Here is a 56,978-nt window from a genome sequence, read left to right on the forward strand (position 1 = left end):
TGCTCAATGACCACTGGCAGATAGGAGTGGGTTATGAGTTTGCTGATTGGGGTAAAAGTAAACTGGGACGCGCCTTTGGGCAGACCATGAATTCAGGATTAGCGCTCAATCATCTTTATACCCATGGGGTTTTGTTTAACCTAACTTATGTAGCTTAAGGACGGATCATGCATAGATTTAGTACTGCTATCACAGCCCTTTTCTGCAGTTTAATGCTGTTAAACGTACAAGCAGCTAAACCCTTATGGCTCTTCGACCCCCAAACGTCAACCTCCATTACTGTTGCCAAAGGACGTAGCGACCAGATTATCTATACCATATATAATCAATCCTCCAAACCAAAGATTCTCTCCATGAAAAGAATTGCGGGGATTAGTCAAACTGCACCCTGCCGACTTCCCGCTAAAGGAAGTTGCACATTGACAGTTAATGTGAATGGCTCAGCGTTGCAAGGAAATGTCATTGGAGGTCCGTTATTATGTCAACAGGGTATTGGGAGAATATTTTACGCATTCGTCTGACACAGCAGCCTCCCGTGCAGCAATTCGAGGATTTATCTGACGACGGCTTTACTGACTGGTACATGCCGGCTATTTGCGAATTGGGACGATTTATAGGTTTAGGTGATGATGCTGGATGTGGCAATACTAACCCCAACTTATACACAACCTTGTTTGCGAGTCATTAGGCGGGTTACTAATGAGAACTACTGGAGTTCTACCGAGGTTTTGGGTGACGCTAATACTGCCGCCTGGCTCCAGGACTTCAACGATGGCCTCCAGGGCAGCGGCGGCAAGAGTATCACTATTCGGCTTAGGTGTGTTCGGGCTTTTACCCCTTGAACGACACCCGCTGTGGAGAAAGCTATTTTAGAGGCAGGATAATCTGCTGTGCATTAGTAGGTGCCGTGCTGCCCATTCGCTCCTGGTAACGGGAAATGTAAAGTATCTATAATGGAGCCAGCGTGAAATTACAGGCAAGCATCGTGAGATGCTGCCTGAACTGTCAACATCAGACAGTGAGGACTAAGAGGGTTAAGTAATATAGTAAACCACTGCCAGATATATCCAACCCGCCTGTATCGACAGATAAGTAATATCCGATATCTAAGCTCGATTTGGCGAACTAGGGAAAATCATGGTTCAGGACATTTAGAAAAGACTGGTTTTCTATGTTTGCTATTCGCCGTTATTTATAAGACTTATTAAGATAATTTGCCTTGATAGATAAACTCACTAGGTATTTTTTCTTCCTTGGGAACGATTTAACAGCTCATCAAAACGCTCATCTAATAAGTTTTCAATATTATCAAGCTGTGACATGAGTTCATCCATCTTGTATTCTATGCTACGCAGGAGTTTTTCAATCTCCTCTAATCGATTATCGGTGTCCATTATTTTTCTCCCTTGTATAAAGTTATTATAGATAAGGAGCAAGGAAACAATGGCTATAAGTTAAAAAAAAGCAGCTTAAAAGCTGCTTTAAAACATCAATTTTGTCGCAAATGTGGGAATAGAATGACATCGCGAATAGAAGGGGAATTAGTAAATAACATGACTAGGCGATCAATACCTATCCCCTCCCCTGCAGTAGGAGGCATACCATATTCCAATGCTTCGATGTAATCACTATCGAAATGCATGGCTTCCAAATCCCCAGCATCCTTTTCTTCTACCTGTTTTTGAAACCGTTCGGCTTGATCCTGCGCATCATTAAGCTCCGAGAAACCATTGGCAATTTCACGCCCTGCAATAAAAAATTCAAAACGATCAGTCACCTCAGAATTCATATCATTACGTCTTGCCAAAGGGGATACTTCTGTGGGATAAGCAGTAATAAATGTGGGTTGAATGAGCAAATGTTCAACAGTTTCTTCAAACACCAACATTTGCAACTTCCCTATGCCATCCGTAGGCTTATAAATGATGCCTAATTGCTCAAGTAAAGCGCGACAACCCTCAACAGAATCCAGCTGACCATGCGCTAATTCTTTATGATAGTGTAAAATGGCCTCTTTAACTGTCATTCTTTCAAAGGGCTTGGAAAAATCGATTAACTGTCCCTGGTATTCAATCTGCTGCTTTTCTAATACCGTATCACACAAATAGCGTAGCAATTTCTCGGTAAAATCCATTAAATCACTATAATCTGCATAGGCTTGATAGAATTCAACCATAGTAAATTCTGGATTATGCCGTGTAGAGATGCCTTCGTTACGAAAATTCCGGTTAATTTCGTAAACACGCTCAAACCCTCCTACAACCAAACGCTTTAAATAAAGCTCAGGTGCAATGCGAAGAAACATCTGCATGTCCAGTGTATTGTGATGCGTGATAAATGGGCGTGCTATAGCACCCCCAGGAATCGGATGCATCATAGGTGTTTCAACCTCAAGGAACTGATGGCTGTCCATAAACTGACGAAAGGCCGTAATGAGTTTGGAACGTATCAAAAAAGTATGCCGACTTTCTTCATTCGCTATTAAATCCACATAGCGTTTACGGTAACGTAACTCCTGATCAGCCAGTCCATGGAATTTATCCGGCAAAGGCCGTAATGACTTTGTTAATAACTCTATATGCTGTGCATTAACCGTCAATTCGCCAGTGTTGGTTTTAAATAACTCACCGCTAACTCCGACGATGTCTCCTAAATCCCAATGTTTAAACTGTTCATAAAGTTCAGGCAAATCATTCTGGCGGATATAAACTTGAATGCGACCTGAAACATCTTGGATATGAAAAAAACTTGCTTTACCCATAATACGACGCAAGACAATACGTCCAGCTACCACCACTTTAATGAGTTGTTCAGCCAACTGTTCTTTTTCAAGATGGGCGTACTTATTAAGCAAATCGAGTGCTACATCATGGCGGCGAAATTTATTGGGGAAATTAAATCCACTCTCACGCAAATCAGCCAGTTTTTGTTTACGAATTTGATAAACTTCACTTTCGTCTAAATGTTCTTCTGTCATTGTTCCCCTACTCCCGCCTTTAAACTGGCTTCAATAAATTGATCGAGATCCCCGTCTAAAACTGCTTGCGTGTTACTTGTTTCTACGCCTGTTCGTAAATCCTTTATTCGAGATTGATCAAGGACATAGGAGCGAATTTGCGACCCCCATCCAATATCAGATTTCGATGCCTCCAGCACTTGCTGCGCAGCATTCTTTTTCTGCATTTCCATCTCATAGAGCTTAGCACGTAACTGCTTCATTGCCTGATCTTTGTTTTTGTGCTGGCTCCTGTCTGTTTGACATTGAACGACAATACCACTGGGTACGTGCGTAATACGGACAGCAGAATCAGTTCGGTTTACGTGCTGTCCTCCTGCACCTGACGCTCGATAAGTATCGATGCGTAAATCCGCCGGGTTAATTTCAATTTCAATATCATCATCAATTTCAGGAGAGATAAAAACAGCCGCAAAGGAGGTATGACGGCGATTTCCAGAGTCAAACGGTGATTTTCTGACTAGTCGATGCACCCCCGTCTCAGTCCGCAACCACCCGTAAGCATGTTCACCGGTAAAATAGATAGTGGCACTTTTAATCCCGGCAACTTCCCCTGCGGAACACTCTATCAATTCAGTACCGAAGCCGTGGTGCTCCCCCCAGCGTAAATACATGCGAAGCAACATTTCTGCCCAATCCTGCGCTTCTGTTCCACCGGAGCCAGCCTGAATATCTAAATAGGCATTGGCACTGTCCATTTCGCCTGAAAACATGCGGCGAAACTCAAGCTCAGAAACACGCTGTTCTACAACAGCCGTTTCACCAGCAACTTCCTGAATCATCGTCTCATCATCTTCGGTGCGAGCTAACTCAAAAAGTTCAGTCAAATCGACAAGGGATTTACTCAATTGCTCTAACTGATGAACGACAGCTTCAAGTTGTGATCGCTCTCGACCTAACGCTTGTGCATGTTCAGGATTATTCCAAACTTCTGAAGATTCTAATTCGCGCGTGACCTCTTCCAGGCGTTCACGTTTATTATCAAAGTCAAAGGTACCCCCTAAGCGCTGTAATTCGCTTATCCAAATCAGCCAAAGTCAGAGTGATTTGATTTACTTCTAGCATGAGTATCCTTCAGGTTTTAAAACAAGGGCATTATTGTACAACTAAAGCTAATTTCTGACCATAGGAGCATTGAGATGTTTCAAGGCAAAATCATACCATGTGGAGTCAACTTAATCCCGTCAGCTTGCATGAAATTATTATCTGCATAATCAAAATGCAGCCTACAAAATATTTTTTAATAATGTAGTAAGTTGAGGTGTTTTCCGTCAATAAGCCACTTCTTTAACATTGATATTTTTTTCTTTTTCCCAATGCCTTAGAGGGGATAATTCTGGATTTACCATACTGTCTACTGGCAAATAAAAGGTTTGTTCCAATAGAAATTGGCCGCTTAAGGCAGCATGGGAAACTTGATCAGTAAACACTATCCAAGTGCTTTGTGCCGGAAATTCAACACGTTGCTTCTTCACTTTCTGTTGATAACCATCATCCAATTTCATGCTGTTATGCAAATTTAATTGATAATGATCATAAGCTGAACGTACGGTTTTAGTAGCCCTAATCACGTGTAGTAGTTTGGCTATCATGCGGTTATAAGGAGGAATGCTGGAGGAGAAACGTGCCAATACCTGGGCGAAAGGCTCTCCCAAATGCCAAACACGTGGCTCACCATAAGGGTTTACATTCGTAAAAACACGCAAGATTCGCTTCCCATAGACAGGACTTGAAGGGAACGAATCGACATGTAAACGTTTGTCATCTTTTCGTCTTGAACTGACGCGTCCTTTAATCTCAGCAGGACGATAGCTGGTTCGTCCCCAAAGGATTGCTTTCTCATATTCAGGTAATAGCGTAGTTACCAAATTCTTGGCAAATTCAGCGTAACGCGTCATAAATGGTTGTAAAAGAGCTACCGTTGCATGGTGAGGATTGGAATCTATACCCCCTAAACGTCTCTTTTGATAGTCAAAGCTCAAATTCTTATGTTTACCATCCAAAAAATTATCTGACAAAAGCTGATCTTGCTCCAAGGTATTCAGATGAAAAGGATAATGAGGCAAATAAATCACCTTTCCTGCTTCCAGCGAAAGAAGTGACTTATATTTGGCATCAGTGGTCAGAGTATTTAGACTATCGATTTCTAAAGTATGAAGCAATTGGTCCATTTATGGCCTCAGATAGTTAAGTAGTTAACCTTTTTCATTAACTATTGTTTAATTAAAATTAGCGACGTTATTGTATTCCTGTTCGACTAAAAGATCATCTTTTGCAAATTCATTTTTTACTCCCGATCTTACTTCTTTCCTCAAAAATTTATAGCCTATTTTTTCATTTTCCATCGCAGCAAGTGACTCATCATGCTTTGAGCTGCCTGAACGATAAAATTTGAAAGCAGCGCTGGTATATTTATCCATGGAGTCATACAAGGATTGGTAGGAGGTTAGTGTTTCCTGTATTAAACCCACCTCAAAAACTGAAGAATCGAATTTCTTATATTCAATCAAAGCTGCTTTCAATTCTTTTAGAGAATCAGCATAATCATGTCGACGACCGTTACTGAAGTAGGGCAGATGCTCCTCAATGCATTGAATAATCGTATCAATGCTTTCACGGCTTCTCATTCTATCTAGTAAATCTCTAAAACTATTTCTCCTTCCATAATAGTCAGCTCCAGTATAACTACCGAAAAACTTTAAAAATGAAGAGGTTTCTCCAGCACGTTTTGATAAGTAGCGATTAATTTTTGTTAAACTATTGAGCAATCGTTGAGGATTGGGTTTTTCGGAGAGGTTAAGTTCAGGGACATGGGCCTTCCCAATGTTTTTCTCATATTGCTCTTTAAACTCAGCGACACTTCTTCCATACTTTACATAAGGAAAGTCATCATCACGATTAACTTTTATTTTGCAATTCTCTCCTAAAACCCCTCGCTTGTTTAATTCAGCTACGACGCGATACAAACTATGACCACCCGGTTGATAATGGCCACTTAAGTTAGTAATTAGGGTAACTTCGCCATTTTCTATGACAAGGCTTCCTGCAGATGCGACAGGGTTACCCTGCGTAAATGAGGAGTGTCCAATGCGTTTTCCCTCGCGATAAGCACCCTCCGGACTGATGAATAAATTACCCTCCAGATCCATCACAAAAATATATTCTTTCTTTTGAGTGTCTACCGGTTTATTGTCTGACCAACACAGTTGCTTTTGCTCATTGGTTGTAACTAAATAATCCAAAGCCTCCGTTGCGTCTAAATAGTAATTAAAACTGTTAAACCAACGTGCATCATCCGCTGCAAGTTCTTCCCAATGCTCTTTGATCATGGCTGGGTCAAACAGTTTTTCTTTTTGTTGCAGCGCTTCATCAAAAGCCACTTCAACGGTTAAATCTTCTTCTTTGTCCCCATTCACCCAAGCATCATGGACAGGTTTTAGAGCATGTCGAATTGCAGGGTACATGGTACCCCATGCGCGATGTTTTGGATCGAGTGCTTCTCGTTGTAAACGCGGCGGTAGTGGCACACCTTCACCGCGAAGAACAAATCCTTTATCTTTTTCGGAGGTATTATCATCGTCAGCCGCTTCTACATAACCTTTCGCTTTAGAAGGCCAGGATTCCGAAACATTTCTTGAAATCACATGAGGTATAGAATAAAGACTTTGCTCTGGCACAACGCTAGCCGCCCAGCGTTTAAAATGACGATTAATTTTTAATTGTTGCCCTGCTGCCAATTTTAAATTAACTAATTCTTTATGTATTCCATTCTGGTTTTTATAGAGAAGTGCAAGTGTTGCGGAAGTCTTAAAAATTTCAAGAAGGTATTGTTGTTGCCTCTGAAAAGTTTGAAAGATTTCTACAATGGCTGCAGTTTTTGAAAGCGCTGGAGGGGAAAGTTTTTCATTTAATGAGGCAATTTCTTGATTATATCGAAGAATTTTTACTTCTAGATCTTTTAATTCAAAGGGAGAATCATCTTGAATGTTGTTTGGTTTGTGAAGTGGTTTTATTATTGCAGAAAAATTTTTGGTTTTGATAAGATGAATAAAATCGAACAATTTTTCACCATTTTAGTCTTTAAAAAAGACAACTTTATCATAAAATTATTAAGTGAAAATTAAATTATCTACTTATCATAAAAGTGACCCTCTCTATAGGATAATATTTTTTATGTCGTCGTTGGAAACACGCCTATCCCTTGGGTCAAACATCAAAAACTAACGAAAGAGTTCTTAGTGCCGACATGCGGGAATCCTTGGATTGATTCCTTTCATCAATCATTTCCGCTGGATCTTTTAAGTAGTTATGACTTCTCTCTATTTTTTCTATCCCCGTAAGGTCGGGTAATAATTTCCATTAAATGCCCATCCGGGTCTTCAAAATAGACTCCCCTTCCCCCGTCCCAGTGGTTAATCTCCCCAAGCTTTGATTGCTCTGGGTCAGCCCAATAGCTAAGATTTTTATCTTTAATTCGTTTAAAGCTCTCATCAAATTCAGCCTCGCTGACTAAAAATGCATAATGTTGTGGGTGAATGGTTCCAGTCATTTTTTTATAATCGAGGCTGACGTCATTACTCGTTTGTACCATGACAAAAGGTCCCCAATGTTTAGGGGTAGGGAGATTTAAGATTTCGGCTAAAAAATCGGCTGAGGCTTGGTTATCATGTGCAGCTACAATGGTATGGTTAAGAAAAACGGCCATAATTTTTCTCCTTCTGTATTTATTGAGGGATGGTTTAGTTAACCATTACTCATATGAGGATTCGTTTTTATAACGGTGCGATAAGCATGTAAATTCATTAATAATTCCGCTTCCGCATTCGATAGGTGGCAACTGGTAATGATTTCTTCTTTATCACCACCCATTTCTAAAATACGCAATGCATGTTGATAACCCCCATCATTGTCGCGCTTATTTTCCAAGGCTTGCAGTTGGTTATCCATGCTAACAAATAAACGGTTAATTTCTGCAATTTGTTTGGCAAAGCTTAAATCCGCATTCACTAAAACTGTATGGCTACGCTGAAGTTGCTTTAATTCTTGCGATAGTGCCTTGAGTTGTTCATTCACTCTTTTCGTCACTTTCTTGAAACGGAAAGTGGCTCTCATAAAAAATAAACTCAAAATTACAGTGATACTTGCAGCAATAATCATAATGCTTCCTTATTTACAGGTTCAGTATTATTTGTTTTGGTTTTCTTATTGATCGTTAAGTCCTCTTCCTCTTCATCCGCTACAAGTTTGGGGGCTTTCATAATAATGGCTGGGTTTAACAAGCGAGGAACAGTTTTATCCTTGGCAATAATCATATTTACTCGTCTGTTTTTAGAACGTCCCTCTTCGGTGGTATTATCGGCGATGGGATATTGCTCGCCAAAACCTGTTACAGTAATGCGACTTTGCCCCACGCCAAACATTGTTAACATACGAGCCACTGACGCAGCCCGAGCGGCTGATAACTCCCAGTTTGATGGATATTGACTGGTATAAATTGGAACGTTATCGGTATAACCTTCCAAAGCAATAGGATAAGGAAGCTTTTTAATAACGTCTGCTATTTGCATTAATTTCACAAACGCAATCGGTCTTAATTCAGCACTGCCGCTTTCAAATAAAGCCCCTGCTTTAATGTCAAGTTCAATCCATCCATCCTGTGGATTCATTTGATAATCCGAATCTTGAAGCTCGGCTAGAGATTTCACAAGTTCACCAAACGGATCTTTAGGATTTGAGGTCGCCTCAGGACTATTGGGGTCTTTTAACTTAGGCGGCTCATCCAGGGGTTTTTTATCCCCTTTTTTTGCAAAAGCAGAGTGCATGCCTTGCGCCAAAGATTTATATTTTGAAACGTTCACCGAAGAGATCGCATACATTACTACGAAAAACGCAAAAAGTAATGTAATGAAATCTGCATAAGATACCACCCACCGGTGGGCATCTTCATGGCTGTCCGCTTTCTTTTTTCTTCCTTGCATGCTGATGGTGTTGTCCGTAGTTATTTAATTTCAAGTTTAGCATATTAGGGCTTTCACCACTTGCCATTGAGACTAAGCCTTCCACAATCATTTCATCATGTTGCATTTGATTGGCAATGCAGCTTTTTATTTTATTGGCTATGGGCAAAAACATTAAATTTGCAAACCCTACACCATAAATAGTAGCTACGAAAGCAACTGCAATTCCTACACCGAGTTCATTGGGATCAGCTAGATTTCGCATAACCTGTATCAAGCCTAACACGGCGCCTAAAATACCAATAGTCGGACTATACCCGCCCATGCTTTCAAAGACATGTGCCGCACGCATATCCCGATCTTCAGAGCGTATCACTTCTGCTTCCAGTACTTGCCTTATGGTTTGTTTATCTACGCCGACGACTAATAATTCCAACCCTTGGCGCATGAGCTGACTTTTCTCGCGCTCGATATGCTCCTCTAAAGAAAGTAAACCAAATTGTCGGGCTCTGCGCGATAAATCAATTAGCTGATCGCGACTTCTTTCAAAGGGTAATTCAGGGGGCTTCAAAATCCAGGGTAAAACTTTGAAAGCCCTTATAAACGTACGAAATGGCGTTTGTATCATCACTGCGCCAATCGTCCCTCCAAGAACGATAAACAAGGCCGGAAAGTTAAGAAGGGAATGAATTTCCCCACCTTCAAACATTTGTCCGACAATGATTGAAGCAAAAGCAGTAATTAACCCAAGTAATGTCAATCCATCCATAATGATATCACTCCGGTAAGCGTGATTTAATGCGAAGCGTTGCCTGGCTATGAATCTGTGAAACACGAGACTCACTGACACCGAGTACTTCACCAATTTCTTTTAAATTCAGATCCTGCTCGTAATACAACGATAGCACCAAGCGTTCTTTTTCAGGCAAGCTCCCTATAATTTGTGAAAGCTGATTAATCATATCTTCCTGTAATACTTTAATGTGGGGTTCAGTAGATGCATTATCGCTATCTATTTTTAAAATATCATCGGTAACGCCTAAATCATCAAACCCATAAAGTTGGCTACCTGCAGAATCCTTTAACAGTTGATAATATTCATCAAGGCTTATCTTTAGCTCTTTTGCCACTTCATGATCTTTTGCATCCCGACCCAATCGATTTTCTACACTTCTAACCGCTTCAGAGATCATGCGGGCATTACGATACACTGATCGTGGCACCCAATCATTGCGTCGAACCTCATCTAACATATGCCCACGAATGCGAATACCTGCATAAGTCTCAAAGGAAGCACCCTTTGTTGAATCATAATGCCTTACTGCTTCTAATAAACCAAGCATGCCCGCTTGTACTAAATCATCCAGTTGGACAGAATGGGGTAAACGCCCCAATAAATGATGCGCTATCCGCTTCACCATTAATGCATGAGTTTTTACCAACATTTCCTGTGTCTGTTGATTTACTTTGCCGTACGCAGCCAAAGCATCCACGATTTCTCCTTAGTCTTTTTGTCCAAAAGATTTAATGTGTTGAATTAAATCTCCGGTAAGACAAGCTTTAAACTCCCCTAGTGTTCACCTGTAACTAGACGTTCAAGAAAAAAGCTGGTATTCCCTCCTAAAGCATGTTTATGTGGCCAACCCTCCACTCTTTCAGCTAATTGTAAAACTGCTTTCGCCGCTTGCGAGTCAGGGTAAGCTAATAATACAGGTTTTTGTTTTTTAACGGCTTGGTGGACGCGCTCGTCAAATGGAATTGCACCTATATAATCCAGTCGTATATTCAAAAAATGCTCGGCGACACGATCCAGTTTGTTAAATAATTCGCGTCCTTCTTTACTACTGCGCACCATGTTGGCTAAAACATGAAAATGACTCCACTCATAGCGTTTGGTCATAACCTTGATGAAGGCATAGGCATCGGTGAGTGAGGTCGGTTCATCACAAACAATGACAATGAGTTCTTGCGCAGAGCGGGCAAAACTTAAGACTGTATCTGAAATTCCAGCAGCAGTATCGATAATCATGTAATCGACATCATCCGTAATTTCATTAAATGCATCAATAATACCGGCGTGTTCGGTAGCACTGAGTTGAGTCATATAATCAGTTCCTGAGGAAGCGGGTATCACCCGTATACCTTGAGGCCCTTGCAGCATAATATCGCTTAAGTGACAAAGCCCTTGGACAACATGAGAAAGATTATATTTTGTATGCAAGCCTAGCATAATATCGACATTAGCCAGGCCTAAATCAGCATCAAGAAGCAGGACTTTCCTATTTTTTTGTCCCAAAGCTACCGCTAAATTGACAGAAATATTGCTTTTCCCTACCCCCCCTTTTCCAGCAGCTACTGCAATCACTTTCACGGGTTTTGAGCGAGATAGATTGCGAAGTCCTGAGGCTTGATCAGTGATATTACTAGTCTTCGACATACCCCCCCCTTGCCATCTCCAGAGGACTACCTTCACTGTCATGAAGCAATTTTTCTTGTTCGGAAAATTGTTCAATCAATTGATGGCTCGTTGCTATTTTAATATCTTCAGGCACTCGTTGCCCATGCGTTAAATAACTAAGTTCCAAACCTGTTTCTGCTATTGCACTCAACACACCACCCAACGTCATAGCTTCATCCAGTTTGGTAATAATGCATTGCTCGAGGCGTTCTATCTGATAAAGTTTGATTGCATTGAGCAATACGTGATAGTGACTAGTGGCAGGTAATACTAAAACCGTAGAAATTGAATGCAATCGTGAATTTAATAAATCCATTTGTATAGAAACACGGGTATCTGCAGGATTCATCCCCGCTGTATCAATAAGAATTAACTTCTTATCATTAAGTTGCCTAATAACACGACCGAGTGATACCTCATCCTGGGCAACACAAACTGGGACACCCAAAATTTTACCGTAAAGCACTAATTGTTCCTGGGCTGCGACCCGATAAGTATCCATCGTCACCAAACCGAGTTTCTCTGCACCAAAACGCAAAGCAAATCGTGCAGCAATTTTTGCCAATGTTGTTGTCTTACCAACCCCGGTAGGGCCCACAAACGCGTAAATCCCCCCTTCCTCTACCCGCTGAAAGTTACGTATTGGCAAAATGTCAGAAAAATGACTTAAGATTTGTTGCCATGCTTGTTGTTGATTGAGCTTGGGATTAACTCGATTGACCAAGCTTGAAGCAGTAACTGCACTTACGCTCAAGTCGATTAATTTTTGGGTTAACAAGGCATGTAGCGGTTGTTTGCCATAACCGGTATGTCCACGCATCTGGACTTCCAGCATCCCTCGCAATGTCTGAATTTCTTGACGCATATCATCTAACGGGGACAAAGGCTGGGATGGCTTATCGCTGATTTGCCTGGCTGGCTCAGCACTGGCAATTGCTGCATTGGCTGTTAATACGGTTTCGTCAAAGTCGACTGCAGCTACAATCTCCACCCCATTATCAACGCGGCTACTTGATAAAATTACCGCATCCGGGCCAAAAGTCGCTTTGATTTGTTGCATCGCACTTCGTGTATCTGGTGCGACAAAGCGTTTTAATTTCATAGGTCTCCCATCTTATTAGCCAACAGTACCAATAATCCGTATTTGTTTATTATCAGGAATTTCCTGATACGATAAAACATGTAAGTTACTTGAAATGTTACGCACAAAACGTGCCAGAACAGATCGAATACCAGGTTGTACTACTAAAACAGCCAACTCCTGTTTGGCCTGTTGCTGTGCTGCTAACTGAACCAACGATTGCTGAATTTTATCCGCCATTCCTGGTTCAAAACTTACTCCCTGTCCACCACTACTTTGAATTGTATTTTGCAATAATTGTTCCAACTCCGGTTTTAAGGTAATGATAGGTAACTCTTGATTCAAGCCGCTAATTTTTTGTGTAATTAATCGAGACAAGGCAACACGTACCTGGCTAATTAAATAATCCGTATCTTTTGATTTGACAGACGCTTCTGCTAGCGTTTCAACAATGGTTCTAATATCCGTTAGTGGAATGTGTTCTACTAATAAACCTTGAAGTACTTTGCTGACCGCTCCCAGTGAAAGTGCCTCTGGCACAAGTTCTTTCACTAATTTTGGTGAGGAGCTTGCTAGTTTATCCAATAGTTGTTGGGTTTCTTCATAACCTAAAAGTTGATAACTGTTTTCTTCAAGTATTTGACTTAAATGGGTTGCCACGACTGTAGAAGCATCCACTACTGTATAACCAAACGTATGTGCATGCTCTTTTTGATTTTCATTAATCCAGACAGCATCTAAACCAAATGCAGGGTCTTTGGTTGCCTGCCCATCAAGCTCACCAAAAACCTGTCCTGGATTAATTGCCAACCATTTGTCATTAAAAATTGCCGCCTCTCCCATAACAACACCTGCAAGACTAATTCGATAGTGGTTAGGTTTTAAATCCAAATTATCGCGAATATGGACGGTAGGAATAAGAAACCCTAATTCCTGGGATATTTTTTTGCGTACCCCTTTAATACGTGACAACAATACGCCGCCTTGAGTACTGTCTACCAAAGGAATAAGCCTGTAGCCCACTTCTAATCCAATGACATCCACTGGATTGACGTCATCCCAGGAAAGTTCACCCCCTACTGGCTCGTTTGCTGCACTCGCTGTAGATTCGGCAGTTTTTTCAGCTTTCATTTTCTGTTTCTGTTGCTTATTCAGCATATAAGCCATACCGCCTAACCCTGCCGCGAGAATTAAAAAAGCGATGTGTGGCATCCCAGGAATAATACCAATAATACCAATAATCGTGGCTGCAATAATAAGAGAACGTGGATTGCCAAATACTTGATTGACGACGGCATTGCTCATGTCTTGTGAACTCGAAACGCGGGTTACCATAATTGCCGCAGCCGTGGACAAAACCAGGGAAGGTACCTGGGCTACTAGTCCATCACCAATGGTTAAGAGGATATAATTGTGTAGCGCGTCTGCAAAACTCATTCCATGCTGAACTACCCCTATCACCAGGCCACCAATAATATTAATCAATAAGATTAAAATACCGGCAATAGCATCCCCACGTACGAACTTGCTGGCACCATCCATGGAACCGTAGAAATCAGCCTCTTGTGCTACCTCGGCGCGCCGATTAATGGCTTGCTCTTGCGTAATTAATCCTGCATTCAAATCAGCATCAATGGCCATCTGCTTGCCGGGTAATGAATCAAGGGTAAACCGGGCGCTCACCTCCGACACACGTCCAGCACCTTTCGTAACAACAACAAAGTTGATAACGACAAGGATAATAAAAACAACCAAACCTACCGTATAATTTCCCCCAATAACCACTTCACCGAAGGACTGAATTACCTGGCCTGCAGCATCGGTACCCGTGTGTCCATGAAGTAATACTACGCGAGTAGAAGCAACGTTTAAGGCTAACCGTAACAAGGTTGCAATTAAAATCACGGTAGGGAAAACAGCAAAATCCAACGGCCTGTCACTATAGATAACCGCCAGTAATACAATCAAAGACAAAGCAATGTTAAACGTAAAAAGAATGTCCAGGCAAAACGCTGGTAAAGGCAAAATCATCATACTCAGCATGATGATGAGCATTAAAGGTGTGCCCAAACCTTGCTGAATCCATTGACGCATGACTTGTAATACCGCATTCATGATGCGCACTCCTATGTCTTCGTTTTAACAGGATTTACGAAAAATCCCAGTCCCTTTAATTAGCCTGTATTAACTTATGGTTTTAGATTTTTTAGTCCTGTTAAACTCATCGGGTATCGGTAAATTTTGTAAAAATTCAGGATTCTTATCATAATATTTTTTGTCTTTTAGTTGGAAAATGTATGCCAGTACCTGTGCCACAGCGACATAAAGCCCTCTTGGAATTTCGGCATTGAGTTCTGTCGAAAAATAAATTGCCCTTGTTAGAGCAGGAACAGCGAGAGAGGGAACATTATTAGCTTGAGCAACCCGGTTAATTTGCAAAGCAATTAAATCCTTTCCTTTAGCAACCACAACGGGAGCTTTTTTGCCTTGCTGCTTATAGTTTAAAGCCACTGCATAATGAGTTGGGTTTGTTAAAACCACATCTGCTTTTGGCACCTCGCTCATCATTCTTTTCCGCGCCATTTCTTGTTGCATTTTACGAATATGGCTTTTAACTTCTGGCTTCCCTTCAGTTTCTTTGTATTCGTCTTTTAATTCTTGTTTGGTCATTTTTAATTGTTTATTGTGTTCGTGCCATTGGAATGGCACATCTACTGCCGCAATTAAAATTAGACTGGCACTAATTAACAAAAAACATTGAGCTACCGTTGTTAAACCGCTGGAAATGGCGTTACTTAATGAAAAATCAGCAAGACTCAACAAAAATGTGATTTTCCATCGTAAAACGACAATAGCTACAGTGACAACCAATAAAAATTTCACCAGTGCTTTGGCCATTTCAACCGCACCTTTTAAAGAAAACATACGCTTAAACCCTTTGAGTGGGTTCAAACGAGATAATTTTGGTTGTAAAACCTCCGCACTAAAAACCCAGCCTCCCATTAACAAGGGCGCACACGCTGACAATACTAAAATCAAAAGCAGCAAAGGTAAGATAGCCCAGAATCCCTCTCGAATTATTAAATAGAGTTGTCCTAACAAAACAAGAGGTGTTTTTAAAATCTGATTATTGAAGTCAAAAGCTTGACGCATCATTTGCATGAGCTGCTCTGCAATGTAACTGCCAAAGAGAAAAATGCCACTTCCGGAAGAGAGCAGTATCAAGGTTGCATTAAAATCTTTTGAGCGAGCAACCTGCCCTTTTTCTCTGGCCTCTTTAAGTCGCTTGGGCGAGGGTTGTTCGGTTTTTTCCTGTGATTGTTCTTCATCAGCCATTAGTGTAAAAGTCCTATAATAAGACGCATTCCCTGTTCAATACTATCTGCTATTTGCGAAGAAACACCAGGCAAGCTAATGTGGATAATCACCATTCCCATTAACAGAGTTAATGGGAATCCCATCGAAAAAATATTAAGTTGCGGTGCTATACGCGTCATAACACCAAAAGCTAGATTAACGATAAGCAAGGCCAAGATAGCTGGAAGAGCGACTAACACTGCTTCTTTAAACATCCACCCCGAAAATGTCAAAATGCTCCCTAATACTGACAAACTAATGTCTACCTGGCCTATAGGCATCTCCCTGAAACTACTAAGCAAGGCATTCAATACAGCCAGATGGCCGTTTAAACTTAGAAAAAGCAAACTGATCATCATTAAATAAAATTGACTTACCAGTGGGACACTTGCTTTACTGGCCGGATCCACCATTACAGCAAATCCAAGTCCTGCTTGCATGGCAATAATTTGTCCACCCAGGATAAACACTTGAAAAACCAATTGCAAAATAAAACCCATTAAGATTCCAATCAATATTTCATAACCTATAAATCCAATATAGCGTCCATCGAAATGAAGAAGGGATAGATTATCTGCAATGGCAGGTGCACACAAAAAAGCCAGTACCATAGAAAAAATAATCCGAATACGCGCAGGAACCATGACTGAGGAAATTAATGGCATGGTTAAAAATAAACTGCTAATACGTGGCAACGGCCAGACTACTTTACTGAACAGGTTAATCATTTCAGGGTAATTAATATTCATCGATTACCCTATTAAATAAGGAATGTTGCTAATTAATGAATCGGTATAATTGATAATGGTTTTCAATAACCACGGACCCGCTATCACCATGACCAAAAACGTAACAAATAATTTGGGTATGAAACTTAAACTCATTTCGTTAATTTGGGTTGCGGCTTGAAACATGGCTACCAGCAAACCGACAATTAACCCTGGAATAATCAGCACAATCAACATAAGAATCATGACATAGACGCCCTCGCTGAATACTGATAAAACTGTTTCCGGTGTCATTGCCCTCTCCCTAGGTAGCGAAACTTGACGCCAATGAGCCTAATACCAGCGTCCACCCATCAACCATCACAAATAACATAATCTTAAAGGGTAAGGAAATGATTAAAGGCGATAACATCATCATTCCCATCGCCATAAGCACACTGGCAACCACCAAATCAATAATCAAGAAAGGCAAAAATAAAATAAAACCAATTTGAAACGCTGTTTTTAATTCACTGGTTACAAAAGCAGGGATGAGAACACTAATGGGTACCTCGTTAAGATTGCTAGGGGTGTTGTTACTAAATTTTTCAAACAGCAATAGATCATTTTTCCGCGTTTGATTGAGCATAAAATTACGCAAAGGTTCTTGAGCATTTTGTAGGGCTTGCGAGAATTCAATTTGATCTGCCAGGTAAGGTTGTAATGCTTGTTGATTAATTTGAGTAAAGATAGGTGACATCACGAAAAATGTTAAAAAAAGAGCTATACCAATTAAAATTTGATTGGTTGGGGTTTGTGCCATACCGATAGCTTGTCGCAGAATCGATAAGACAATAATAATCCGGGTGAATGCAGTCACGGCCATAAGCAAGCCAGGCAAAACACTCAGTAAGGTCATAAAAATGAGAATTTGCAAATTGACACTGTAAGTTTGACCGCCATTCGGAGCACCAGAGACTGTTACTGCGGGTAAAGAGACTGTTGCAGCATCAGCAAACCAGGGAATACCAATTAAAATTAATGCAATTAATATAATTTTTTTCATTTCTTATGATTTTCCGAGAGCTGTTTTAAGAAACTCACTAAATGACGTTTTAGTATCTGATAAAAAGCCCACGGGTAATTCTTCCCCAAAATCATGAAGCGTATTGATACTTCCTGATGTAACCCCTAACAGTAAAAAACGGTTTCCAGTATTAATTAACATTATTTTTTCTCTAGTCCCTAAACTCATACTTGCAATCACTTTAAATCCATTTGAATTACCTAATCCAGCATTATTAAGACGACGTAACAACCATGACAAAAAAACAATGACACCCACTACGAGTAATAATCCGGACATTACCCGTAGAAGTTCGCTGTTACTAATTGAAGATGCCTTGCTGGCATTGTTTGCCCATGCTGTAACCGGAAAGAAAACCCACAACCATCTTCTCATCGTAAACGTTTAATCCTTTCTGTTTTACTGACTATATCTGTTAATCGTATGCCAAACTTATCATTGACTACCACTACTTCTCCATGGGCTACCAATGTCCCATTCACCAAAACATCCAAAGGTTCACTCGCTAGACGATCCAATGCAATAATTCCACCCTGATTCAATTGCAACAGATTGCGAATTGTCATTTTCGTGCGTCCAATCTCCACCGTTATTGCTACAGGAATATCCAAAATTAATTCCATTTTTTCTACATCAGCATCCTGCGCGGTATTGGCAGGTGCTACCGCTTCATTATTTGTTGGTGCTGGCTCCGCTTGATTAGTCATTAAACCCCCTAGTAGCTTATTTTTTTAATAATCTTAACCGCTCTTTTATCATTGGCACTACCCATTGTCGCAGTAAACCCTGGAGTACCTTCAATATCTAAAGTGACTTCTTCATTTCTTTCCATAGGGATAAAATCACCCACTTGCCATTCCATAACTTTTCCCAGTGTGCTATTGGTTTGTGCCATCACTGAACTTACAGTAAGTTCAACATCCATCAATTCTTCTTTTAAAGACATCACCCAATTTGGATCAATTTCATCATCCGGACGTGCAGCACCTAACTCCAGCTGCTGTTTAATAGGTTCCACCATAGAATAGGGAATAACAAAAGAAAAAGAGCCTGATTCTTTACCAAAATCCAGATTAAACCGGCTAACTAACAGTAATTCATTGGGTTCACCAATATGCACAAGTTGGGGGTTTGTTTCATCCCCTACTTTTATTGCTTCCAGCTTAATGATAGGTGCCCATGCCTGTTCTATATTACGCACCAATTTTTCAATAATAATTTCCATGACTCGAAGTTCAGTGGCGGTAAAATCAGTACGGGTTTTCTGTGATAAAAATTGGGTGCTTCCACCAAAATAGTAATCAACCAAATCGTAAACGAAAACATTATCGAATAAAATTAGAGCTTTTCCTCTTAGCGGTTTAAAACGACGAATAGTCATGAGTGTGGGGTTAGGGAGACTGCTCATAAATTCGCGGTGCTTAACTATTCCTAAGGCTTCTTGCTTAATCTGCAAATCTTTGGCCATGAGCTGATAGATATCATTAGCGAAAAAACGGGCTGCTCTGTCGTGAATTTTATCAAGTACCGGAAGCTCCCCTCGTACTACCCTTTCCTGACTTGAAAAATTGAGTACTTCAACATGTTCTTCACCTGAGTCCATCGATACACGCTCAGCCGAGCCCGCAATATCCTTATCATCTTGAGAGGTGGAGTCCTTCTCAACAGTATTCAATAATGCATCAATTTCTTCCTGGGATAAAACTTCTTTTTCCGCCATAACGTTCCTGTAAGCGTTTTAGATTACTGCTTGAACTATACTATTATTCAACGCATGCATAAGCAAATGATATGCCAAAATATTTAAATTTTTCAAATAGATGTACTTACTGTCAAACAAGCCGTGCTTGAAGTCAATAGTTTATTATTAAAGTAAGAATATTTCGTTTGTGAAAGAAACATGCCACACTTAAGATTAAAGAAGGAAGTAATCGATGCTCGGTCGAACAAAAAAACTCTCAAATTTCAGTAACTCAGTCAGGACAAACGCGCTTTGTTTACGACCTGACAATGAAGCACAGGTGGCTGAGGTATTCACTCATTCCTCCGGTTTGTTAGCCCGTGGCCAAGGTTCAAGTTACGGTGATTGCTGCGTAAACCATGAGGGGATTATTGTTGATACAACGCGTCTAAATCATCTTATTTCCTTTGATGAATCATCAGGTATTTTAATTGCCCAGGGAGGGGTAAGATTTGCGGATTTATTTTCCATAAGCCAGCATTATATTCCTCCAGTTATTCCTGGTACGCTGAGAGCAACTCTTGCTGGTGGTATTGCCAATGATGTACACGGCAAAAATAATCATTCTGCCGGCAGTTTTGGACAGCACCTGGCTTGGGTAGAATTACAGTTAGGGAATGACACTTTTATTTGTAGCCCACACAAAAACAGCGATCTCTTCTATGCAACGATAGGTGGTTTAGGTTTAACAGGGATTATCAAGCGTGTTGCAATAAAGATGCGCAAGACTAACCCTTTTGTGGTATGCGAAACCGAAAAATATAATGAATTGGCTCCATTACTAAAACGCATGCAGTCTTATGGCGTTCAATATGATTACCAGGTTGCCTGGCTTGATTTGCTGAATCAAGAGCGTTGCGCCCTGCTATCCCTTGCAAAGCATACAAAAGAGACGAAAGCAAAATCCCGTCATCATTTAATCATTCCTAAAATACCCTTTCGTTTGATTAATCACTGGAATATGAAATTATTCAATCGGTTTTATTTCAGCTATTCTCCAACCAAAAAACGAATTTTACCACTTTATTATTTTAATAATCCCCTCGATGCGATTCGCAACTGGAATCATTTGTATGGTAAAAATGGGTTATTACAGTTTCAGGCTGTTTTTGACACTGAATCAGCCCACAATACTATCGACCACTTGCTTACTATCATTAATACTACCAAGGCAACACCGACTCTGGCTGTTCTTAAATATTTTACACAAGAAGGCCCTGGACTGTTATCATTTACTCAACCAGGGTTTACTCTGGCTATTGATTTTATCAATAATTCTCAGGCACATGCAGCCATGCGAACAATGAATGAATACGTTACAGAGATTGGTGGGAAAAGCTATTTGGCAAAAGATTTGTTCTTGACCTCCGAACAATTTCGCCGCCAGTACCCTCATTATGAGGAATTTATTGACGTCCTTACTCATTACAAAAGTCCTATGTGCTCTGACTTAAGCAGGCGTTTAGGTATTACTTCATGATAACAAGAACCTGGGTTATTTTAGGGGCCACATCCATTATTGCTGAAGAATTTGCACAGTTAGTAGCGCGAGAAAAGCAAAATTTGCTCCTGGTTGGTCGTAATTTGAAACAACTCGAGATTGTAGCTGCCAATATTCGTATACGACATAAGGTTCAGTGTGATTTGTTGTTTACTGATTTTGCTAAAGATATAAGCAATTTGTTAGAATTATTACAACGCAAATCCCATTTTGAATTTGATTTATTGATTGCTCACAGTGCGATGCTACAAAATCATGAACTTAATCTAACAACGATTGAAGATATGGTTCATACAAATATGTTAAGCACGTTTCAATTAATCCATGCTTATTTGCAACGCTCACAATCCAGCTATCGCGTGCTGTTTTTAAGTTCTGTGGCAGCTTGTAGGGGCAGGGGCAAGAATAGTGCCTATGGAGGCACGAAAGCAGCTGTTGAAATCTACCTTGAGGGCTTGCAACAATCTACCAAAAATTTGCGTGTAACCGTTGCGAGGTTAGGCTTTATTGACACTGTACAAACCTATGGAAGCCCTGGAGTTTTTTATGCCTCTTCCCCAAAAGCATGTGCCAAAGCCTGTTGGCGCGCTTTGAAAGCGGGAAGACGCCAAATTTACCATCCTTTTTTTTGGCGCTTTATCATGACTATTATTAGGCATTTGCCCTTTTTTATTTATAAAAGGATGAAGATTTAATCACGCTGCTTCATCGGAAAAGCCTGATGGGTGGCAATACAGTATGAATTATGCCAAAAAATTGCAGCACATAGATGATTAAAATAATTAAAACCACCAAATTTAGCAGCGTCTTGATAGCATAAGGCATTGGTATCAAGACATTGATCAGCCACATGGCTACCCCAAAGACAATAATAATAGCCAATAGATTTAATAAATCATTCATGATATTCCCTGTCAGTAGCTTCCTTATTAGTGTAGTACATCTTCGTCATCCTGAAAGCGACATGACTCGCTTGAAGGATTTCTGTCTGAATACAGCACAATTTATGATATTTATTTCAACAAAAAAGCAATAATTTGTATTTTTTGTACTATATTGTTCTACTGTAGTATTGAAAAAAGGAAATCAATAATTTTTCGGAGGGAACAATAATGAAAAAACATATTTTAATAACGCTGGTTCTTAGTGCTTTCACGTTTGGTTTAACCAGTTGCGGTCTTGGCGGTGTAACCCGCACAGGAACAGCTGTTGTAGGCACCGGGGTAGACTATGTAGGCACTGGCGTAGGCTATGTAGGTGCAACCGGTACGAGAGTTGTAAAAACTGTCGGCACTGGTGTTGGTAATTGGGTAGGCCGTGTTGCTACCGATCGTGATGTAGTTGTCTATCGCAAAAGAGGCGTAGTTTATCACGATGGTCATGCCTATCGCATTCACAACGGTCGATACGTGCTTGTTCGATAATACATAGTGCCCCAACCCTTCATCATTCGATGAAGGGTTTTTTATGTAAAAATTATTGCTCTCATGCATTTCTTCTATCAAACGGGAGGAGGAAAAAGCGGTTGTCTTCCGCAATTAATGGGATAATATTATTTTAGAGTATTAATATCTACTGCACGAGCATCCCCGTTACCGTCGTTCCAGCAAATACACTAATACGATTTCAATTTCGAAACCTGGATTTAGTGACCCCAAATGCGTACCATGACTGGATTCACTGCGATCGACAAATAGAAAACCACCTAGCAGATAAGAGCCAAAAAAATACCTATCTTTTAATAACTTAGCCGAGTCAATCATTTTGTTATAATAAAATGCCACAAGATAGGATATCCCCTCAGCTTAACCACCCAGCGCGCTATTATGTTATTTTAACTGCGCCTACCAAATCGCTGCTTCTGAGTATTTTTTGAACTGACAGCTGCTTTCTTCCTTTGAGGAAAGATTTTTTTAGTTTGAGCAGGTGATGTGCCCTGGGGGACATGATGATTGGGCTCAAAATCTTCAATTTCGACTCTATCTAATTTACGTTTAATCAATCGTTCAATGGCATTTAATTGTCCCGCCTCATCTGCACTTACTAAAGAAATTGCCTGCCCTGAGGCACCCGCTCGACCCGTTCTGCCAATACGATGCACATAATCTTCTGCAACCTGGGGAAGATCAAAATTGATTACACAGGGAAGTTGGTCAATATCAATCCCCCGGGCTGCAATGTCTGTTGCAACTAAAATATGTAGATCGCCAGATTTAAATTCAGCCAAAGCTTTGGTGCGCTGCGACTGTGATTTATTACCATGGATGGCTGCGGCATGAATATTGTCTTGGGCTAATTGCTTTACTAACTTGTTTGCACCGTGTTTGGTTCGAGAAAACACCAGTGTTTGTCCCAATTTATTTTTATGGATTAAATGGCTTAGTAAAGCAGATTTGCGGCTTTTATCCACTGGATGAACCGTCTGTTTTACGGCAACCGCAGTAGTATTGCGTGGGGTGACGTCAATTTCTAAGGGTTGCTTTAATATGCCCTTAACAAGGGTTCTAATTTCTTCAGAGAAAGTCGCAGAGAACATGAGGGTTTGCCGATTTGCAGGCAATAACGTCATAATCCGCTTTATGTCATGAATAAATCCCATATCTAACATACGATCTGCTTCGTCTAAAACTAGCATCTCTACATCATCAAGCAGGATGGCTCGCTGTTGGTGCAAATCCAATAAGCGTCCCGGAGTTGCTACTAATATTTCTACGCCTCCACGCAATTTCATCATCTGCGGGTTAATTTTTACCCCCCCAAAAACTACAGCAGAACGCAGGGTCAAATGACATCCATATTGCACAATGCAGTCGTGAACTTGAGCCGCTAATTCGCGTGTTGGAGTAACTATCAAAACTCGTGTTCGGTTATTTCTAGCACGTGGTTTATCTTTTAATTTGTGTAGGATGGGCAGCACAAAACTAGCAGTTTTACCCGTTCCTGTCTGGGCTGAGGCCAGCACATCCTTACCGTGTAAAATAGCAGGGATAGCTTGGATTTGAATGGGCGTGGGTTCAAGATAGCCTAACTCGTTAACGGCACGAGCCAAGGGCTCTATTAAACCCAGTGATGTAAAATTCATGTTTGATTCCTATAAATAATTGCTCTGAATGATGGTTCAGTATTTGTTGTTCTACTCGTGATAGATGAAGACTTTGGAGGTATAAAAACAAAATACCGTGGGTAATTCAATGAAGTGTAAATGCAAGTATACCATGAATTTTAATGTTCGATGAGATTCCATGTGATTTAAGAGAGATTAAATGCTCAGGAATTTGCAATAGCCCCAAATTTTTACGAATTCAGGTATTTTTACTATTATTCACATAGGAGAATATAATCCAAGGAGGGGAAAAATGAATTAAGCAGTATTTTTTTAGGGTTTGTTATAGCCTTTTTTGTAAATCTAAATCTTTTATTTGCTGCTCATCCGACCGAGCGACATCGGCCCGCCATGAAAGAAAATCTACCAGTTTTTGGAGCAAATATGCCACCGGGATTACAACAGCATGGTATGCCTAAGGGATTGGGAAAAACACCTTATGGCTGGACAAAAGGTGAAAAAATAGGTTGGAATCAGAAGAATATTTCTAATAAGCACGGTTTAGGTACGGTAAAAAATCAAAAGAAAAAGTAATTGCTTGAGTGTTCATTTAAATTGAAAACACATTAAATCTTCTTCAATGCATGCTAGTGGCAGTGCAGGTTTAATCTCTACAGTCTGGTTATCCTGTTCGTTTATTACGATCGTACCTATTTTTGTATCTTCCCTGTTTCGTTCCAGCTTGACATAAAACAGTCCCTCTTGCTGAACTAGAACCGGCTTTTTTGCACCGTCAGCAATAATTAATTGCATGTCAATTTTAACATTATTCTTTCTAATAAAATTAAACAGCTCTCCCTGAATACTGTCATAGCAAATTTCAATGCCAATTTTGATACCAAAATCTTTCACCGAGGATTCTTTTTCATTGGCTTTAAAGTATCGACGACGAAAATCCAATGGATTTAAAAAACCTTCATCAACAAAGTCAAAATCAAAAGTTGTGTGTGGATTTTTTTTAATATATTTTTGAATCCGCCCCTGATAGAAAAAATAGGCTGTATTACGATAGTAATTTTCCTGATTTACTTTCGCTTTTTTGTACCAGCAAATCGTACCCGGCACTAAAAGCATATTCGTATCAAGAGATAGTTCTGTTAATTTCCTCTTAAAAGTCTTTTTTTGTTGTTGACTGTAATACCGTTTATAGCAAAGCTCAGAAAAATCTTTAAATAAATATTCTGGCGCTACAAAAATTGCTGAAGGTTGGGGCATCGATGTTGGCTTGCATTTCTCTTGCACTACCTGACTTAAATTTTTTTTAAAAAATTTCGTTCTTGTCATAGCGAAACGTGGTTTTGCCTGTTTTTTATCCAGCCAGGCAGTTTCAGTTTTGCCGGCATTTTCATTCAAACTTTTTTTAGCTAGCTGAATCCGCTCCTCCAAGATTTGTAGCCGCTTTTCGAATGGATAAAAGTAAAATGCTTCCTCAGGTTGAAAAGTAAACACCTTTATATTTCCTCGATTGCCGGCTTGATTTACTGTCTCTGAAAAGACATACGATCTAAACATTAAAAATCCTTCAACTTGAACTATTTTTATACTTGTCTAGTTTTATCAGAAATCCGGATATATTCCAACTTTTTGCAGGGTAAAATCATACTTTGTTAAAAAAGGTATGATCTAGCCCTGCTACTTTTTGAAGATATTTGCTTTGTATGGCTTAATACTCTCAAACCAACATGGTAACCCTGCTTTGAAGCTTAAACAGGAATTGATCTTTTTTTATCAACATTGCTTGCTCACTGCTCTAAAAACTGATAAAAATACTGAAATTTTTTTTAGCAAAGCACTATGAAATACATTTTTGAAAATACCTTTGAAGCCTTATTTGAATTTCCACCCAAAGAACTTACTTCAGAATTCACGGAGTTTGCTTTTAGTGCAAGCAAGTTGCCCATTGTGCAACTGATAAATCTACTTAAAAAATTGCCATCTTACATCCAACATATTGACTTATCCGCACAGCAACTCGAAAAAATTCCTCTTCAAGATTTAAAAATAATTTTTGAAGCGCTACCCCATACCATTAAGACTATTGATTTGTCAGGTAATAAATTTAACGAGCAAGAAAAAGAGCATCTATTGTTCCTGCTCCCCCCCTGGATTCAGGCTTTAAGCCTCCAAGAAGATAATAAACTTGAGCTGGATACCTATTGGGCTTCACCAGAAGCATCCTATTCTTGCTTCATTCGATTTAGCAGCCTTGAAACCAGCTACTACCAAAAAGAAGAGATCATTCGAGCTCGTCTTGCCGCACAAGTTCGCGAAATTATGGAAAATACGCAATCTGAGGAACCTGATTTCACAAGCATTCGGTTGTTTAACTTGTTAAACGAAGAGAGTCAGTATTATTTAATAGCAGGTCTGCGTAATCATTATAAAGAACCCTGGCATGCTTTTATCCTAGCATTAATACATGATGGTTATTTGGGGGAGATTAAGAATAAATCTTCTTATAGAAATTTTGACAAAGAATGCGCCAAATTTAGCAGTACTTACTACCCGCTTGTAGAAGAAACTTCCGCTAAAAATTTTTCTATTGCGCGCCTTAAGAATTTGCAAGCCACAACGCCCTATATTGCAGTGGCACTAAAACTGCGTTCAATTCCAGAAATCAATGAGACAGGCAACGCCTCTACACTATCATCCCGATTGCTTGAATTAAAAACCAAGGCAAGCGGGGTGATCCAAGCTTATTCTGACTACAATAAAAAATGCTACTTTTCTATCTTCCATCGTCACGGGGCGACAGGAAGGAAACGTGCTGAACACTTAAAACAAACATTAGAATCGGCAACTACTATCGAACATTTCAATACAACTTTATTAGCTTTCTTAAATGATCCTAGACAAGGGAATACAAATCCCCATTCCTTGCGCACCCTTTTATTAACCTATTTTTTACAGGAATTGGATGTACCTGGTAGACAATTTCTAACACCAACAAGAGCTCCCGTATCTACAGCCAATTTTGATCAACAGTTGCAATTATTAATTGATTATTTGCCTCACGAGCAGCTGCCAGACTATGAAATAGAAAGAAGTTGCTGCTGGTAAACTGCTTGAAGATATATTCGAGTAACGTTGATTTTCGAGCTCCGTTGCCCCATACATGTGGGTAACGGAGCTCAGAAAGCAATCTCAACAGCCTTAATCCCACTCCATGTAGTTTTCTATCTTATCAGGGTTAACCCACCCATGATCATTATCAGGATTAACCCATTTACGATTTGGGTGCGGATGAGGTTTCGATTGAAAAATTCGTGGCTTTGCTTTTTTCGCCATTTGTTTTGGATTTTCTTCAAATCCTTTCATTGGATTTTCACCAGAAGTTCTTAATGCCTCTTCGAGACTTATAAAAGTAAAACCATTTTGCTTATAAAGATTAATAATATCTGACAACACATAAGCATTAAGCAAATTTGCGTGGATTAGCAAAATTTGCGCTTGATCAGGTTTATGGGCTAAACGATTGTGTTCTTCAGCTTTTAATGTTTGTTGCCAAATAAAATTAATGTAGCAATCTTTTAGTGTTTTTAAGAAACCACGCCTTTCTTTTTCTGGGACTGCATAAAGAATCTGGTTAAATAAAAAATCTTTACTATCCACAGTGATGGGCGCAATTTGATAATTCTTTGCAGATAAAAAGTGCAATACCCTATCCTTTTTATCACCTTGACTCATCGCTAGGTAGGGGTAACGGAAGTATTTAGGCTCCGTTAAAATAGGGGCTAAAATTTTATCGGCAGCATCTATCTCATGGATATAGGCTTCTGTTTTAACCTGGTTTAAATTTAAATGTGAATAGGTGTGATTACCAAGTCCTAAACCTGCATCATGAAATTTTTGCAGCATTTTCCAATTTTCAGGCGTTACTTCTTTGGCAATAACAAAACCGGTGGCTGGTATCTCATTGGCTTTTAGCGTCTCAATAATCATATTCAAATGAAAATTTTTACTCTCGCCAACGAAAGGCAAATCATCAATGGTAATAGCAATTTCTTTTTTTTGTGCAAAAACTGAAAATGCGGTTAAGAAAAAAAGTACAAATAAAAACTGTTTTTTAATCAATGAAATTCTCATCAGATGTCAAATGTTGAACTTACTTATTTTAACAAAAACTAAAGTAAGGATTAAATTTGCACAAATAATATCATATTTAACAAAATTTACCCACATACTACTTAATCTTTATTTTTTACTCCCGCACGTAATAAGTCTCTGATTTCAATTAAAATAGCTTCTTCTTTAGTCAGAGTCTCAGGTGCTTCTTCACGTTTGCTTTGTAACATATTAATAAATTTAAGGACAATAAAAATAGAAAAGGCAATAATGGTAAAATCTATAACAGTTTGTAAAAATTCTCCCCATTTCAACCCCACTGCCCCGATTTTGAACGATTTATCGCTAATATCGATTCCACCCATTAATAAACCAAGCAAAGGCATAATAATGCCATCTACCAACGAGGAAACAATTTTACCAAAAGCGGCGCCAATAACGACAGCCACGGCAAGATCCATTACATTACCGCGCATGGCAAATTGTTTAAACTCCTTTAGAAAACTCATGGTTTCTCCCTAACCATTTGTATTGATCTGCTTCCTCTTCAGTCAGTTATTCAAATTCCCCAAAGCAGCAACAGCTTCAGCATCTGTTTGTACTGAAATCATGCGGGACTCATCATGGCTATCACTCTCCAGATGAAAGACGCTGTGTAGAGCCCTTACTCCCTCATCAAGTAACATTGTATCTATTAGTACGGAAATCTTGATTTCTGAAGTAGCAATCAGTTGTATATTAATTCCTTTTGTAGCCAACGTCTTAAACATAATTGACGCGACTTCTGGATGACTTTTAAGTCCGGCGCCCACTAAGGACAGTTTTGCCAAATTGGTTATTCCAATTACCTCATCGGCTCTTAAATTTTTAGCCACTTTTTGCAATTGCTGTAATGTTTTTTGATATTCATCACGATGTACTGTAAACGTAAAATCGGTTTTATTATGCGCGGATAAATGCTGCACTATCATGTCAACATTAACACCAATATTACTTATTTCAGCCAAAATACCGGAAGCAATACCAGGCGCATCGGGAACACCGGAAAGGGTCACCTTCGCTTCATTACGACTAAAAGCAATACCTGTTACAAGCGGTGCTTCCATACTGTTTTTTTGTTGATAGGTAATTAGCGTGCCGGGACCATCTTGTGAAGAAGATAATACGCGTAAAGGAATATTGTATTTGCCAGCAAATTCCACAGCACGAATTTGCAAAACTTTTGCGCCTAAACTTGATAATTCGAGCATTTCTTCAAAGGTGATTTGTTTAAGCCGCTTGGCATCTGGAACAATTCTTGGGTCAGTGGTATACACACCATCCACATCGGTATAAATTTGGCACTCATCGGCATTTAACGCTGCGGCAATTGCCACTGCGGTGGTATCTGAACCTCCTCGGCCAAGCGTTGTAATGTTGCCATCCTTGTCTATCCCCTGGAATCCAGCAATAACCACTACGACATCTTGCTCAATATCTTTCAAAATAGGCTGTGTATCAATCGCTTGGATACGTGCTTTTTTAAACTGGTTGCAAGTTTGAATTCTAGCTTGTCCGCCCGTATAAGAACGCGCCTTAATTCCTCGATCAATCAAAGCCATGGCCATTAATGCCATAGATACCTGTTCACCGGTCGACACCAAGGCTGCATATTCCCGTTCATCGGGAAATTCGCTGATATTATTTGCAAATCCTATCAGTTTATCAGTTTCACCACTCATAGCTGATACTATAACGACCACACTATGTCCGGCTTGCTTTGCTTTTGCTACGATATCAGCCGCATGGTTGATGTGTTCGAGCGTAGCCAGCGACGTTCCCCCGAATTTTTGCACTAATAATGCCATTTTCAGCGCCCCGTCTTGTTCTTGTTAACCCGCGTGCTCAACGATCATTGTTCTTATTTGTGAAATCCTTTTTTCTAGATCCTCCGGAACACGTCCTCCACCTTGAGCCATATCTTCTCTACCACCACCTTTACCGCACAAATGCTTAACAAAATCAGCTGCATTAGGTACCCGACCTAAAAGCGCCTTGCTTACCCCAGCAACAACATTCATCTTGCCTTCATCAATAGCAAATAACACAATTACTGCATTATCCAAGCTAGATTTCAGCTGATCCAACGTTGTTCTAAGTGCCTGACTATCCTTATTATCTATCTGCTTAACAAGCAAATTTATATCATTCACTAACTGCACTTCTGATAACAAATCATTACTTGATTTTACAGTTAATTTTGCCTGTAAGCGCCCTAATTCTTTTTCTTGTTGTTTTGCATCATGCAAAAATTGTGACAATTTTTCAGACACATTCATTACAGAGGTTTTAAGTTTAGTAGCCACAGTTTCCAGATTGTCTAATTGTTGATTTATCCAATCCAATGCATAAGCTCCTGTCACTAACTCAATACGCCTGATACCACTAGCAATCCCATATTCAGCGATAATTTTAAAAAGGCCGATATCCCCTGTACGCGCAGCATGGGTCCCACCGCACAATTCTTTTGAAAAATCGCCCATGGATAAAACCCGCACAGATTCGCTGTACTTTTCTCCGAATAAGGCTACAGCCCCACTTTTCTTTGCCGACTCAATGTCCATTAACTCAGTTTTCACCTGATCATTAGCACGGATTCTATCATTGACCAACGTTTCTATTTGACGTAATTGCCCGGCCGTCAAAGCTTCAAAATGGGAGAAATCAAAGCGTGCCCTTTCAGCATCCACTAAAGAACCTTTTTGTTGAACATGGCTACCAACAACCACCTTTAATGCTGCATGCAATAAATGGGTGGCGGTATGGTTTAACCGAATTGCCTGTCGGCGAGAAGCATCAACCTGGGCATCAACCTTTGCATTAACCTGTAATTTACCTGTTAACATTTCCCCATAATGAACAATAGCTTGTCCAACACGCTGGGTATCGTCAACTCGAAATACAGCGTTTTCACTTACCAACTGCCCCCGATCACCGACTTGGCCACCGCTTTCAGCGTAGAAAGGGGTATTATCCAGAATAATTGCCCCTTTTTCTCCAACAGATAAATGATCTGTTTTCACACCCTCACGCATCATTGCGGTTACATTAGCCTGCAACTGGACATTCTCATAACCATGAAAGACAGAAGATTCCGTCAGTTGAGCAGGCGTTGAATAGTCGGTTGTAAACTGGCTTGCTGACTGTGATAGCTGACGCTGTTGCTGCATGCATTGCTCAAACCCATCCATGTCAACCACAAGATTTTGCTCGCGTGCAATGTCAGCGGTTAAATCCAGGGGAAAACCATAGGTATCATAGAGTTTAAAGGCGACATCCCCAGGAATTTCATCGGTTGTTAGATTTTGGATCTGTTCCTGTAATAAACGTAATCCTTGTTCGAGTGTTCGTGCAAATTGGGTCTCTTCCTGCGTTAAAATTCGCTCTATCTGGGTCCGAGTATTGATAAGCTCAGGATAAGCATCCCCCATGACATCAATTAGAGGTTTAACAAGCTTGTAAAAAAACGGTGAAGATAAACCAAGCTTATTCCCATGGCGCACGGCACGGCGAATAATGCGCCGCAACACATAGCCTCTGCCCTCATTACCAGGAATAACACCATCGGCAATTAAAAAAGAACAGGCACGGATGTGATCGGCAATGACTTTCAAAGAGGCATGGTTTCTATCAACTGTGGGAGCAAGTTTTACAATGGCTTCGATTAGATGCTGGAAACTATCAATGTCATAGTTATTGTGCACACCTTGAACAACTGCAGCAATGCGCTCTAATCCCATGCCAGTATCCACAGAAGGTTTTGGCAAAGGATGCAATTGACCGTTTTTATCGCGGTTAAATTGCATAAAAACTAAATTCCAAATTTCTATATAACGATCCCCATCTGCCTCTATACTCCCTGGAGGGCCACCGGCAATATCTGGCCCATGATCGTAAAAAATTTCCGTGCAAGGTCCACAAGGCCCTGTATCGCCCATCGACCAAAAATTATCTTTTTCACCACAGCGTGAAAAGCGCGCTGCAGAAACACCTATTTCCTTCAACCAAATATCGGCTGCTTCATCATCCTCAGTATAAACAGTGACCCATAGACGATCAGCGGGTAGTTTTAATACCTGGGTTAAAAATTCCCAGGCATAACGAATTGCTTCGCGTTTAAAATAATCACCAAAGCTGAAATTACCAAGCATTTCAAAAAAGGTATGGTGTCTTGCGGTGTAACCTACATTTTCCAAATCATTGTGTTTGCCCCCGGCGCGAACACAACGCTGTGAACTTACTGCACGCGTATAGGAACGTGTTTCCACGCCAAGAAAAACGTCTTTAAATTGCACCATTCCAGCATTGGTAAACAACAAGGTGGGATCATTTCCAGGAATTAAAGAGCTGGAATCAACAACCTCATGTTTTTTTTCAGCAAAATAATTAATAAATGCTTGTCTAATTTCTGAACTTTTCATGATTTATTATTTATCACTTCTCATCGAGTAACATCAATTTCTTTCACAACTTTTGCAATCACATCGGTCGGGAAGCCGCGATAGAGCAGAAAACGTTGCGCCTTTTGTAATTCTATATAGGACAGTTTACGCTGTTTTTTATATTTCTTATCCCATACAGTCTGTGCATAATGCAACCAATTATCTTGTTCCTGGCCAAGAATATTATCAATCAATTCACGAGCAATTTGTTTTGCCTGTAATTCCTGAAGGATTTTTAAAGGGCCACAACCTTGACGAATACGTAAGGCACAAAGGGCTTCTACAAAGCGTACATCACTTTGAAACCCAAGACTTTGACATCTAGCAATTGCCTCATCAATGTCTGTCTGGCTAAACCCCCTTTGCACTAATTTTGTAGCCAACTCACATGCCCCATGCTCGCGCCTGGCTAGCAGGCGCACTGCACAGTCAAAGGCTTTAGGCATCTGTATCCTCTAATACCTCATCCATTTCAGCCTTGGCTGGTAATTTTTTTTCAAGTAGCTCCGCACGAATCTGCTGTTCCAGTGTTTGAGCTATTTGTGGATTTTCTTTGAGGTATAAGCGAACATTGTCTTTACCCTGGCCAATTTTCTCTTGATTATAGCTGTACCAGGCACCTGCTTTTTCAATCAGACCTAATTGTGTACCCAGATTAATAATTTCACTTTCCCGAGAAATACCTTCATTATAAAGAATATCAAAATCTGTTGTTTTAAAGGGTGGTGCAACTTTATTTTTAACCACTTTGACGCGTGTTTCACTACCTAGAATCTCTTCACCCTTCTTAATTGAACCTACACGGCGAATATCCAAACGAACAGAAGCATAGAATTTCAGTGCGTTACCGCCCGTGGTGGTTTCAGGATTACCAAACATTACACCAATCTTCATACGAATTTGGTTAATAAATATTACTAATGTATTAGAGCGTTTAATATTTGCCGTTAATTTACGCAGCGCCTGCGACATTAATCGTGCCTGCAAGCCCACATGAGTATCACCCATCTCCCCTTCTATCTCAGCTTTAGGTGTCAGTGCTGCAACAGAGTCAACAATAATCACATCCACTGCAGCAGAACGAACCAACATATCGGTAATTTCAAGAGCCTGTTCACCGGTGTCAGGCTGTGAAACCAGTAACTCGTCTACATTGACTCCAAGTTTGGCCGCATAGCTTGGATCCAGCGCATGCTCAGCATCCACGAAGGCTGCCGTACCGCCTTTTTTCTGACATTCAGCAATAACTTGTAAAGTAAGTGTCGTTTTACCTGAAGATTCAGGGCCATAAATCTCAACAACTCTTCCTCGAGGTAAACCACCAATACCTAATGCAATATCAAGTCCTAAAGAACCTGTTGAAATCGCTTCAATATCACGCACTGCTTGGTTGTCGCCCATGCGCATTACAGAGCCTTTACCAAACTGGCGTTCAATCTGAGCGAGGGCCGCACTTAACGCTTTTTGTTTATTGTCTTCCATTTTTCACCCGTGTATTTTGCAAAGGGCAAATTATCACACAGATAGGAGTCTGCAGTAAACTCATCCGGGCCTGTCAAAAATTCAACGTCTTCGACCCAAAGCTTAGCTCTCATCATCAATTTTATGATTTATGTAGGAAAGGAAGAAGATTTCAGCAACGCTAAAACACCTTCAAGGGCGCGTGCACAAGCGAATTGGCGTACTTTTTCGCGAGATACATTGGCAAAATGACTTCGTGCAGACACAACAGGTAAGTCCCGCATTGCCCAGGCAAAACAAACCGTTCCGACAGGTTTTTCTTCACTTCCCCCTTCAGGACCAGCAATTCCTGTGACCGCTAAGGAGATATCTGCCATGCTATATTCCAATGCCCCTGATGCCATTGCCTCTGCGACAGGCTCACTTACTGCACCATGGGATTGAATTAACTCTGGTTTAATGCCTAACATCTCTTCTTTTGCCAAATTACTATAAGTAACAAATCCTCGCTCAAACCACTGAGAACTACCAGGCAAATCTGTTAGTAGGCCAGCAATTAGCCCACCCGTACAGGATTCAGCAGTAGCAATTTGTAGATGCAAGGCTCGCAAATTGCCTGTCACATCACGTACCAAGCGCGTCAAATCATTCATAATTTGTTGACTTAAGTTAAAAAAAACCCCGCAATATGGCGGGGTTAAAAGAAAGCTTGAATTACTGAGCTGGTGTTTGTTCAGTCTTATTAGCGTCAGTAGTATCTGTAGCTTTGTTGTGATCTTGTTGCTCCATAGTAGTTGTAGCATTATTTTCAGCTTTCTTTTCCGCGTTGTCACCACAAGCAGATAGTATTACTGCCAAAAATGCGGTTACAGCTAAAAGAGCCAGACGTTTCATAATCATTCTCCGTAGTTGATCATAGGTTATTAACTTCCCTTCATTAGTCTAGCAAAAATTTACCTTAAGTGAAGGACTTATGAAATATTGATGCAAATAAATTTTTCACATGATCAATTTCAGCCCGCCGAAACTATTTTTTTGGCAAAAAGGTTCTTAAGCGAGAACACCCCTAAATTCACCTTTGAATACCTGACCATAATCTATATAATCTTTATTCAAGCGTAAATTAAGGGTTAAGTAAGACCCAAACCAGAATAAGGATATTATGTTTCAAGCAGCTTTAATCATTGCCCTAATGTCTTTTAGCCTTATTACCCAAGCAGCCTTACCCTCTGATCCAATCCAGCGCTGTTTAGATATTAGAAGACTTGTGGACATTACTACCAAACAGAAAATGGCCGCTAAGGAACCAGGGGTATTACGCTTTAAATTTCATAAAATTTCAGCATCTGACCTGCCTTTGGATAACTCAGTAGGCAATATGGAGGAAGTTATCCAAGCATTAAATAATCAGATTGAAAACTGCAGTAAAAATTATAGTGAATTTAAGACAGTGTCTATTGCTGGTCAAACGTACAAGCGTAAGGAATGGTGTCTTAATACCAATATAAAAATGCTCAATCTTGCAAAAGCTGCCCATGGTGATTTTCAAAAATTTTTATCGATGCTCAAAAACGAATTTGATTGGTATAAAAGCGAGGGCTGGCCTGAAAATCATGCAGGGTTTAAAAAAGGTGAATTCCAATTTACAGCCTATTATGCACCAGCAGCTTTAGAAGCCCGCACCAAACGTGGTGGAGAATTTCTGTACCCCATTTATAGTAACCCAGGCGTTGTAAATGTAGCTTTGGAGTCCAAAAAATTTAATTTAAAGACTCCTCTTTGCGGCGTTGACCCACTTAGCAAAATGGTGCGGGGATTTTGCCTGAAAAATGCCAATGGCACCTATTCTATAGTGCCAGACCGAGAGGAAATTTCTCGTGGGGCTTTAAATCAAAAGTACATCATCGGCTATGTGAAAGACCCTAATGATCCCGCTTTTTTAATGCTTCAGGGTTCTGGTTCATTAATTCTTGATGGCCAGGTATTTCGCATCAATTATGATGGTGCTAATGGCAGGCCGCGCACCATGCTTGGTCGCATTGTTCAATGTGCACAAGATCCAACCTGTGGTGGTAACCTTGAAACAATGGAACGTTGTGCAAAAGATCCTAAATGCCATGATGAAGCAAAGCTACACTGTAACCTGTCAAAGAAAATTAGACAGACCGGTGCATCAGAAAAGCTCATTCGCCAATATCTAAATAGCCTTTCTAGCCCCGATAAAGCCAATAACTTACGAAACCGTGACCAAAGTTTCGTGTTTTTCGCTAAAGAAGCTGGGGGGCCTTATGGGTCAGAAAATATTCCTCTAACGCCGCATGTATCCTGTGCCACTGATCACAGGGTAATCCCTATTGGAATGAATTTTATTTACAATTGCAAAAAATCTACTTCATGGTGTGTGGCTCAAGACGCGGGTGGCGCTATTGTGGGAGCACACGTTGACGTCTACAAAGGCGAGGGTGACAAAGCTGGCATAGAGGCTAATGCGCTAAATCATCCAGGCTCATTGTTTGTAGCACTCCCAAAGCGAGAATAAGTTTAGGTGGTTGCAACTGGAGTTAATTGATATAGCTGCTATAATTCGCCATTATTCTAGAAACTTTCCAAAACAAATATGGCTCAAAGAACAGGGAGCGCTAATCTACCCCTGCATTATGGTCGTGTCCCTTCATGGTTAGCAACTCACATGGCAAAATTAGGTGCAGTCATGAGCCAGGCCATTATACATCATTACGGCCGAGATGAATTTCTGCGGCGTTTGGCTCATCCCTTCTGGTTTCAATCCTTTGGTGCGGTTATGGGTATGGATTGGCATTCATCCGGTATTACTACTAGTGTGATTGGTGCGCTTAAACGGGGGTTAGCGCCACTATCAAAGGAGCTTGGCATTCATGTTTGTGGAGGAAGGGGTAAATATTCACGCCAAACCCCACACGAACTTATAACCATCGGAGCCAAAGTAGGTTTTGATGGTCAACTACTCGCACAATCCAGTCGCCTAGTAGCCAAGGTGGATAGTGCAGCTGTCCAAGATGGATTCGACCTTTACTTACATGGCTTTATTGTTACTGATGAAGGCAAATGGACTGTCATTCAACAAGGAATGAATACCACTAACAAACAGGCTCGGCGATATCATTGGTTATCGGAAGGATTGGACAGTTTTGTTGATGCACCTCATGCCGCCATCGAAGGACCTCATCAAGGTAATATTATCAACCTTACCGATCAAAGAGCTCAAATATCACGCTCAAAGCAAATCGACCTTCTGAAAACGTTCTCTCCCGAGCGCATACTTGCAGAAGTATCAAAAGGTGAACATGCAAAACCAGCCATTATAAAAATGGAGCAACTTTCGTTACCTCATCTCGAAATGCCGGCACATCATGATGTAAGGGCTGAAAATATTTCCTTACGACGTTTGCACGGGAACATTGCGGCTGCTATCGAGCGCGGCCCCGAAGATTTCTCAGAACTTCTATTAACACCCGGTGTAGGCGCGAGAACCATTCTTGCACTAGCCTTAGTAGCTGAAGTAATTCACGGAGCTCCTTATCGATTCTCTGATCCGGCTCGTTTTTCATTGGCTCATGGAGGCAAAGACCGCCATCCCTTCCCTGTGCCAGTGAAAGTATATGATGAAACCATTCATGTTTTGAAAGTGGCGGTTCACAAGGCAAAACTTGGACAAAGTGAAAAATTAGAGGCGATTAAACAGCTCGATAAACAAGCAAGAAAACTTGAACATCACATTACCAGTGGTCCAACCCTAGAAGAAATCCTTGTTCATGAAAACAGTGTTTCATCCCAATATGGCGGCAGAAGCGTGTTTGGATTAGAGTGACTCAACGCGTTTTCTTTAAGGATTGATTGACCATTGCAACATAATCTTTAGGTACAATAACAACAACCTACAAATGTATTCTGATAACCTACAGTGACATTTTACATCGTTTTAAAATTCTTTCGTTTGATAATCCTCTGATACCCTTGTTAAGTACGATGAATTTAAAAAATTATTGCTAATGAGGCAAATATTTATCCCGTAAAAAGAAAGACTGTAAACCGATTTTTCTCGAAAGCAATGATCTACCTAACAATGGCAGGATATTAAACTTCTACAAGAATGCTTTAGTGATTAGAGTGGTGGTTGGGTAATACTACCCATACATTTATTATTCTGGTTGTTTTAAACTAATGCAAATTAGATATTTTTAAAACAAATAGATAGTCATCATGCTTTGCACAATTGAAGTAACGCCAGCCAATTCCTTGATCCATGAGGTCAAAAAGCTACCTGATAATGCAACCTCTGTCATTTTCACACCCACTTGGACGCTTTATGGGAAGTATACCTTGGGAGATAAAGCAGAGAAAGAAGTGTCCGAAGCATTTAAACATTTACCTAAAACGGTAAGAAAAGTAAACTGTAAAGGTAATGAACTGGGGCATCGATCTTTAGCCTATCTAAAAGGTATTTTTTCCGTATTGGATAATTCCATTACCTATCTTAATCTAAGTCATAATAAGCTTCATGTTGTTTTTGCTCATCCTGGACTTCGAGGAGATCTTTCCTTACTAGAAAGTCTGCCTTTTTCACTGAATACACTTGATTTAAGCCACAATAACTTTGAGGTTAATTCATTGCAACATGGCATCGCCCATCTTTGTAGGAATGTGATTAACCTGAATCTATCCCACAATAAACTGGAGTACGACGGAGTAATTAAAATACTCGATTGGCTTAAAACTAAATCAGTAAAACAGCTCGATATTACTCACAACTCCTTGATAATCCCCACAGATAGAGAATGGATTAATTTATGGAAAAAATTACCTCCAAGTATTGAGCAACTTTTGTTAGGCCAAGAGCCAATGATGGACATCACTTGTACTGTAACACCAGTTAATAAACCCATCTTTTCAAATCTTAAACATCTTAAGGTAATTAACATTAATCCCTTTAACGCATTTAACCTTACGAAGTGGATTCCGTATTTGCCACAAAATTTAACTAGCCTGAACTTAAAATTTAGTCTAGCTCATCTCGATGCCACCTCACTCTCAAAATCATTCGAAACTCTTCCAAAAAGCTTACGCCGGTTGAGCATAGGAAGTAATAATTTAGGGAATTATTCTTCGGATAAACTAGCGGAAGCCTTTTCCAAGTTTCCTCAGAATATTGTCGAGCTCAATTTAAGGTGTACTGGTATTTTCTATAACAAATCAGGCACAGAACTTCAAAAAATATTCTCACCTCTTCAACAAGTACGAATACTTCATTTAAACGGTTTTGAGACCTTCTCATCTAAAGATATTAAGCAACTCAGAGGTATTTTCCCTAACCTGCAAACACTTTATCTGGATGAGTCTGACCTAGAGCTATTCGGAGTGGATAAAGAACAACTCGATGCACTTCACCAAGCCTTTTCTCATGTTCCTAATGTTATTATCACACCGTCCGCTTCCTCATCTATTAACACGAACGACAAACGAGCCATGGCAAATTTGACCAGAAAGTATGGATTTAAGGCTTCCGTTGCCAGCCTTATTGATTTTACTGCATTTTTTATTGCATCACGTCCCCAAATTAAGACGGTGGATGACAAAAACCGGAAACTTCTTACCTCCGAAATGGATGAGTTAGTTGAAAGTATAAAAAGCAGCTTATAGGTTGCTTTTCAGTCAAGGTAACTTTGATTCTGCGAGTGCTTCCTATAAGTTGTAGGTTTACCTTCTAGATTCTATCGAACAGTTAAATAGTACCTGTTTACTGACTTGGCTAAGTACATTTGTTAGAATTCTTAAAATTTATCGCTTTTGAAATCTCCATGTCTGTAACTCATACTCCTATGATGCAGCAGTATTTGCGCATCAAATCAGAATACCCCGATATGCTGCTCTTCTATCGAATGGGCGATTTTTATGAACTTTTTTATGAGGATGCCAAACGAGCAGCCCAACTGCTTGATTTAACTTTAACGCATCGTGGACAATCTGCTGACAAACCCATTCCTATGGCGGGTGTGCCTTATCATGCGGTAGAAAACTATTTGGCGCGATTATTAAAAAAAGGGGAATCGGTTGCAATTTGCGAACAGATTGGTGATCCAGCAACAAGCAAGGGGCCGGTTGAGCGACAAGTGACCCGCATCATTACTCCTGGTACTGTCACAGATGAAGCTTTATTAGATGCCAAACGTGATACTATCCTTTTGGCTATTCATCAGGAACGTAAGCATTTCGGTCTAGCTTGGGTCGATTTAAGTGGCGGACGATTCCATTTGCTGCAACTTAGCGATGAGGTGCAATTAAGCGCAGAGGTCAATCGTTTAAAACCCGCTGAAATTTTATTACCCTCTTCTTTTCCACCTGCGCTACGGGATAAGTATACAATAAAAATTCGCCCTGACTGGGAATTCGAAGTGCAACATGCCAAGCAATTATTACGAGAGCAATTTGAGGTTAGCCATTTGGAAGGATTGGGCGAAAAAAACTACGGTATTGCCTTCTCAGCAGCAGGCTGCTTGTTAAGCTATTTACAAACCACCCAACGACAAGCCTTGCCTCATTTAACGCAAATTACTCTGGAACAAAGCACTGATTATTTACAACTGGACGCAGCGACGCAAAGGCATTTGGAATTATTTGAAAATTATCAGGGCGGCCGTGAAAACAGTTTACTGGCAGTGCTTGATTACACAGCTTGCGCCATGGGAAGCCGCCTTTTAAAACGCTGGCTTGGCAGACCCCTCAATCAACACAAACTTATTGAACAAAGGCAAGAGGCTGTTTCTGAATTGGTTGAGAACGACAAGGATAACCAACTGCACGCTTTATTACAGCAAACATGTGACATTGAACGTATTGCCTCACGTATTGCTTTAAAGTCGGCAAGACCCCGTGATTTAGTTCGGCTTCGTGAAACCTTAGTACTTTTACCTGCATTTAGTGCAGCCCTCAGCAGCAATCAGGCACCCTTAATCAAAGAAATAGCCACTAACCTTGAGCCTCAGCCTGTTTTATATAAACTGTTGGCCGCAGCGATTGTTGATAACCCCCCGATGCTTATTCGCGATGGTGGTGTCATCGCAACGGGCTTTGATGAGGAACTTGATGAATTAAGAACCCTTAGTGACAATGCGACCGAGAAACTTATCGAACTTGAAAATGCTGAAAAACAACGCTCAGGATTATCGTCTTTAAAATTTGGCTATAACCGCGTGCAAGGCTATTACATTGAATTATCTCGTACACAAGCTGAAAAAGCACCTGCCAATTATCAGCGCAAGCAAACTTTAAAGAATGTAGAGCGCTATATCACGCCTGAATTAAAATTGTTTGAAGAAAAAGTGTTATCCGCGCAAGTCAAAGCCTTAGCCCGGGAAAAATGGCTCTATGACCATTTATTGGAAGAGATTTTACAATTTATTCCTTTACTGACACAGCTCGCACAGGCTATTGCCGAACTGGATGTATTGACAACGTTTGCCGAACGCGCCCAGTGTTTGAATTGGTGTCGTCCACAATTGGTATCCACCCCTGGTATTTCCATTAAAGCAGGTCGTCATCCTGTCGTTGAGCAGGTTTTGCAAGAACAATTTATAGCCAATGATCTTACTTTAGACAGAACACAAAACATCCTTTTAATTACTGGACCTAATATGGGGGGCAAATCAACCTACATGCGCCAAAATGCGTTGATTGTTCTCTTGGCGCATATCGGCAGTTATGTTCCTGCCGAGCAAGCTCTTATTGGTCCTATTGATAAAATCTTTACTCGCATTGGCGCCAGCGATGATCTGGCCTCGGGCCGCTCAACCTTTATGGTAGAAATGACTGAGACCGCACAAATTTTGCGGCAAGCTACCAACAAAAGCCTCGTGCTAATTGACGAGATAGGCCGGGGTACAAGTACCTATGATGGCATGTCGCTCGCCTATGCAACCTGTGCCTATCTTGCGAATACCATTAAAGCTTATACGTTATTTTCAACCCACTACTTTGAATTAACCCATCTACCAACGCAGTTTAATTGCATCAGGAATATTCATTTACAAGCCACTCTAACGTCTGGACGTATTGTTTTTTTATACCGTGTTGAAGAAGGTGCAACAAATCGCAGTTATGGTTTGGAAGTAGCGCAACTTGCAGGAATCCCCAAGGAAGTGTTAGCCATCGCTTCCGAGCAGCTAAATCGTTTACAACAACAAACAGCGCCCTCAGAAAACCCCAAACTAAAACCTACCTTACAAGCGCCAGTTCTTAAAGCATTAGAAGCTATTGACGTGGACAATTTATCACCACGAGAAGCATTGGAATTGGTTTATCGATTGAAAGATTTAGAAACAAGTCCAGTGGGCAGGTAGTCCCTATGGCTTGGTATGGATTCAAAGCAAAAGTTAGTAGTATCAGTGATGCCTTACCTGTGGTTAGAGTATTTAGTTTAGTAAAACAGCATAAACGTTTTCTGCGGTTTTTCGCGCTAGTCAGTAGTTTAGCTTTGCTTGTTGCAGCAACTACACCGACCATTAAAATTACAGGCGTTAAGAAAAAAATTGCTGCCAATATCGAAGCACGACTAACAGAACTGGCAAAAGATAAACCTCTGAATCATTTATCCGATGAAGCGCTAAGTCTTCAGATCACCAAAGCGATAGAACCCTATGGTTATTTTAAGCCGGAAATTACCATTTTAAGTCATCAACCTTTACGTATCGCCATTACCCCAGGTACACAGGTAGTAATTTCAGATATTCGCGTGGAAATTAAAGGTGAAGGCGCAAACAATGACGTGATTAAACGCGTTTTGGAACCTCTGCCTCTTAAACAAGGCGATGCACTCAATACAGTAAAATATGAGGAACTTAAACAAACATTATTAAATGCAGCAGAACACCAGGGTTTCATGCGGGCAACGTTTGAAAAATCGGAAATTCTTATACACCCTAATAACACAGCCTCTGTATATTTGATTTTAAATACCGGGCCTCAATTTTATTTTGGTCAAGTTCGTTTCGACCCTACCTTTATTTCTCCAGACCTATTAAAACGCTATATTCCCTTTCACTACGGGCAGCCCTATTCTACTGAACAAATTCTTGCTTTAAATAATCAATTGGCATTTAGCGGCTATTTCAAGAACGTTTCAGTAAAACCACAGATTGATAGCTTGCGCCACATTCCTGTGGATGTCCACTTAGAACCTGCCGCACGATTTAGCTACTCCTTCGGCCTTGGCTATGGAACGGATACTGGTGTACGCGGTCGTCTAGGGTATCATGTGGTTCCGCTTAATTCCTCGGGGCATAAATTTAATGCAGCAGCATTAGGATCCTTTAAGGAGAATGGCCTACAAGCTCAATATGTCATTCCTGGAGCCAATCCCGTTACTGATCAATACAATATTACTGCCAATCTTGCACATTTGGATTATAATAGTGGTGCTAGTAATTTAGTTTTAACCTCTATTGCTCAACAACATACCACAGCACGCTTTCAACGAACCCTCGCATTAAATGGCTTATACGAACGTTATACCTATACAGACCAACCCCGGGAAGAAAAAAATACTTTATTCCCTAAAGCAAGTTTTACGTGGCTTAAAACCACAGATAAACTTTTTTCACCCTCTGGTTATAACATCACGCTTACTGGTCTAGGCGCCAGTAAAACACTGTTATCAGACGTTAGTTTTGCACAAGCATCCGTTAATATTAAAGCGGCATTAACACTGGATTCTGTTCGCACGCGCCTCTATTTTCATTCAATTCAAGGCATTACTGAGATTAATGACATTAATCAAATGCCCTTATCGCTCGCGTTCTTATTAGGCGGCTCAGATAACTTAAAAGGTTATAGTTATAATTCCCTCGGTCCAGGAAAAATCCTGACTTATAATGGTTTTGAAATTCAAAAAGAGACAGTCGATCATTGGTATTTTGTTGTTTTTTTTGACAGCGGCGATGTTTACATGCCAATATCTAAGGTTTGGAAAAATGATGCAGGTATTGGTTTAATGTGGGTGTCCCCCGTAGGCCCTATCAAGGTAGGGATTGCCCAACCTATGGATAATCATTTTAATAGAAATGACCAGAAACCGAGACTCGTTATTAACATGGGTCCTGATTTATAAATGCGCGTGCTTTTTAAACTACTTAAATCAGCAATTTATAATTTGCTTATTGTTTTTTTAATCCTGGGTAGCCTGTTGCTTTTTTTAATTGCAACTACACCAGGTTTAATGTTGACTTTGAAATTAGCCCATTATTTTTTGCCGGGACATTTAAGCGTTGAGTCTGTACATGGACGACTACTTAATCATTGCTCATTTGGCTATTTAAATTATCATGATTCAGAAATTGATATAACACTGAAAAATGCGGATTTTAAATGGCATCTTTTAGGACTTTTTCAACATAAGCTCGATATAAAAGGACTGACCAGTCAACAAGCCAGTATCACTATAAATTCACAGAATGCCACACAACCTGATTCCACACCGTTTACTTTTCCGAAACTCCCCTTTGAAATCATACTCCATGATGTTTTCTTTCAAGACATAAAGTTTAATCAAAACAGTACAATACATTCGTTTAAAGGAGTTAAATTACAAGCTCAGATATCGAACAAGCAATGGGAAATCACCCAACTAAATTTAGACTTTGGGAACCTTCGTTTAAAAACAACGGGAACAATTCAGCCTGTCATACCCTATGCTATCGCGGCAACACTCACATTAAACAATCTCGAAAAAAATTTCCCAGTGAAAGGGTTCTTTAAACTGGGTGGGGATTTGTCTCTTTACCATTGGGAAGGGCGTATAAAAAATCCAACCCATAGTGTCCACCCCATGGTATTAAATCTTCACGGCACTTTAAAACAAGGCCAGGAATTAACCACTAAAGCCCAATGGGACAATTTTATTTGGCCGCTTACTGCCCAACCCACATTAACGAGCAGTGGGGGACAATTTGAAGCAACAGGACGTCTACCGAAAATAACCCTAGCGTTGCACTCGATGGTTAATACCCCGGTTCAGTCTGAAGTTACCATAAACGCCCATACACAGGCAAAAGGTCTAGATGCACAAGGGCTGATTAAATTAGCCGAAGGTCAAGTTAACTTTAATTTAAATTATAGCGATGAGGAGGTCCCCAAATTAAAGGGAAATTTACAGGCCTCCACCCTGCCAGATAAAAAAGAGCTGACGCTTGAAAATGTAAAGCTTAATGCCGACTTTATGGGCGATTCTTTAGTAAATCTCACACTCAATACACATTTAACTGCCAATTATTTGAATACCCCACTAAAAGCGAATCTACTTTATCAAAATCAACACCTGCACGCCCGAATGACTCTGGGAGTTAACCGTTTGGAAATCAATGGCACTTATCCCTATCAATGGCACGCCAAAGCCACTTTACCGAAACCGCAACTTTTGTCACCCTCCCTTACGGGATTAGAAACAAGTATTATTGCCACAGCCTCTTTATCTCAATTTATGACAGGACAAGCGCATCTATCCATTAAACCCGGACACTATCAATTTGATGAAGGGAACCTCTCGAAATTACAGTTTTCTGGCGGACAGTTAGACGTCTCTTTAACACCAAAAAATCTGGCCTTAAGCGGTAAACTAATCATCGACAAAGAGAAAAATTTGGCGATGACATTAAAGTTACCCAATTTCCAATTGGATAACCATTTAATAGCGAAACAAACCATTGAAGGCAATTTACGTTTATACGTGAACTCTTTAAATTTTCTTCAAACACTAAGCCCTGCAATTAATAAAGCACAAGGACGATTAAAGGCCGTTCTTAAAGCCACAGGTACTATAGGAAAGCCATCCATTGAGGGCAAAATTGACTTAACAAAGGGACAAATTTCCCTACCCGATTGGGGACTTGATTTTCATACCATCCAGATGCACTTGCAAAGTCAAAATAAACATTGGAAAACAGAAGGATCCCTACTTTCCAATGGCAAGCCTCTGACTCTTTATGGTAAAGGCATTTTTGACCCCAAAGTTACTGGTACCCTTCATCTTGAGGGCGATGATATAACCTTGATTAATACACCAGAGTACCTCATCAACGTTTCCCCCCAATTACTTCTTGAAATAAAGCCTGCGATGTTTAGTGTGAAAGGAACCATTCTCATTCCCAAAGCACAACTTAAACCCCAGTCATTTAATAACTCGGTGAGTCTATCAGAGGATGTAGTATTTGAAGGCAATGAAAAAACTGTTAATCCTTTGCATATTAATACTGATGTTAATCTTAAAATGGGTGATGATGTTTCTTTAAATGTAAAAGGATTAAAAGGTTTTCTAACAGGCGCTATTCGCTTGCACCAATTGCCGCAAGAACCTCTTAATGCAACGGGAGAACTGACTATAAAAGAAGGTAAGTACCAGGCTTATGGGCAAGATTTAACCGTTGACCAAGGACAACTTATTTTTACTGGGGGATCGGTACTAAATCCTGGCCTTCGAGTACGGGCAATTCGCCAATTTAACAATACTTCCACTCTATTTTCTGGATCAAATCAATTATTGGATTTTAACACCTCTAATTTGCAAACCATGAATGTTGGCAGCAAAACCACGGTTGGGATTGAAGTCACGGGTCGTTTAACCTCTCCTAAAGTAGAACTTTTCTCGATTCCCAGTTCACTTTCCCAAGCAGACATTTTGTCAATGCTTTTACTTGGAAGACCAGCCAATCAAGCAAATAAAGCCGGCGGACAACTGCTATTAGCAGCTATGTCTTCCATGAATTTAGGCTCAGGTGCAAATGGCACCCAATTGGTGGAGCAGTTAAAACAAACGCTAGGCGTAGACGTTAACCTGGAAAGTAATCCACAATTTGATCCTAAAAGTAACCAGATGACAGAAAAGACATCGGTAGTGGTTGGAAAATCGCTGTCTAAGCGCTTGTATATCAGTTATAACTACGGTTTGGCAAAAACAGACAGCAATGTAGTCACCTTAACCTATTTATTGAATAAATTTTTTAGCTTACAGGTCAATTCCAGTCTTGCCGGTAGTGGCATTGACCTACTTTATACCCATCGCAAGGATTAACTATGACTGATTACAATCTCCCTCTACGACTAAAACGTTTACGTCAAACTCCAGCAGTAAGACATATGGTACAAGAAACACGTTTACACGCTGCGCAATTTATTGCTCCCTTATTTATTAATGAGATATTAACGAAGAAACGTGAAATAAGAAGTATGCCTGGCCAATTTCAATTAAGTATAAATGATTTGCCAGCAGAAATAGAAGAGCTATCCATGTTGGGTATTCCTGCCGTTTTACTTTTTGGGATTCCCGCTCATAAAGATGATCATGGCAGTGCTTCATTACATCCCGAAGGGATTATTCAACAAGCCATACGCAAAATACGTGCAATTAATCCAAACATGTTAGTGATTAGTGATGTTTGCTTTTGCGAATATACAAGTCACGGCCATTGCGGCCTATTAAAAGGCGAGCAAATTGATAATGACAAAACTTTGGAAGCACTTGCTCAACAAGCCGTAAGTCATGCTGAAGCTGGAGCCAACTGGGTAGCGCCTAGCAGTATGACGGATGGAATGGTAAAAGCAATCCGTCAGGCATTGGATAAGGCCGGTTATACGGATACTGCCATCTTAAGTTATGCCATTAAATATAGCTCCAGCTTTTATGGTCCTTTTAGAGAGGCGGCACAAGGCGCTCCGCAGTTTGGTGACAGAAAAACTTATCAAATGGATCCCGCTAACAGCAATGAGGCATTAAGAGAGGCATCCCTCGATTTGGCGGAAGGAGCAGACATGCTCATGGTGAAACCAGCGATGAATTATCTGGACATTATTTTTAAAGTGAAACAACAATTTCCTGAAATGCCCCTAGGCGCTTATCAAGTTAGTGGCGAATATTCAATGCTTAAAAATGCTGCTATTCAAGGACTGATTAATGAAGAGCAAGGGATGTATGAGAGTTTACTAGCCATCAAGCGTGCTGGAGCTGATTTTATAATCAGCTATTTTGCCAAAGATATTGCAAAGCTTTTGAATGAAAAATAAAAGTGTTGTCTCTCGTAGGCCATTCCCCTATAGTAAATACTCGTTGGAATAGGTTGTATTGCACGCTCAGTAATTCCAACTTTTTTAATTATGGGGGCGCGATTTAAAGTGTGGTTTTAAATTTAAAGTTTTATTCTTATAATCTTCGACGCCCCGCGGCTTTACCGCGGGACCCAGCGATCTGATTCATGGACCCCGCGTTCAAGCCGCGGGGCGTCGGTCAAGAAACCACACTTTAAATCGCGCCCTAATTATGGAGAGAAATTTATATGAATCAATTGTTTAAAAGCCTGACTGCCTCTGCTTTGGCCTTCGCTGCAACAACCGCCTTGGCAAGTCCCGCCTATTTAGTAACTCATAATAAAACCAATGTAGAATCAAATGCCTATGTAGCAGGCAAAGCCTCTCCCCACCCCACTGCCCCCAAAAGTGATGGCAAGGTTTCGTGGTATGTAGTTAGAATGGCTTGTTTTGGACATACCGACAAAAATATATGTAAAGCAGTTATAAAAATGGCTACAGATACACCAAACCCAGTAGATATAGGGGAGGTTTCATTAAACGTTGAAACGGGTGAAATTAGCCCTACTTCATTGAGTAGAAATGGTTATACCATAACCGTTAATGGCCCAGGCGAAGCAACATTAACAAAAAACTGATGTAAGTTTGCTATTATCATCGCAGTAATACGTTGTATTTTTCTGGATGCTAAAAAAAAGCCACGCTTAGCGTGGCTTTTTACTTTACTTCGTTGGAACGGGAACAGGTTGATCGATAGCCCAAGTAAGCTGAACACCCACCAGATGGGCATGAGCGTTGCCACGAGCTTGAATCGTATTAGTACTGGTACCAAGCACTTCAGTTCTATTGATAATAGGATCTTCATCAGTAAACAGATAGGTATATCCTGCGTCAACACCAATGTTAGGTCTCCACTGATAATGCCCACCGATAGCGACAGCCCAACGGCTTGCATCAGGGATACGAACGCTTCTGTGAATATCATTGGTTGGTGTCTCATCATAACCACCACCCACACGAAGCATCAATTGATCAGTAAAGCGGTAGTTGGCACCAATCGCAAAACGCCAGGCATCACTGTAATTTTCAGTAGAAACAGAATTAACCAATACCTGACCCGCTGCTGGGGCAAAAGCAACCGCATTATCAAGCTCAATCGTCTTAACGGTTGACCATCCAGTCCATATTACAGAGGCCAAAAGAGCCAGTTTTTCATTCACATCATGATAACCACTTAATGTCACGATATCTGGAAAACTGATATTATTGCTCGATAAGGTATCCGTTCGAACGACCGCATTTGGATTAGCTGCCAATATCGAGAAAGGATCGGTAACATCAATTCCTGGAGAAGCCAATCGCCCAGTTAAACGGCTAAAACCATGAAACTTATGCCTCATCTCGGATTGGTAATTTAAACCAATGCGTGTATGGTTATTATTAAACATCCCCAATACACCCGCATGGAAACCAACACCAAAAGAGTCCCCTTTATTGTAGCTTTCTGAATCCAGAATATTAGGGGTAACTGGCGCACCAAAGAGGGCTAAAGCTTGCATTAAAGCAGGAGAACCAAGCATCCGGTTAAATTTAACTCGCGCGTATTGAAAATCAATACCAGCTCCTAACGCAATGTTATCGTTTATCTTACCACCAATTTCAGGAGAGGCATTAATCGTTTGCAGCTCGCTTAATGTAGCAGCATAACGAACTGGGCTTCTTTCACTCCATAAGGTTTTTAACCCAAAAGGAGAGACAACACTAAAACCGAAAGTGGCGCTTTCACCTAAAGGTAATGCATAGTGCAAGGACGGTACTAAAGCGTTTTTAGCGCCATCCAGATCGCTAAACGTTTGGACATAAGGAAAAGGAATACCAGTGGTTCTAAAAGTACTTGTTCCACTTAATTCAGAAACCGGAAATACCCCTACACCGCCAAATACGAATTGTTGCTCACGTATTAACGCAAGTCCTGCTGGGTTGTACCAACCTGTAGATGCATCTGCAGCTTCAGCAGCGATACCGGCAGCAAAGTTGCCCACGGCAGATCCATTACTTTCTGTGTAAAGGGAAAAGCTCCCTGCGCTGGCGGAACCCGCCATCAACGCAACAACAGCTGCGCTGACTAATGTTCTAATGGGTTTTTGCATACTCATCACACTCCTTACGTTAAATGCATCCCAATACATTGCAAACCAAATGATAATAAATGAATTAGAGATGATTTCAAACGCCTACAGCAAAAAAATTCTCCATATAATCAAAAAGTAGCTATTAGAAATTCAACATGAACACTAAGAGAGCATGATGACAATTTATTATCTTTTGTTTACATTCATATTACGATGAAAACAGCATTTGGAATGTGGCACTAAAACTTCCCCTAAGGGTCAAACCGCCTGGATTATAGGCATTTACCTTGGATTAAAACACAATCAATCTGTATTTTTTTAGATGGTGATGTTTACTTTCTTTCACTGGAATTTAAGCGCCCATAAGATAGTTATTACCTTATAGAAATACTGGCTTGTAAAAACTAACCACTCCATGATAATGTGTTCTTTTTTTGCACGGATATAGCTATGCAACAAGTCGTTACCAAATTTGGTGGAACCAGTGTTTCTTCTTTGCAAACATGGGAAAATATTGCAGCAATTACAAAACAGCATATCGCTGATAATGTGCAACCTGTTCTTGTCTGTTCAGCATTAACCCAAATCTCTAATAAATTGGAAAAAGCGATCGAAGCAGCCCTTATTAATCAACATCAAAGCATTGAAACTGATATTCGTGAAAGTTACCAAGAATTAGCAAAAGCCTTGCAGGTTTCTTCTGAACTTATTGATGCTGAAATAATACAATTGCAGCAATGGCTTACGGGGATTGCCCTTCTAAAAGAAGCCTCCCCCAAAACACGCGCCCAGATACTAAGCCTGGGTGAGATAATGATGACCCGACTGGGGTATGCGTTTTTGTGCAACCAAGGGATTAAATGTCTATGGTTTGACGTTCGTGAAGCCTTAGTTTCCACTCCTTTTGTCAGTGGGGATGCCATTAATTATTTGGCAGCACGGTGCAACAGTGAGCCTAATATCGAACTGAGCAATAAATTAGCAGCAAGTGGTGCTCAGGCAATTATTACGCAAGGTTTTTTTGCTGCCAACCCTCAGGGAGAAACTGTCTTGCTAGGTCGCGGCGGCTCTGACACCTCAGCAGCCCTGTTAGCTGCAATTTTACAAGCAAAGGTTTGTGAAATTTGGACAGATGTACCAGGTATCTATACAGCAAATCCCCACTTATTACCTCATGCCCGTCTATTAAAGCAGCTTAATTATGACGAAGCACAAGAAATTGCCTCAATGGGTGCTAAAGTATTGCATCCCAATTGTTTACCACCTGTTCGTAAAGCGAGCATTCCTATGATAGTTAAATTTACGCGCATGCCCGCGCATTCTGGGACGCGTATTTCCCAGGAAAGTGATGACAAAGCCCCCCCTATTAAATCGATTCAGGTGAAGCACAGCATCATTTTAATTTCTATAGACACGATTCATATGTGGCAGCAAGTCGGTTTCCTGGCGGATGTTTTTGCTGCGTTCAAGCAGCATGGGTTTTCGGTGGACTTACTCTCTTCTTCAGAGACGAATATCACTCTCTCGCTGGATAGCAATGCTAAATTGCATGACAGGCAAGCCCTTGAAGCATTACTTGCCGATTTAAATCGCTTTGGACGTGCAAAATTGATTGAGCCTTGTAGCGCTGTAAGTCTAGTTGGCCATCATATCCGTACAGTTCTTCCGCAGCTAGGTCCAACCCTGGAAGTGTTTGACGCTCAGCAGGTTTACTTAATGTCGCTTGCATCCAACGATTTGAATTTAACATTCGTAGTTGACGAATCGAAAGCCGATCAACTGTGTCAAAAGCTTCATAATGTGTTGATTGATAATAATCCCCAAAGCTTTTATTACTCTAAAAGCTGGCAGGAGGAATTCGGCAACCCAGGTTTAAAAAATACACCTTGGTGGGAGAAGGAGAAAGACAAACTATTAGATTTGGCAGCAACGCAATCACCTTGCTATGTGTATCATTTGGAAACACAATCGCGAAAAGCCGATGAGTTATTGGCGTTAAAATCGGTTGATCAAGTCTATTATGCCATGAAGGCAAACCCTCATCCTGATATTTTAAATAACCTGTATCGAAAAGGAATAGGCTTTGAATGTGTATCGATTGAAGAATTACAACAGGTACTAACCCAGTTTCCTGATATTGATAGACAACGTGTACTATTTACACCGAATTTTGCAGCAAAAAAAGAATATGAATTTGCTTTATCTACTGGTTGTTACCTTACAATTGATAATCTCTACCCTTTAGAAAATTGGCCTGAACTTTTTAAAAATCAATCCATTTTATTGCGTATTGATTCTGGCTGCGGTGCGGGTCATCACAAGTATGTTTGCACGGGTGGCAATGAATCCAAATTTGGCATCCCCCAAGCCGATTTGCCTCAAGTGAAAGAACTTATAGAAAAACATCAAATAAAAGTCATCGGTTTACATGCCCATTCCGGCAGCGGCATTCTGACACCAGAACTTTGGCAACAAACCGCTTTAATGCTCACAGCACTTATCAGTCAATTTTCTGATGTCCACATTATCAATTTGGGAGGCGGTTTGGGGGTAGTCGAAAAACCCGGGCAACAACCCTTGGATTTAACCACTCTGGATGAATCATTATCAGCTGTTAAATCAAGCTATCCTCAAGTGTCACTTTGGATAGAACCGGGGCGTTTTTTTGTTGCCGAAAGTGGTGTTATTCTTGCCAAAGTCACCCAGTGCAAAGAGAAAGGAAAAGTACGCTTTATCGGTATTGAAACAGGTATGAATTCTTTGCTACGCCCTTCACTTTACGGTGCCTACCATGAGATTGTTAATTTAAGTCGGTTAAATCATGAGAAAACTGGCTTTGCACATGTCGTGGGGCCTATTTGTGAATCAGGGGACACGTTAGGTTATGATCGCTTATTTCCTGAAACCTATGAAAATGATGTGATTTTGATAGCCAGCACTGGCGCCTATGGCCATTGTATGAGTTCCCATTACAACCTTAGGGCGCCAGCACAAGAAATTACGATGGATTAAACGATGCTTCAAGATAGTCAACAACGACTACAGGCAACTGATCCCTGCAGGTCATTTATTGTTCAAGCACCTGCAGGATCTGGGAAAACAGAAATACTTACACAACGTTATTTGAGGTTATTGAGTGTTGTTTCTGCACCAGAACAAATTGTAGCGTTAACATTTACGCGCAAAGCAGCTAATGAAATGCGGGAACGTATTTTATTGGCATTAAAGAATGCCGCTATGGAAAAAGTCCCAGGGTCATCTCACCAACAGGAAACTTTCCTCTATGCAAGAGAGGCCTTGGCACGAAGTCAGCAATTGAATTGGCGCATACTGCAACAACCAAACCGCTTGCGCATCATGACCATTGATTCGTTATGCCAAGCAATTTGCCAAGCCATTCCTCTGTTAGAAAAACAGATCCCTTATGCACAAGTGACCGAAAATCCACAAATGCATTATGAGGCGGCAGCACGGGCTTGTTTGGCCTATGCCCTGGCTGATAATCGGTTGCATCTTCCTCTTAAGAAATTATTGAAACATCTTGATAACCGCCAGGATAAGCTGTTGAATTTATTTAGCGGCTTATTGGCAAATCGCGATCAATGGCTCTCCACTTTATACATCGCACGAGAACAAGACCAGTCTTCTTTTGAAGACATGCTAAAACTCATTGAGCAACACGAACTCATGCGGTTTAAAGAGTCGGTGCCCCTGACATGCCGCAGTCAATTATGTACCCTCGCCCGTCAATTGGCGACAATTGAAAATGATTGTAAGTCGCCTCGTTTTGTCTTGCAGAATTGGCATAAATACGAAGAGCTCGATCGAGAAATTGCTCTCGGTTTAACAGCGTTGTTACTAACCTCCCAAAACACCTTGCGCCAGGGCTTTGATCATCACGTCGGCCTTAAGCGTGGTGTTTGTGACGATAAACAATATGATGATTTAAAAACTGCAAGTAGAGCCCTGCTAGTCGAATTAAGCATGGAGTCAGAATTTCTGGAAGCATTGGTGCGTATTAAAGATTTACCACCTCCTCATTACGATGCCGAACAATGGCAAGTTTTGCAGGCTTTATTTACCCTACTGCCTTTACTGGTTGGGCATCTGCAGTTAATCTTCTCAGAAAACAATGAAGTAGATTTTAGTGCAATTTCCCAACAGGCTTTGTTTGCTTTAGGTGATGAAGACCAACCTACTGATCTAAGCTTGTATTTTGATAATGTGATTCATCATTTTTTAATTGATGAATTTCAAGACACTTCCATCCAGCAATTTCATTTACTGATAAAATTGCTAAATGGTTGGCAATCTGGCGATGGTAAAACCCTTTTTGTGGTTGGCGATCCCATGCAATCCATTTATCGTTTCCGCCAGGCAGAAGTAGGTCTTTTCTTAAAAGCAAAACAAGAAGGCATTGGGCCAGTACCATTAGAATCGTTGGAATTGTGCAGTAATTTCCGCTCAACACCCATTATTGTTAACTGGGTAAATCAGCAATTTCAATCCATTTTTCCCAAGCTGGATGATATTGAATCCGGAGCAATTTCTTTTCATCCTGCTTCACCTGTGATTTCTACGGATGAGGAAAGTTTTATCAAAGCCTATCAATTTTCTAACCGCATAAAAGAAGCCGAAGCGGTAGTTAATTGTGTTAGTGCCGAACTGCAAAAGAACACGGAACAAGATATTGCGATTCTCGTACGTTCTCGCAATCAGCTTAGCGATATTACCCGTTTATTGCGTGAAAGGAACCTTCCTTTCCAGGGGGTTGAAATCGATTGTCTATCACAACTTCCACACCTTCGTGATCTATGGACCCTTACCCAAGTTTTGCTACTACCTGCAAATAGACTAGCGTGGCTAGCTTTGTTAAGAAGCCCTTTTTGTGGCTTACCTCTTGAAGAATTACATTTCATTGCAAATCGGGATAAAAATAAATCCATTTATGAACTTCTTTCACATGTTGACGAGTTACCCTTTGAGAAAAATACCTGTGCCAGACTCAAATTTGTGTATCAGGTTATCAAGAATGCTCTTTACTCACGACAGCAAGACACTCTGGTGGATTGGATTAGCTCAACATTCAAGCAGCTGCATGGCCAACATATTCTAAGTGGAAAAGAACAAGAAGATCTTGAACAATTTTGGCAGCTACTGGAACGCTTTACTGCGAAAGAACAATTTCCCAACTTAGAGCAGTTTAAAGTGGAATTTAATAAATTATATTCGCAACGTACAACCACTTCCCGTTTGCAGGTTATGACTATTCATAAATCGAAAGGTTTAGAGTTTGATTGTGTTATTTTACCAGGATTAAGTGCCAAAGCACCTAACAGGGATCAACCTTTATTTCGTTGGTTCAAACTGCCAAGTTCAGAGAGGGATGATTTGTTATTGGTTTCACCTATCAAAGCAGCTTACCGAGAAGAATGCCCCCTTTATAGCTATCTTGGCAAGCTGGACGCTGAAAAAGACGGTTACGAATTACAACGTTTACTGTATGTTGCTGCTACCCGCGCTAAAAAACGTCTTTATCTGTTTGATAACCGCGAAAAAGATACGAAGGGTACATTTCGTTATCTTCTGAAGAATCAGGAGTTTGTAACCAATGAAGCAGAGTCAATAAAACCTCAAGAATCCCCGCTTCCTTTGCGCCAGCAGTTACCTCTCTGGTTTTATGAAAATTTACCAACCTCCCCGCTGCAAGAAGGGAAAACTACAGTCATTCATTATGCAACCGAGGCACGTCAAATCGGAATTGTAGCCCATGAATTATTACAATGGATTTGTAGTTATCACCCATCAACTTTTGAAGAATTACCTTGGGATTTGGTAGTTCGTCGTTTTAAATCAATGGGTTTTACAGACGAAGAATTACATACAACCTGTGAAAATTTAAAACACCAGCTAAAACAATTATTTGCAGATCCCATCGGACAATGGTTAATAAAGGCTCATAAAGATGAAGCGAATGAATATGAGCTACTTATCTCTGAGTATCCCACCCACACTGTGGCAAACATCAAAAAAGACAACCGTCATCCCGAACGTAATGAGGGATCTCCTTTGTATGAGGAGATGTCTCACTACGTTCGACATGACGTACGTCTTAGGGAGCAGACGGCAATCACCCGCATTATCGACCGTACTTTTGTGGACAATGGTACGCGTTGGGTTATTGATTTTAAAACGGGAAGTGACGATAAATCCGTACATACAAAACACCACCTGCAAGTCAATGAATACGCGCGTCTTTTATCCCAACAATCGAATCACCCCGTTCACTGTGGAATCTATTATCTTGCCACTGGTAATTGGATAACATGGGCGTATTCGGATGAATTGTCATTACTTCCATCTGCCCCTTAAAATCTCTACCAGAATATCAGACATATCCAATGAAACTTAAGATAACAATCTGAGTATCGCGCACATTATTCTCACATTGACCAATAAAAAATCCAACCCGATATCTCAAGGATTTTGCTGAATTTCTGAAGTGGATTGAATTTCGGGATTCTGTTGCATCTCTGGTGCTTGCTGCAAATGAGGCGTTTGCTGAATTTCAGGGGTTTCAGGCGCTTGTGGTGCCGCTTGAAGTTGAGGGGCTTGTTGCACTTCAGGCGCTTGTTGCACTTCAGGGGCCTGTTGCACTTCAGGAGCCTGTTGCACTTCAGGAGCCTGTTGCACTTCAGGGGCCTGTTGCACTTCAGGAGCCTGTTGCA

At 40.5% G+C, this 56,978-nt stretch carries 50 protein-coding genes and 1 pseudogene; 17 read left to right on the plus strand and 34 right to left on the minus strand.

The window, feature by feature from the left end; all coding sequences use genetic code 11:
* The first annotated feature begins 167 nt into the window (after positions 1–167).
* Positions 168–521, plus strand: coding sequence for a hypothetical protein (locus Ljam_RS01800; RefSeq protein WP_058448429.1), 354 nt, complete (start codon positions 168–170; stop codon positions 519–521).
* A 14-nt stretch (positions 522–535) separates the two neighbouring features.
* A complete protein-coding gene (locus tag Ljam_RS15050) occupies positions 536–688 on the plus strand; it encodes a hypothetical protein (RefSeq protein WP_156411903.1) in 153 nt (50 codons plus the stop codon).
* A 547-nt stretch (positions 689–1,235) separates the two neighbouring features.
* Here the strand turns inward: Ljam_RS15050 and Ljam_RS15055 are convergent.
* The 20 genes from Ljam_RS15055 to fliM form a co-directional block, all read right to left on the minus strand.
* Entirely contained in the window at positions 1,236–1,394 is a 159-nt protein-coding gene (locus Ljam_RS15055; RefSeq protein WP_156411904.1) for a hypothetical protein, read from the minus strand.
* 95 nt (positions 1,395–1,489) lie between these two features.
* Positions 1,490–2,977, minus strand: a complete 1,488-nt coding sequence (gene lysS, locus Ljam_RS01810) for a lysine--tRNA ligase (RefSeq protein ID WP_058448431.1) — start codon at positions 2,975–2,977, stop codon at positions 1,490–1,492.
* Positions 2,974–4,081, minus strand: a protein-coding gene (prfB, locus tag Ljam_RS01815) for a peptide chain release factor 2 (RefSeq protein ID WP_131762264.1) whose coding sequence is annotated in 2 segments (ribosomal slippage) — positions 2,974–4,005 and positions 4,007–4,081 — 1,107 coding nt in all. Because the reading frame shifts where the segments join, the coding sequence is not laid out codon by codon here. Before prfB ends, lysS begins: the two co-directional genes overlap by 4 nt.
* Before the next feature lie 206 nt (positions 4,082–4,287).
* Positions 4,288–5,187: a Kdo hydroxylase KdoO gene (locus Ljam_RS01820; RefSeq protein ID WP_058448433.1), complete on the minus strand. Its 900-nt coding sequence runs from the start codon at positions 5,185–5,187 to the stop codon at positions 4,288–4,290.
* A 48-nt stretch (positions 5,188–5,235) separates the two neighbouring features.
* Positions 5,236–7,077 carry a hypothetical protein gene (locus Ljam_RS01825; RefSeq protein ID WP_058448434.1) on the minus strand — a complete coding sequence of 614 codons (1,842 nt, stop codon included), beginning with the start codon at positions 7,075–7,077 and terminating at the stop codon, positions 5,236–5,238.
* Positions 7,078–7,322: 245 nt separating this feature from the next.
* A complete protein-coding gene (locus tag Ljam_RS01830; protein ID WP_058448435.1) occupies positions 7,323–7,721 on the minus strand; it encodes a VOC family protein in 399 nt (132 codons plus the stop codon).
* Between the two features lie 38 nt (positions 7,722–7,759).
* On the minus strand, positions 7,760–8,173 hold the full coding sequence (locus tag Ljam_RS01835; RefSeq protein WP_058448436.1) for a DUF2802 domain-containing protein: 414 nt from the start codon (positions 8,171–8,173) through the stop codon (positions 7,760–7,762).
* Complete coding sequence (locus tag Ljam_RS01840) at positions 8,170–8,994, minus strand: OmpA family protein (RefSeq protein WP_065235502.1); 825 nt, start codon at positions 8,992–8,994, stop codon at positions 8,170–8,172. The genes Ljam_RS01835 and Ljam_RS01840 overlap by 4 nt, the downstream gene beginning before the upstream one ends.
* On the minus strand, positions 8,960–9,742 hold the full coding sequence (locus tag Ljam_RS01845; RefSeq protein WP_058448437.1) for a flagellar motor protein: 783 nt from the start codon (positions 9,740–9,742) through the stop codon (positions 8,960–8,962). The genes Ljam_RS01840 and Ljam_RS01845 overlap by 35 nt, the downstream gene beginning before the upstream one ends.
* A 7-nt stretch (positions 9,743–9,749) precedes the next feature.
* The gene (locus tag Ljam_RS01850; protein ID WP_058448438.1) at positions 9,750–10,466 is read right to left on the minus strand and encodes an RNA polymerase sigma factor FliA; all 717 of its coding nucleotides are present in this window, start codon (positions 10,464–10,466) and stop codon (positions 9,750–9,752) included.
* Positions 10,467–10,543: 77 nt separating this feature from the next.
* Positions 10,544–11,410 carry a MinD/ParA family protein gene (locus tag Ljam_RS01855; RefSeq protein WP_058448439.1) on the minus strand — a complete coding sequence of 289 codons (867 nt, stop codon included), beginning with the start codon at positions 11,408–11,410 and terminating at the stop codon, positions 10,544–10,546.
* The gene (gene flhF / locus Ljam_RS01860) at positions 11,397–12,533 is read right to left on the minus strand and encodes a flagellar biosynthesis GTPase FlhF (RefSeq protein ID WP_058448440.1); all 1,137 of its coding nucleotides are present in this window, start codon (positions 12,531–12,533) and stop codon (positions 11,397–11,399) included. Before flhF ends, Ljam_RS01855 begins: the two co-directional genes overlap by 14 nt.
* Positions 12,534–12,548: 15 nt before the next feature.
* Positions 12,549–14,627 carry a flagellar biosynthesis protein FlhA gene (flhA, locus tag Ljam_RS01865; RefSeq protein WP_058448441.1) on the minus strand — a complete coding sequence of 693 codons (2,079 nt, stop codon included), beginning with the start codon at positions 14,625–14,627 and terminating at the stop codon, positions 12,549–12,551.
* A 69-nt stretch (positions 14,628–14,696) separates the two neighbouring features.
* Complete coding sequence (flhB, locus tag Ljam_RS01870; protein ID WP_058448442.1) at positions 14,697–15,848, minus strand: flagellar biosynthesis protein FlhB; 1,152 nt, start codon at positions 15,846–15,848, stop codon at positions 14,697–14,699.
* Positions 15,848–16,618, minus strand: a complete 771-nt coding sequence (fliR, locus tag Ljam_RS01875) for a flagellar biosynthetic protein FliR (protein WP_058448443.1) — start codon at positions 16,616–16,618, stop codon at positions 15,848–15,850. The genes flhB and fliR overlap by 1 nt, the downstream gene beginning before the upstream one ends.
* A gap of 3 nt (positions 16,619–16,621) precedes the next feature.
* Entirely contained in the window at positions 16,622–16,891 is a 270-nt protein-coding gene (gene fliQ / locus Ljam_RS01880; RefSeq protein ID WP_058448444.1) for a flagellar biosynthesis protein FliQ, read from the minus strand.
* 10 nt (positions 16,892–16,901) lie between these two features.
* Complete coding sequence (gene fliP / locus Ljam_RS01885; protein WP_058448445.1) at positions 16,902–17,642, minus strand: flagellar type III secretion system pore protein FliP; 741 nt, start codon at positions 17,640–17,642, stop codon at positions 16,902–16,904.
* Positions 17,643–17,645: 3 nt separating this feature from the next.
* Complete coding sequence (gene fliO, locus Ljam_RS15060; protein WP_058448446.1) at positions 17,646–18,038, minus strand: flagellar biosynthetic protein FliO; 393 nt, start codon at positions 18,036–18,038, stop codon at positions 17,646–17,648.
* A complete protein-coding gene (fliN, locus tag Ljam_RS01895) occupies positions 18,035–18,370 on the minus strand; it encodes a flagellar motor switch protein FliN (RefSeq protein ID WP_058448447.1) in 336 nt (111 codons plus the stop codon). Before fliN ends, fliO begins: the two co-directional genes overlap by 4 nt.
* Before the next feature lie 8 nt (positions 18,371–18,378).
* Positions 18,379–19,383, minus strand: a complete 1,005-nt coding sequence (gene fliM, locus Ljam_RS01900; protein ID WP_058448448.1) for a flagellar motor switch protein FliM — start codon at positions 19,381–19,383, stop codon at positions 18,379–18,381.
* Positions 19,384–19,597: 214 nt separating this feature from the next.
* Between fliM and Ljam_RS01905 the strand changes: the two genes are divergently transcribed.
* Together Ljam_RS01905 and Ljam_RS01910 are read left to right on the plus strand one after the other, a co-directional pair.
* A complete protein-coding gene (locus tag Ljam_RS01905; protein WP_058448449.1) occupies positions 19,598–20,884 on the plus strand; it encodes an FAD-binding oxidoreductase in 1,287 nt (428 codons plus the stop codon).
* The gene (locus Ljam_RS01910) at positions 20,881–21,600 is read left to right on the plus strand and encodes an SDR family NAD(P)-dependent oxidoreductase (RefSeq protein ID WP_058448450.1); all 720 of its coding nucleotides are present in this window, start codon (positions 20,881–20,883) and stop codon (positions 21,598–21,600) included. The genes Ljam_RS01905 and Ljam_RS01910 overlap by 4 nt, the downstream gene beginning before the upstream one ends.
* Before the next feature lie 10 nt (positions 21,601–21,610).
* On the opposite strand, the gene Ljam_RS14845 is transcribed toward Ljam_RS01910, so the two are convergent.
* Positions 21,611–21,808, minus strand: a complete 198-nt coding sequence (locus Ljam_RS14845) for a Thivi_2564 family membrane protein (RefSeq protein WP_065620570.1) — start codon at positions 21,806–21,808, stop codon at positions 21,611–21,613.
* Positions 21,809–22,017: 209 nt separating this feature from the next.
* Between Ljam_RS14845 and Ljam_RS01915 the strand changes: the two genes are divergently transcribed.
* Complete coding sequence (locus Ljam_RS01915; protein WP_058448451.1) at positions 22,018–22,329, plus strand: hypothetical protein; 312 nt, start codon at positions 22,018–22,020, stop codon at positions 22,327–22,329.
* A 168-nt stretch (positions 22,330–22,497) separates the two neighbouring features.
* Here Ljam_RS01915 and Ljam_RS15065 read toward each other — a convergent pair whose 3' ends face one another.
* Both Ljam_RS15065 and Ljam_RS01920 read right to left on the minus strand, forming a co-directional pair.
* The gene (locus Ljam_RS15065; protein WP_131762266.1) at positions 22,498–22,689 is read right to left on the minus strand and encodes a hypothetical protein; all 192 of its coding nucleotides are present in this window, start codon (positions 22,687–22,689) and stop codon (positions 22,498–22,500) included.
* A 50-nt stretch (positions 22,690–22,739) separates the two neighbouring features.
* Complete coding sequence (locus tag Ljam_RS01920; RefSeq protein ID WP_058448452.1) at positions 22,740–23,987, minus strand: DEAD/DEAH box helicase; 1,248 nt, start codon at positions 23,985–23,987, stop codon at positions 22,740–22,742.
* A 372-nt stretch (positions 23,988–24,359) separates the two neighbouring features.
* Between Ljam_RS01920 and Ljam_RS15070 the strand changes: the two genes are divergently transcribed.
* A complete protein-coding gene (locus Ljam_RS15070) occupies positions 24,360–24,542 on the plus strand; it encodes a hypothetical protein (RefSeq protein ID WP_131762268.1) in 183 nt (60 codons plus the stop codon).
* 12 nt (positions 24,543–24,554) lie between these two features.
* On the opposite strand, the gene Ljam_RS01925 is transcribed toward Ljam_RS15070, so the two are convergent.
* Entirely contained in the window at positions 24,555–25,520 is a 966-nt protein-coding gene (locus Ljam_RS01925) for a carbon-nitrogen hydrolase family protein (protein WP_058448453.1), read from the minus strand.
* Between the two features lie 282 nt (positions 25,521–25,802).
* Between Ljam_RS01925 and Ljam_RS01930 the strand changes: the two genes are divergently transcribed.
* Complete coding sequence (locus Ljam_RS01930) at positions 25,803–27,068, plus strand: hypothetical protein (RefSeq protein WP_058448454.1); 1,266 nt, start codon at positions 25,803–25,805, stop codon at positions 27,066–27,068.
* Between the two features lie 93 nt (positions 27,069–27,161).
* Here Ljam_RS01930 and Ljam_RS01935 read toward each other — a convergent pair whose 3' ends face one another.
* The 8 genes from Ljam_RS01935 to Ljam_RS01970 all read right to left on the minus strand — a co-directional run bounded on the left by Ljam_RS01935 (position 27,162) and on the right by Ljam_RS01970 (position 34,909).
* Positions 27,162–28,094 carry a polysaccharide deacetylase family protein gene (locus tag Ljam_RS01935; protein WP_065235504.1) on the minus strand — a complete coding sequence of 311 codons (933 nt, stop codon included), beginning with the start codon at positions 28,092–28,094 and terminating at the stop codon, positions 27,162–27,164.
* A 101-nt stretch (positions 28,095–28,195) separates the two neighbouring features.
* Complete coding sequence (gene mscL, locus Ljam_RS01940; protein ID WP_058448455.1) at positions 28,196–28,582, minus strand: large-conductance mechanosensitive channel protein MscL; 387 nt, start codon at positions 28,580–28,582, stop codon at positions 28,196–28,198.
* A gap of 42 nt (positions 28,583–28,624) precedes the next feature.
* Positions 28,625–29,920: an aspartate kinase gene (locus Ljam_RS01945; RefSeq protein WP_065235505.1), complete on the minus strand. Its 1,296-nt coding sequence runs from the start codon at positions 29,918–29,920 to the stop codon at positions 28,625–28,627.
* A 24-nt stretch (positions 29,921–29,944) separates the two neighbouring features.
* A complete protein-coding gene (gene alaS, locus Ljam_RS01950) occupies positions 29,945–32,533 on the minus strand; it encodes an alanine--tRNA ligase (protein ID WP_058448456.1) in 2,589 nt (862 codons plus the stop codon).
* A gap of 20 nt (positions 32,534–32,553) precedes the next feature.
* The gene (gene recX / locus Ljam_RS01955; RefSeq protein WP_058448457.1) at positions 32,554–33,000 is read right to left on the minus strand and encodes a recombination regulator RecX; all 447 of its coding nucleotides are present in this window, start codon (positions 32,998–33,000) and stop codon (positions 32,554–32,556) included.
* On the minus strand, positions 32,993–34,036 hold the full coding sequence (gene recA / locus Ljam_RS01960; protein ID WP_058448458.1) for a recombinase RecA: 1,044 nt from the start codon (positions 34,034–34,036) through the stop codon (positions 32,993–32,995). Before recA ends, recX begins: the two co-directional genes overlap by 8 nt.
* A gap of 128 nt (positions 34,037–34,164) precedes the next feature.
* Positions 34,165–34,668 carry a CinA family protein gene (locus Ljam_RS01965; protein WP_058448459.1) on the minus strand — a complete coding sequence of 168 codons (504 nt, stop codon included), beginning with the start codon at positions 34,666–34,668 and terminating at the stop codon, positions 34,165–34,167.
* A gap of 61 nt (positions 34,669–34,729) precedes the next feature.
* Entirely contained in the window at positions 34,730–34,909 is a 180-nt protein-coding gene (locus Ljam_RS01970) for a hypothetical protein (protein WP_058448460.1), read from the minus strand.
* A 268-nt stretch (positions 34,910–35,177) separates the two neighbouring features.
* Here Ljam_RS01970 and Ljam_RS01975 point away from each other — a divergent pair, with 268 nt between their 5' ends.
* From Ljam_RS01975 to Ljam_RS02010, 8 genes are all read left to right on the plus strand, one after another.
* A complete protein-coding gene (locus tag Ljam_RS01975; protein WP_058448461.1) occupies positions 35,178–36,554 on the plus strand; it encodes an MltA domain-containing protein in 1,377 nt (458 codons plus the stop codon).
* 78 nt (positions 36,555–36,632) lie between these two features.
* Complete coding sequence (locus Ljam_RS01980) at positions 36,633–37,862, plus strand: DUF763 domain-containing protein (RefSeq protein WP_058448462.1); 1,230 nt, start codon at positions 36,633–36,635, stop codon at positions 37,860–37,862.
* Between the two features lie 392 nt (positions 37,863–38,254).
* Complete coding sequence (locus Ljam_RS01985; RefSeq protein WP_058448463.1) at positions 38,255–39,691, plus strand: leucine-rich repeat domain-containing protein; 1,437 nt, start codon at positions 38,255–38,257, stop codon at positions 39,689–39,691.
* Between the two features lie 158 nt (positions 39,692–39,849).
* Positions 39,850–42,387, plus strand: a complete 2,538-nt coding sequence (gene mutS, locus Ljam_RS01990) for a DNA mismatch repair protein MutS (RefSeq protein WP_058448464.1) — start codon at positions 39,850–39,852, stop codon at positions 42,385–42,387.
* Between the two features lie 5 nt (positions 42,388–42,392).
* A complete protein-coding gene (locus Ljam_RS01995; protein ID WP_082651553.1) occupies positions 42,393–44,153 on the plus strand; it encodes an autotransporter assembly complex protein TamA in 1,761 nt (586 codons plus the stop codon).
* Positions 44,154–47,108, plus strand: a complete 2,955-nt coding sequence (locus Ljam_RS02000; RefSeq protein ID WP_058448465.1) for a translocation/assembly module TamB domain-containing protein — start codon at positions 44,154–44,156, stop codon at positions 47,106–47,108.
* Between the two features lie 2 nt (positions 47,109–47,110).
* Positions 47,111–48,097: a porphobilinogen synthase gene (gene hemB / locus Ljam_RS02005; protein WP_058448466.1), complete on the plus strand. Its 987-nt coding sequence runs from the start codon at positions 47,111–47,113 to the stop codon at positions 48,095–48,097.
* A 269-nt stretch (positions 48,098–48,366) separates the two neighbouring features.
* The gene (locus Ljam_RS02010) at positions 48,367–48,756 is read left to right on the plus strand and encodes a hypothetical protein (RefSeq protein ID WP_058448467.1); all 390 of its coding nucleotides are present in this window, start codon (positions 48,367–48,369) and stop codon (positions 48,754–48,756) included.
* Positions 48,757–48,840: 84 nt separating this feature from the next.
* On the opposite strand, the gene Ljam_RS02015 is transcribed toward Ljam_RS02010, so the two are convergent.
* Positions 48,841–50,277 (minus strand): OmpP1/FadL family transporter, encoded by a 1,437-nt coding sequence (locus Ljam_RS02015; protein ID WP_162262905.1) that lies wholly within the window; start codon positions 50,275–50,277, stop codon positions 48,841–48,843.
* Positions 50,278–50,700: 423 nt separating this feature from the next.
* Here Ljam_RS02015 and Ljam_RS02020 point away from each other — a divergent pair, with 423 nt between their 5' ends.
* Together Ljam_RS02020 and Ljam_RS02025 are read left to right on the plus strand one after the other, a co-directional pair.
* Complete coding sequence (locus Ljam_RS02020) at positions 50,701–53,262, plus strand: bifunctional aspartate kinase/diaminopimelate decarboxylase (RefSeq protein WP_058448468.1); 2,562 nt, start codon at positions 50,701–50,703, stop codon at positions 53,260–53,262.
* Positions 53,263–53,265: 3 nt separating this feature from the next.
* Positions 53,266–56,622 (plus strand): UvrD-helicase domain-containing protein, encoded by a 3,357-nt coding sequence (locus Ljam_RS02025; RefSeq protein WP_058448469.1) that lies wholly within the window; start codon positions 53,266–53,268, stop codon positions 56,620–56,622.
* A gap of 105 nt (positions 56,623–56,727) precedes the next feature.
* On the opposite strand, the pseudogene Ljam_RS02030 reads toward Ljam_RS02025, so the two are convergent.
* A pseudogene (locus Ljam_RS02030) lies at positions 56,728–56,978 on the minus strand (hypothetical protein); the annotation flags it as partial.

The organism is Legionella jamestowniensis, from assembly GCF_001467745.1.
Taxonomy (GTDB): Bacteria; Pseudomonadota; Gammaproteobacteria; order Legionellales; family Legionellaceae; genus Tatlockia; species Tatlockia jamestowniensis.

Excerpts from the sequence above, each read along its gene's own strand:
- lysS (WP_058448431.1), bottom strand. The coding sequence starts at position 2,977 with ATGACAGAAGAACATTTAGACGAAAGTGAAGTTTATCAAATTCGTAAA.
- fliR (WP_058448443.1), bottom strand. The coding sequence starts at position 16,618 with ATGAATATTAATTACCCTGAAATGATTAACCTGTTCAGTAAAGTAGTC.
- flhA (WP_058448441.1), bottom strand. The coding sequence starts at position 14,627 with ATGAATGCGGTATTACAAGTCATGCGTCAATGGATTCAGCAAGGTTTG.
- alaS (WP_058448456.1), bottom strand. The coding sequence starts at position 32,533 with ATGAAAAGTTCAGAAATTAGACAAGCATTTATTAATTATTTTGCTGAA.
- Ljam_RS01970 (WP_058448460.1), bottom strand. The coding sequence starts at position 34,909 with ATGAAACGTCTGGCTCTTTTAGCTGTAACCGCATTTTTGGCAGTAATA.
- fliO (WP_058448446.1), bottom strand. The coding sequence starts at position 18,038 with ATGAGAAGATGGTTGTGGGTTTTCTTTCCGGTTACAGCATGGGCAAAC.
- mutS (WP_058448464.1), top strand. The coding sequence starts at position 39,850 with ATGTCTGTAACTCATACTCCTATGATGCAGCAGTATTTGCGCATCAAA.
- Ljam_RS14845 (WP_065620570.1), bottom strand. The coding sequence starts at position 21,808 with ATGAATGATTTATTAAATCTATTGGCTATTATTATTGTCTTTGGGGTA.
- mscL (WP_058448455.1), bottom strand. The coding sequence starts at position 28,582 with ATGAGTTTTCTAAAGGAGTTTAAACAATTTGCCATGCGCGGTAATGTA.
- recA (WP_058448458.1), bottom strand. The coding sequence starts at position 34,036 with ATGGAAGACAATAAACAAAAAGCGTTAAGTGCGGCCCTCGCTCAGATT.
- Ljam_RS01905 (WP_058448449.1), top strand. The coding sequence starts at position 19,598 with ATGCTCGGTCGAACAAAAAAACTCTCAAATTTCAGTAACTCAGTCAGG.
- Ljam_RS01935 (WP_065235504.1), bottom strand. The coding sequence starts at position 28,094 with ATGAGAATTTCATTGATTAAAAAACAGTTTTTATTTGTACTTTTTTTC.
- Ljam_RS01800 (WP_058448429.1), top strand. The coding sequence starts at position 168 with ATGCATAGATTTAGTACTGCTATCACAGCCCTTTTCTGCAGTTTAATG.
- Ljam_RS15055 (WP_156411904.1), bottom strand. The coding sequence starts at position 1,394 with ATGGACACCGATAATCGATTAGAGGAGATTGAAAAACTCCTGCGTAGC.
- Ljam_RS01830 (WP_058448435.1), bottom strand. The coding sequence starts at position 7,721 with ATGGCCGTTTTTCTTAACCATACCATTGTAGCTGCACATGATAACCAA.
- fliP (WP_058448445.1), bottom strand. The coding sequence starts at position 17,642 with ATGAAAAAAATTATATTAATTGCATTAATTTTAATTGGTATTCCCTGG.
- Ljam_RS02025 (WP_058448469.1), top strand. The coding sequence starts at position 53,266 with ATGCTTCAAGATAGTCAACAACGACTACAGGCAACTGATCCCTGCAGG.
- Ljam_RS01930 (WP_058448454.1), top strand. The coding sequence starts at position 25,803 with ATGAAATACATTTTTGAAAATACCTTTGAAGCCTTATTTGAATTTCCA.
- Ljam_RS01840 (WP_065235502.1), bottom strand. The coding sequence starts at position 8,994 with ATGCAAGGAAGAAAAAAGAAAGCGGACAGCCATGAAGATGCCCACCGG.
- Ljam_RS01965 (WP_058448459.1), bottom strand. The coding sequence starts at position 34,668 with ATGAATGATTTGACGCGCTTGGTACGTGATGTGACAGGCAATTTGCGA.
- flhB (WP_058448442.1), bottom strand. The coding sequence starts at position 15,848 with ATGGCTGATGAAGAACAATCACAGGAAAAAACCGAACAACCCTCGCCC.
- Ljam_RS01855 (WP_058448439.1), bottom strand. The coding sequence starts at position 11,410 with ATGTCGAAGACTAGTAATATCACTGATCAAGCCTCAGGACTTCGCAAT.
- Ljam_RS01910 (WP_058448450.1), top strand. The coding sequence starts at position 20,881 with ATGATAACAAGAACCTGGGTTATTTTAGGGGCCACATCCATTATTGCT.
- Ljam_RS01975 (WP_058448461.1), top strand. The coding sequence starts at position 35,178 with ATGTTTCAAGCAGCTTTAATCATTGCCCTAATGTCTTTTAGCCTTATT.
- Ljam_RS01925 (WP_058448453.1), bottom strand. The coding sequence starts at position 25,520 with ATGTTTAGATCGTATGTCTTTTCAGAGACAGTAAATCAAGCCGGCAAT.
- Ljam_RS01820 (WP_058448433.1), bottom strand. The coding sequence starts at position 5,187 with ATGGACCAATTGCTTCATACTTTAGAAATCGATAGTCTAAATACTCTG.
- Ljam_RS02020 (WP_058448468.1), top strand. The coding sequence starts at position 50,701 with ATGCAACAAGTCGTTACCAAATTTGGTGGAACCAGTGTTTCTTCTTTG.
- Ljam_RS01980 (WP_058448462.1), top strand. The coding sequence starts at position 36,633 with ATGGCTCAAAGAACAGGGAGCGCTAATCTACCCCTGCATTATGGTCGT.
- Ljam_RS01920 (WP_058448452.1), bottom strand. The coding sequence starts at position 23,987 with ATGAATTTTACATCACTGGGTTTAATAGAGCCCTTGGCTCGTGCCGTT.
- recX (WP_058448457.1), bottom strand. The coding sequence starts at position 33,000 with ATGCCTAAAGCCTTTGACTGTGCAGTGCGCCTGCTAGCCAGGCGCGAG.
- Ljam_RS01985 (WP_058448463.1), top strand. The coding sequence starts at position 38,255 with ATGCTTTGCACAATTGAAGTAACGCCAGCCAATTCCTTGATCCATGAG.
- Ljam_RS01845 (WP_058448437.1), bottom strand. The coding sequence starts at position 9,742 with ATGGATGGATTGACATTACTTGGGTTAATTACTGCTTTTGCTTCAATC.
- Ljam_RS01835 (WP_058448436.1), bottom strand. The coding sequence starts at position 8,173 with ATGATTATTGCTGCAAGTATCACTGTAATTTTGAGTTTATTTTTTATG.
- fliQ (WP_058448444.1), bottom strand. The coding sequence starts at position 16,891 with ATGACACCGGAAACAGTTTTATCAGTATTCAGCGAGGGCGTCTATGTC.
- Ljam_RS01915 (WP_058448451.1), top strand. The coding sequence starts at position 22,018 with ATGAAAAAACATATTTTAATAACGCTGGTTCTTAGTGCTTTCACGTTT.
- flhF (WP_058448440.1), bottom strand. The coding sequence starts at position 12,533 with ATGAAATTAAAACGCTTTGTCGCACCAGATACACGAAGTGCGATGCAA.
- Ljam_RS01945 (WP_065235505.1), bottom strand. The coding sequence starts at position 29,920 with ATGGCATTATTAGTGCAAAAATTCGGGGGAACGTCGCTGGCTACGCTC.
- Ljam_RS02010 (WP_058448467.1), top strand. The coding sequence starts at position 48,367 with ATGAATCAATTGTTTAAAAGCCTGACTGCCTCTGCTTTGGCCTTCGCT.
- hemB (WP_058448466.1), top strand. The coding sequence starts at position 47,111 with ATGACTGATTACAATCTCCCTCTACGACTAAAACGTTTACGTCAAACT.
- Ljam_RS02000 (WP_058448465.1), top strand. The coding sequence starts at position 44,154 with ATGCGCGTGCTTTTTAAACTACTTAAATCAGCAATTTATAATTTGCTT.
- Ljam_RS01995 (WP_082651553.1), top strand. The coding sequence starts at position 42,393 with ATGGCTTGGTATGGATTCAAAGCAAAAGTTAGTAGTATCAGTGATGCC.
- fliN (WP_058448447.1), bottom strand. The coding sequence starts at position 18,370 with ATGACTAATCAAGCGGAGCCAGCACCAACAAATAATGAAGCGGTAGCA.
- Ljam_RS15070 (WP_131762268.1), top strand. The coding sequence starts at position 24,360 with ATGAAAGAAAATCTACCAGTTTTTGGAGCAAATATGCCACCGGGATTA.
- fliM (WP_058448448.1), bottom strand. The coding sequence starts at position 19,383 with ATGGCGGAAAAAGAAGTTTTATCCCAGGAAGAAATTGATGCATTATTG.